This is a genomic window from Frankia sp. AgB1.9 (assembly GCF_016786355.1).
Classification (GTDB): domain Bacteria; phylum Actinomycetota; class Actinomycetes; order Frankiales; family Frankiaceae; genus Pseudofrankia.
Genome location: NZ_JADWYX010000008.1, coordinates 46,513 through 98,750, shown reverse-complemented (window position 1 = coordinate 98,750; position 52,238 = coordinate 46,513). Strand labels below are relative to the sequence as shown.

36 protein-coding genes and 1 pseudogene are annotated in these 52,238 nt (G+C 72.4%); 10 read left to right on the top strand and 27 right to left on the bottom strand.

Going from position 1 to position 52,238, the window contains the following annotated elements; all coding sequences use genetic code 11:
* The 3 genes and pseudogenes from I6A60_RS04695 to eno form a co-directional block, all read right to left on the bottom strand.
* Window positions 1–400: pseudogene (locus tag I6A60_RS04695) on the bottom strand (DUF501 domain-containing protein); the annotation flags it as partial.
* A 176-nt stretch (window positions 401–576) separates the two neighbouring features.
* Window positions 577–954, bottom strand: coding sequence for a septum formation initiator family protein (locus I6A60_RS04690; RefSeq protein ID WP_203014675.1), 378 nt, complete (start codon window positions 952–954; stop codon window positions 577–579).
* Window positions 955–981: 27 nt separating this feature from the next.
* Window positions 982–2,268 (bottom strand): phosphopyruvate hydratase, encoded by a 1,287-nt coding sequence (gene eno / locus I6A60_RS04685; RefSeq protein WP_203014677.1) that lies wholly within the window; start codon window positions 2,266–2,268, stop codon window positions 982–984.
* A gap of 438 nt (window positions 2,269–2,706) precedes the next feature.
* On the opposite strand from eno, the gene I6A60_RS04680 reads away from it, so the two are divergent.
* Window positions 2,707–3,579 (top strand): SAM-dependent methyltransferase, encoded by an 873-nt coding sequence (locus I6A60_RS04680; protein ID WP_203014679.1) that lies wholly within the window; start codon window positions 2,707–2,709, stop codon window positions 3,577–3,579.
* Window positions 3,580–3,751: 172 nt separating this feature from the next.
* Here the strand turns inward: I6A60_RS04680 and sppA are convergent, their stop codons facing one another.
* The 5 genes from sppA to I6A60_RS43350 form a co-directional block, all read right to left on the bottom strand.
* The gene (gene sppA / locus I6A60_RS04675) at window positions 3,752–6,109 is read right to left on the bottom strand and encodes a signal peptide peptidase SppA (protein WP_203042336.1); all 2,358 of its coding nucleotides are present in this window, start codon (window positions 6,107–6,109) and stop codon (window positions 3,752–3,754) included.
* 112 nt (window positions 6,110–6,221) lie between these two features.
* Window positions 6,222–7,427 (bottom strand): MazG family protein, encoded by a 1,206-nt coding sequence (locus I6A60_RS04670; RefSeq protein WP_203014729.1) that lies wholly within the window; start codon window positions 7,425–7,427, stop codon window positions 6,222–6,224.
* A gap of 14 nt (window positions 7,428–7,441) precedes the next feature.
* Window positions 7,442–8,191 (bottom strand): SurA N-terminal domain-containing protein, encoded by a 750-nt coding sequence (locus I6A60_RS04665; RefSeq protein WP_238434759.1) that lies wholly within the window; start codon window positions 8,189–8,191, stop codon window positions 7,442–7,444.
* Window positions 8,192–8,384: 193 nt separating this feature from the next.
* Window positions 8,385–12,032 (bottom strand): transcription-repair coupling factor, encoded by a 3,648-nt coding sequence (mfd, locus tag I6A60_RS04660; RefSeq protein WP_203014683.1) that lies wholly within the window; start codon window positions 12,030–12,032, stop codon window positions 8,385–8,387.
* 270 nt (window positions 12,033–12,302) lie between these two features.
* A complete protein-coding gene (locus I6A60_RS43350) occupies window positions 12,303–13,565 on the bottom strand; it encodes a glycosyl hydrolase (protein ID WP_203014685.1) in 1,263 nt (420 codons plus the stop codon).
* Window positions 13,566–14,079: 514 nt separating this feature from the next.
* Between I6A60_RS43350 and I6A60_RS04650 the strand changes: the two genes are divergently transcribed.
* From I6A60_RS04650 to I6A60_RS04630, 5 genes are all read left to right on the top strand, one after another.
* The gene (locus I6A60_RS04650; RefSeq protein ID WP_203014686.1) at window positions 14,080–14,919 is read left to right on the top strand and encodes a glucose-1-phosphate cytidylyltransferase; all 840 of its coding nucleotides are present in this window, start codon (window positions 14,080–14,082) and stop codon (window positions 14,917–14,919) included.
* A 75-nt stretch (window positions 14,920–14,994) separates the two neighbouring features.
* Complete coding sequence (locus tag I6A60_RS04645) at window positions 14,995–16,392, top strand: DUF4910 domain-containing protein (RefSeq protein ID WP_203014687.1); 1,398 nt, start codon at window positions 14,995–14,997, stop codon at window positions 16,390–16,392.
* A 16-nt stretch (window positions 16,393–16,408) separates the two neighbouring features.
* Complete coding sequence (locus I6A60_RS04640) at window positions 16,409–17,359, top strand: hypothetical protein (protein ID WP_203014688.1); 951 nt, start codon at window positions 16,409–16,411, stop codon at window positions 17,357–17,359.
* A 2-nt stretch (window positions 17,360–17,361) separates the two neighbouring features.
* Entirely contained in the window at window positions 17,362–18,153 is a 792-nt protein-coding gene (locus I6A60_RS04635) for an SDR family NAD(P)-dependent oxidoreductase (RefSeq protein WP_203014689.1), read from the top strand.
* A 258-nt stretch (window positions 18,154–18,411) separates the two neighbouring features.
* A complete protein-coding gene (locus tag I6A60_RS04630) occupies window positions 18,412–19,659 on the top strand; it encodes a glycosyltransferase family 4 protein (protein WP_203014690.1) in 1,248 nt (415 codons plus the stop codon).
* 28 nt (window positions 19,660–19,687) lie between these two features.
* Here I6A60_RS04630 and I6A60_RS04625 read toward each other — a convergent pair whose 3' ends face one another.
* The 13 genes from I6A60_RS04625 to I6A60_RS04565 form a co-directional block, all read right to left on the bottom strand.
* Window positions 19,688–20,635, bottom strand: a complete 948-nt coding sequence (locus I6A60_RS04625; protein WP_203014691.1) for a PIG-L deacetylase family protein — start codon at window positions 20,633–20,635, stop codon at window positions 19,688–19,690.
* 133 nt (window positions 20,636–20,768) lie between these two features.
* Window positions 20,769–21,788: a glycosyl hydrolase gene (locus tag I6A60_RS04620; RefSeq protein ID WP_203014693.1), complete on the bottom strand. Its 1,020-nt coding sequence runs from the start codon at window positions 21,786–21,788 to the stop codon at window positions 20,769–20,771.
* Between the two features lie 65 nt (window positions 21,789–21,853).
* Window positions 21,854–23,236, bottom strand: coding sequence for a hypothetical protein (locus tag I6A60_RS04615; RefSeq protein ID WP_203014695.1), 1,383 nt, complete (start codon window positions 23,234–23,236; stop codon window positions 21,854–21,856).
* A 35-nt stretch (window positions 23,237–23,271) separates the two neighbouring features.
* Complete coding sequence (locus I6A60_RS04610; protein WP_203014697.1) at window positions 23,272–24,792, bottom strand: Wzz/FepE/Etk N-terminal domain-containing protein; 1,521 nt, start codon at window positions 24,790–24,792, stop codon at window positions 23,272–23,274.
* Window positions 24,793–25,117: 325 nt separating this feature from the next.
* Window positions 25,118–26,035 (bottom strand): hypothetical protein, encoded by a 918-nt coding sequence (locus I6A60_RS04605; RefSeq protein ID WP_203014699.1) that lies wholly within the window; start codon window positions 26,033–26,035, stop codon window positions 25,118–25,120.
* A 4-nt stretch (window positions 26,036–26,039) separates the two neighbouring features.
* Window positions 26,040–28,307 carry a teichoic acid transporter gene (locus tag I6A60_RS04600; protein ID WP_203014701.1) on the bottom strand — a complete coding sequence of 756 codons (2,268 nt, stop codon included), beginning with the start codon at window positions 28,305–28,307 and terminating at the stop codon, window positions 26,040–26,042.
* Window positions 28,308–28,315: 8 nt separating this feature from the next.
* A complete protein-coding gene (locus I6A60_RS04595; protein ID WP_203014704.1) occupies window positions 28,316–29,563 on the bottom strand; it encodes a class I SAM-dependent methyltransferase in 1,248 nt (415 codons plus the stop codon).
* Window positions 29,564–29,916: 353 nt separating this feature from the next.
* Entirely contained in the window at window positions 29,917–30,495 is a 579-nt protein-coding gene (locus tag I6A60_RS04590; RefSeq protein WP_203014706.1) for a dTDP-4-dehydrorhamnose 3,5-epimerase family protein, read from the bottom strand.
* 105 nt (window positions 30,496–30,600) lie between these two features.
* Entirely contained in the window at window positions 30,601–31,626 is a 1,026-nt protein-coding gene (locus I6A60_RS04585; protein WP_203014708.1) for an NAD(P)-dependent oxidoreductase, read from the bottom strand.
* A gap of 104 nt (window positions 31,627–31,730) precedes the next feature.
* Window positions 31,731–33,020, bottom strand: coding sequence for a tyrosine--tRNA ligase (gene tyrS / locus I6A60_RS04580; RefSeq protein ID WP_203014710.1), 1,290 nt, complete (start codon window positions 33,018–33,020; stop codon window positions 31,731–31,733).
* Between the two features lie 33 nt (window positions 33,021–33,053).
* Window positions 33,054–34,544: a S8 family serine peptidase gene (locus I6A60_RS04575; protein WP_203014711.1), complete on the bottom strand. Its 1,491-nt coding sequence runs from the start codon at window positions 34,542–34,544 to the stop codon at window positions 33,054–33,056.
* A 202-nt stretch (window positions 34,545–34,746) separates the two neighbouring features.
* Window positions 34,747–35,676: a glycosyltransferase gene (locus I6A60_RS04570; protein WP_203014712.1), complete on the bottom strand. Its 930-nt coding sequence runs from the start codon at window positions 35,674–35,676 to the stop codon at window positions 34,747–34,749.
* The gene (locus I6A60_RS04565; protein ID WP_203055566.1) at window positions 35,673–37,106 is read right to left on the bottom strand and encodes a glycosyltransferase family 2 protein; all 1,434 of its coding nucleotides are present in this window, start codon (window positions 37,104–37,106) and stop codon (window positions 35,673–35,675) included. Before I6A60_RS04565 ends, I6A60_RS04570 begins: the two co-directional genes overlap by 4 nt.
* A gap of 302 nt (window positions 37,107–37,408) precedes the next feature.
* Between I6A60_RS04565 and I6A60_RS04560 the strand changes: the two genes are divergently transcribed.
* The gene (locus tag I6A60_RS04560; RefSeq protein ID WP_307873529.1) at window positions 37,409–38,650 is read left to right on the top strand and encodes a glycosyltransferase; all 1,242 of its coding nucleotides are present in this window, start codon (window positions 37,409–37,411) and stop codon (window positions 38,648–38,650) included.
* 41 nt (window positions 38,651–38,691) lie between these two features.
* Here I6A60_RS04560 and pth read toward each other — a convergent pair whose 3' ends face one another.
* Window positions 38,692–39,279 (bottom strand): aminoacyl-tRNA hydrolase, encoded by a 588-nt coding sequence (pth, locus tag I6A60_RS04555; RefSeq protein WP_203014715.1) that lies wholly within the window; start codon window positions 39,277–39,279, stop codon window positions 38,692–38,694.
* 143 nt (window positions 39,280–39,422) lie between these two features.
* Entirely contained in the window at window positions 39,423–40,049 is a 627-nt protein-coding gene (locus I6A60_RS04550) for a 50S ribosomal protein L25/general stress protein Ctc (protein WP_203014732.1), read from the bottom strand.
* Between the two features lie 388 nt (window positions 40,050–40,437).
* Between I6A60_RS04550 and I6A60_RS04545 the strand changes: the two genes are divergently transcribed.
* Complete coding sequence (locus I6A60_RS04545) at window positions 40,438–41,451, top strand: 4-(cytidine 5'-diphospho)-2-C-methyl-D-erythritol kinase (RefSeq protein ID WP_203014716.1); 1,014 nt, start codon at window positions 40,438–40,440, stop codon at window positions 41,449–41,451.
* Here I6A60_RS04545 and I6A60_RS04540 read toward each other — a convergent pair.
* Both I6A60_RS04540 and I6A60_RS04535 read right to left on the bottom strand, forming a co-directional pair.
* Window positions 41,448–43,259 carry an ABC-F family ATP-binding cassette domain-containing protein gene (locus I6A60_RS04540; protein ID WP_203014717.1) on the bottom strand — a complete coding sequence of 604 codons (1,812 nt, stop codon included), beginning with the start codon at window positions 43,257–43,259 and terminating at the stop codon, window positions 41,448–41,450. The genes I6A60_RS04545 and I6A60_RS04540 overlap by 4 nt on opposite strands.
* A gap of 192 nt (window positions 43,260–43,451) precedes the next feature.
* Window positions 43,452–44,483 (bottom strand): acyl-CoA desaturase, encoded by a 1,032-nt coding sequence (locus I6A60_RS04535; protein ID WP_203014718.1) that lies wholly within the window; start codon window positions 44,481–44,483, stop codon window positions 43,452–43,454.
* Window positions 44,484–45,607: 1,124 nt separating this feature from the next.
* Between I6A60_RS04535 and glmU the strand changes: the two genes are divergently transcribed.
* The gene (gene glmU, locus I6A60_RS04530) at window positions 45,608–47,176 is read left to right on the top strand and encodes a bifunctional UDP-N-acetylglucosamine diphosphorylase/glucosamine-1-phosphate N-acetyltransferase GlmU (protein ID WP_203014720.1); all 1,569 of its coding nucleotides are present in this window, start codon (window positions 45,608–45,610) and stop codon (window positions 47,174–47,176) included.
* Window positions 47,177–47,289: 113 nt separating this feature from the next.
* Window positions 47,290–48,264, top strand: coding sequence for a ribose-phosphate diphosphokinase (locus I6A60_RS04525; protein WP_307873528.1), 975 nt, complete (start codon window positions 47,290–47,292; stop codon window positions 48,262–48,264).
* A gap of 164 nt (window positions 48,265–48,428) precedes the next feature.
* On the opposite strand, the gene I6A60_RS04520 is transcribed toward I6A60_RS04525, so the two are convergent.
* Together I6A60_RS04520 and I6A60_RS04515 are read right to left on the bottom strand one after the other, a co-directional pair.
* Complete coding sequence (locus tag I6A60_RS04520; protein ID WP_238434773.1) at window positions 48,429–50,105, bottom strand: dolichyl-phosphate-mannose--protein mannosyltransferase; 1,677 nt, start codon at window positions 50,103–50,105, stop codon at window positions 48,429–48,431.
* Between the two features lie 100 nt (window positions 50,106–50,205).
* Window positions 50,206–51,915, bottom strand: a complete 1,710-nt coding sequence (locus tag I6A60_RS04515) for a dolichyl-phosphate-mannose--protein mannosyltransferase (protein ID WP_374113374.1) — start codon at window positions 51,913–51,915, stop codon at window positions 50,206–50,208.
* Window positions 51,916–52,238 lie beyond the last annotated feature (323 nt).

The following is a 52,238-nucleotide window of genomic DNA, read 5'->3' as shown; positions in this document are numbered from 1 at the left end:
CCCCGGCCCGCCCGGCGCCCGGGCCGCCCCCCCCCCCCCCCCGGGGGCGGCGGGGCCGCGCCCCGCCGAGGGCGTCCCGCCGGGCGAGGTAGTCCTCATGGGCGGACTGGTACGCGGCGGCGAGCTCCGGCTCGGTGCCGAGCCGGGCGGTCATCTCCCGCATCAGGCCCGAGCTCTCCAGCCGGGCCACGGCGGAGCTCGCTCGCGGGCAGGTGAGGTAGTACAGCGTCGGGAACGGCGTGCCGTCCTCAAGCCGGGGCGCCGTCTCGACGACGTCCGGCAGCCCGCACGAGCAGCGGTGCGCGACCCGCAGCACGGCCCGCGGCCGGCGGCCGAGCTGCCGCTCGACGACCGCGAGGTCCGCGGCCAGGCCCTCGTCCGCCGGGGCCGCCGGCGCCAGACCGTCCGCCAGCAGACCGTCAGGCGCCGGGCTCTCGGGAGCCGCCGTCTCCGCCGCGGCATCGCCGCCCGCCACCCGCACCGCCCCCAGCCGAGAAATCCAGACCGACGGCCGAGTCTATCGACCTGGCCGCCCGCCACGATTCCGCGACGAGGCGGGCCCGGCCGCCCTTCGCGCTAGGGGACAGTCTGCGACCAGAGCTGGCTGTACCAGGCCTCGTCCGGGCTGGACCGGCCACGCCCGTTGCCCGCCGCCGGGCTCGGCGACGGCGCGACGGGCATGACGTAGGTCTTCTCCCCGGGCAGGACGTAGTGCAGCCGGCGCCGCGCCTCGTCCTGGACCCAGGCGTCGTCGCCGTACTTGCCGACCTCGGCCTTCAGCGCGTCCACGCGCGCCTGCGCCGCCGCGTTCTGCTTGGCCAGCGCGGCGTTCTCGGCCTGCTGCTGGAGGTAGAGCCGCAGCGGGTAGGCGAGCGTCAGCACGAGCACGCAGATCACCACCGCGAGCAGGGTGGCTCGCGTCGTGAGCGTGGTCCGCCGGGGCAGGCGCGGCATGGCGAGATCAGCCCGGGCCGGCGGGCCTCAGCCGGCCGCCCGCCGCGGGAAGGCGCTCGCCCCGGCGTAGCGCGCGGCCGCGTCGAGCTCCTCCTCGATCCGCAGCAGCTGGTTGTACTTCGCGACCCGCTCGCTGCGGGCCGGGGCGCCGGTCTTGATCTGGCCGCAGTCGACGGCCACCGCGAGGTCGGCGATCGTGGTGTCCTCGGTCTCGCCGGACCGGTGCGACATCATCGCCTTGTAGCCCGACCGGTGCGCGAGCGTGACGGCGTCCAGGGTCTCGGTCAGCGTGCCGATCTGGTTGACCTTGACGAGCAGCGCGTTGGCGGCACCGGCCGCGATGCCCCGGGCGAGGCGCTCCGGGTTGGTGACGAACAGGTCGTCGCCGACGATCTGGACCTTCGAGCCAAGCCGCGTGGTGATCTCCACCCAGCCGTCCCAGTCGTCCTCAGCCAGCGGGTCCTCGATCGAGACGATCGGGTATGACGCCACCAGGTCAGCGTAGTAGTCGATCAGCTCGGCAGCACTCTTGCTCGCGCCTTCGAAGGTGTAGGCGCCGTCGGCGAAGAACTCGGTCGACGCGACGTCCAGCGCGAGCGAGATGTCGTCGCCGAGCGTGAACCCGGCCTTCTGGATCGCCTCGGCGATCAGGTCGAGCGCCTCCCGGTTGGTCGGCAGGTTCGGGGCGAAGCCGCCCTCGTCGCCGACGCCGGTGGCGAGGCCCCGGCCCTTCAGCACGCTCTTGAGCGAGTGGTAGACCTCGGCGCCCCAGCGCACCGACTCGGCGAAGGTGCTCGCGCCGATCGGAGCGATCATGAACTCCTGGATGTCGACGTTGGAGTCCGCGTGCGCGCCGCCGTTGAGGATGTTCATCATCGGCACCGGCAGCAGGTGCGCGCTCGGCCCGCCGAGGTAGCGGAACAGCGGCAGACCGCTGGAAGCCGCGGCGGCCTTCGCGACGGCGAGGCTGACGCCGAGGATGGCGTTCGCGCCGAGGCCCGACTTGTCCGGGGTGCCGTCCAGGTCGATCATCGTGGCGTCGATGAGGCGCTGCTCGGTGGCGTCCAGGGCCAGGTCGATCAGCGCGGGACCGATCCGGTCGATCACAGCCTCGACGGCCTTGGTGACGCCCTTGCCGCCGTAACGGTCGTCGCCGTCGCGGAGCTCCACGGCCTCGAACGCACCGGTGCTCGCGCCGCTGGGGACCGCCGCACGGCCCTCGGTACCGTCGTCGAGCATGACCTCGACCTCGACGGTCGGGTTGCCACGCGAGTCGAGGATCTCGCGGGCCGCTACAGCCTCGATGGACGGCACGGTTCCCTCCAGGTGGACGTGGCGGTCGAGCGAACCTCGACGTCGGGGGTCGCCCCCGGGTCGGCAGGCGGCCCGCCGGAAGCCGACGCGGGTCGGCGACCAGGGTGGGCCAGCTCGGACGGGACAAGCTACGAGGTCCGGACGAATCCGGCCGGTCGCGAGACTATCGCCGTCACGGCGCGGGCGGGCCCTCCACACGCCGAACACCGCCGACGCCACAGTGAAAGTCCACCCGATGAGGCGCCCGGGAGCCGGGCCGCCCTGTCGGGTGCCGACCGGCGATCCGGGTCCGATCGGGCGTTACGCTTCGACTTAGACGCGGTCGGATCCGTCATATCCGGCGAGGTCCCGAATCTCGAGGTCGCGGGCGCGTCACCTGGAGATCGTTGTGGCGGCAGCCAACACGTGCCGACAGGCGCAGCAGAGAGTGGGGAACCAGTGGTCGACAGCGGCGAAGGGCAATGGAGCTTCGAGTCGGCTGCCTCCGACGCCACCGTCCGAGGGCCCGGCGGGACCCCGATCGATCTGCGCACGGACATCCCGCACATCGCCCGGGTCTACGACTACTGGCTCGGCGGTAAGACCAACTACGCGGCTGACCGGAAGGTCGCCGAAGCGGTCATGGCCGCGATGCCGGCGGTCACCGAGAGCGTCCGCGCGAACCGCTCCTTCCTGCGGCGGGCCGTGCACCTGCTGGCCACCGAGTTCGGCGTCCGGCAGTTCCTCGACATCGGCACCGGGCTGCCTGCCTCCGACAACACCCACGAGGTCGCACAGCGGGCCGCCCCGGACGCCCGCATCGTCTACGTGGACAATGATCCGATCGTGCTCGCCCACGCGCACGCGCTGCTGACCAGCACCCCGCAGGGCCAGACCAGCTACGTGCACGGCGACGTCCGCCAGCCGGCCGACATCCTCGCCAAGGCGGCGGACGTCCTCGACTTCAGCCAGCCGATCGCGCTCATGCTCATCGCGATGCTGCACTGCGTGCCCGACGAGGATGATCCGTACTCGATCGTGCGCACCCTGTCCGAGGCGATGCCGCCCGGCAGCTTCCTCGTCCTGACCCACCCTGTGCCGGCAAGCGAGGCGCCGACCGGCGACGTCCCGGCCGAGAACCTGGCGGCGGCGTACGCCCTGATGCGCGAGGCCTCGACCGGCAGTTTCCATGCCCGTCCCCGCGACCAGGTCGTCCAGTTCTTCGACGGCTGGGACCTGCTCGACCCTGGTGTGGTGCTGGCGACGAAGTGGCGGGCCGACGAGACGGAGTCGACCGTGATCTCGGTCGGCGTCGCCCGCAAGACCACCTGACCTGGTCCGACCAACCAAACTCGTGCCGGGGCCCGACCTTGCCGGCCGGCACGAGCTGGCCGCATGATCGCGAGTTCGGCCCTCTGGTGGTTGTGGTCAGGCCCGATCCACGACCATTCGAGGGCCAAAACGGCGATCACGCCTACGGGCGGATCTTGACGGTCCTGGCGCCCTAGCCGACCGGACCGATCGGCGGCATCAGGAGCGGGCCGGCGGCGGGCAGTCCGGCGCGGGCCGCGAGCCCCGCGAGCGGGCCCCAGCCCCCGGCGTGCCCGCCGGACAGGACGCCGGCCCAGCCGCCGGCCAGCGCCTCCAGGGCGCCGGCCAGCGCCGCGTCCATCCCGCCCGCCAGGGGCGGACCGCCCGCGGACCGTCCGGCCAGTGCCAGGGCCGCGCCGAGCAGGTCGCCGACCAGGGTGGCGCCGGCCCCGTCCCCGAAGGCGGCGGCGGTGTCCTCGCTCGACCGCGCCGGTCGGACGTGGTCGACCAGCGAGCGGTGCGGCAGCAGCCGCACCCGGGACGGCCGGCTGCCCGGCAGCCCGGCGGCGGTCCAGGCCAGCCGCAGCGCGCGTTCCAGCCCGCCGAGCTCGTCGACCAGACCGTGCCGGTGCGCGTCGGCCCCGGTCCAGACTCGGCCGCGCGCCAGCTCGTCCGCCCGTTGCAGCGGCATCGCGCGGGCGGTGGCGACCTTGCCGACGAAGTCGGCGTAGACCCGGTCGAGGAACTCGTCCAGCTTGGCCCGCTCGCCGGGGCTGAACGGCCGGCGGGCCGACATCATCAGCGCGTGCTCGCCCTGGGCGACCTCGCCGATCGCCACACCGAGCTTGTCCAGCAGCCCGCTGATCACCTGCTTGCCGCCGTAGACGCCGATGGACCCGGTCAGCGTCGAGGGGTTCGCGACGATCGTGTCGGCGGCGAGCGCGACGAAGTAGCCACCCGAGGCGGCGACCGAGCCCATCGAGACGATGACCGGCCGGCCGGTCGCCCGGAACCGCTCCACCTCCCGGCGCACCAGGTCGGACGCGACGTAGGAGCCGCCGGGGCTGTCGACGCGGAAGACCGCGGCGGCGATGTCCGGGTCCTTGGCCGCCGCCCGGAAGGCCGCGCACACAGCGTCGGCCGCCAGCACCGACCCACCGACCGGTGGCCCGGTACGGCGCAGCACCACGGGCCCGGTGCCGTGGATGAGCGCGACGGCCGCGGTGTCGGGGTCGCGGTCCGCTGGCACGGCGACGGCCTCGTCCAGGTTCCCGAGGCCGGTCGGACCCGGGCCGGTCGCGGAGCGACGCGCCTCGCGCCGGTCCGGGCCGAGGAGCGACGCCACGGCCGCACCGGACGAGCGGGCCGCCCGCCGCAGCGGGGACGCCTCCTTACGGGCGGCCGACCTGCGGTAGGCGCCCAGGTACAGGGGCACCGGCGCGGTCCGTCGATCCGGGACGGCCTGGGTGCCGGCTGCGTCCGGGGTAGTGACCGGGGCACCGGCGACGCTGGGAACTGCCGCGCCAGCGGCCGGCTCGGCGGCGGGCGGGCCTGCCTCGACGGCGACCCCGGCGGAGGCCGCCGTCACGGTGCCGAGAGCGGCCGACCCCGCGGCCATGGCGGCCGGGGCCGGTGGGACGGCCGGAGCCACGGCGCCGGGGCCGTCGCCCGCGGTCGCCTCCTCAGACCCGGCCTCCGTTGGGGCCGGCTTGGGCGACACCGCCTCGCCGGGGCCGCGCGCGCCGGCCGCGGCCGGGCCGGGGAGCTCCGGCAGGGCGCCGGTCGGGTCGCTGGCCGCGGCGCGGCGTCGGACGGCGGCGTAGACCTCGTCCCGGTAGCCGAGCCGGTCGACCAGGCCGGTCCGCAGCGCCACCTGGGCCGACAGCGGCCCGGCGTCGACCAGCCGGCGCACCCGGTCGGCGGGCAGCCGCCGGCCGGCCACGATGCCAGCGATGATCTCGTCGGCCGACGACTCCACCACCCGGGTCGTCGCTTCCAGGTGCTCGGCGGTGAAGCCGCGCTCGACGAACGTGTTGACGGCGTTCTTGTACTCGTGCCGGGCGCCCAGCTCGGCCGCGACGCCGAGCCGGTCGAGGGCGTCGCGCAGGAACGGGGTGTGGCTCGCGACGCCGGTGAGCCCGAGGTCCCCGGGCGGGGCGAGCCAGATCTGGTCGAACGCGCAGGCCAGGTAGTAGGGAACGGTGCCGCCGCCGAACTCGCCGAACGTGTCCGCGTAGGCGATCGCGAACTTCCCGGCGCCCCGGAACTCACCGACCGCGTCGCGGATCTCCTGCACCCGGGCGATCGGCATCCCGCAGCTCGCGACGTGCGCGACCAGCACCCGGGTCCTCGGGTCGAGTGCGGCGCGGCGCAGGCCGTCGACGATCTCGCGCAGGGTCTGGCGCCGTCGGCCGAACCGCGCGGTGAGCGGGTCGTCGACGATCCCCTCGACCGGGTCGGTGGTCAGGTCCAGCTCGAGGATCAGCGGGGCGTTGCGCCGCGCGGCCAACGCACGGATCTCGGCGAGCGCGTGACGAGGCGTCGTCTCCATGGACCCGAGGCTATGGCCAGACCGAATCGCCCGGTCGGGCACATCGGAAACCCAACCCGCCCGCAACCGAGGGTGACGGCCGGCCCATCGATCCGGTCACGGCGCGCGTCGGTCAGGACGCCGCGGGGCTCCACCGCGTCCGCCAGCCGGCCGCGTCCTGGTCGGCCGGGTCGACGCCGTCCGCATGGGCCGACTCCTCGGCGGCGGACAGCAGGTCCCGGAAGGCGCGGGACCGGGCCCGGAGGGCGACCTCGGGATCGACGCCGGCCGCCGCGGCCAGCGCGACGACCGCGAAGAGGAGCTCACCGACACCGCGCTCGTCCAGGTCGGGGGCGCCCGCGTGGGACGCGACGACGTCCGCCAGGTCGGCGTCCACCGGCAGCGCTCCGGGGCCCTCGGCGACGCCCGCGGGAGACGGCACCGTCGCGACGACCAGGTCGGCGGGCAGGCCCGCCTTGCGGGCCCGCTTCTGCAGCTTGGCGGCGAGCGAGAGCGCCGGCTGGGTCAGCGGCACCCCCTCGGTGACCGAACGCCGGCCCTTCTCGGCCTTCTTGATGGCCTCCCAGTTGGTGACCACCTCGTCGGACCCGGCCACGTCGACGTCGCCGAACACGTGCGGGTGGCGGCGGACCAGCTTGCTCGCGAGACCGGTCGCCACCTCGTCGACGTCGAACCGGCCGCCGCCCGCGTCGACGGGGCCGTCGGTGGCGTCCTCGGCGACGCGGGCGTGGAAGACGACCTGCATGAGGACGTCGCCCAGCTCCTCACGCAGGTCGGCCGGGTTCGCGTCCTCCAGCGCCTGGTACGCCTCGTACGCCTCCTCCAGGAGGTACGGGGCGAGCGAGAGGTGAGTCTGCTCGGCGTCCCAGGGGCAGCCACCGGGCGAGCGAAGCCGGTCCATCACGGCGACGACGTCCAGCAGCCGCGCCCCGGGCAGGTCGTGCGTGCCGGCGAGCAGGCGGACTTCGTCCGGTTCGCCGGTCGCGTGGGCACGCAGGTGCGCATCGACGACGGCCGTCGGGCCGGGCCAGGCACCCGCCGGCTCCGGCAGCCACACGACCTCGGACGCGCCGGCCGCCGTGGCGACGGCCCGCACCGGCCCGAGTGGGCAGCCGCCGGGCTCGTCCGGCCACGGCACCTCGGCCAGTTCGGCCAGCATCGTGACGTCGACTCGCGCGGCGCGCAGCGCGTCGAGCTGGGGATGCGCGGGATCGGCGCAGCAGACCGGGACCCGGCGAACCAGGTCCCAGGCGTCGGCGGTGAGCAGTCCGGGGGCGACCCGGGCGCTGGTCTCGAGCAGCGTTACCAGAGGTGTCACGGTTACCGGAGGTGTCACGAGGCCAGGTTAAGTTCCGGCACCGGGGTCCCCTTCGTCGCGATCGAGCCGTCGGCCGCGAGCACGGAGATGTCGTCCGCGCTCCACACGCCGAACCGCGGGTTCACCGAGACGTGGTCGGTGCGCGCCGTAGCGGCCAGGATCGGCCGCAGCTTCGCGTCCCGCTGCTGGTTCATCAGCTGGCGGGCCAGGAACGGGCTGGCCTCGGTAAGGCTGAGCGGCAGGGACTTCACGCCGAACTGGGTGAGCGCGCTGGTGTAGGCCGACTTGACGTCGGCGCTGGACGCGACCAGGTCGGGCGCGATCGCGTCCTCGATCTTGGACTCCAGCGCGTACGTCCGGATGATCGTCCGCAGGTCCTCGGGCGCGAACCCGGCGGACGCTCCGGCCTGCTCGAAGGCCGCGACGCTGCCGGACCCGAAGATCGCGTACGACTGGTAGTAGGCGTCGGCCTCCTGCGGGCTGAGCGTGATGCCGCGCTTGCGCGCCTCAGTCAGGTCGAGCTGGTACTCGACGAGGTTGCCGAGCGTCCGGCGCTGCAGGTCGTCCCGGGTGACCGGGGTCTGCTGCGAGGCGGCGTCGGGATGTGTGGCCGCGAAGGCGGTGTACGCGGACATGCCGCGGTCGACGATGCCACGCACGGTATCCGTGCCGATCGTCCTGTCGTCGACCTGCGCGGCCGCACCAGCGTGGCTGGTACATCCGGCTACCGCCAGTGCGACCAGCCCGACCACGGCACCCAGCATCCGAGCACGCTTCACTGACAAAACTCCCGACGGGGACGTCCCCCCAGAGGCGAGACCAGTACAGACGCAACGTTAGCCGCAACACGCCCGGGGATGCAGCCGGCCCTGCCCAACGCTGCGCCGCCACGATCGCGGCGATGCGCCACGGCTGACCACCAGACACCCCACTTCCGGTGGGCAGCCAGCCGCGGTCCTAACGCCGACCCGTCGAGGCGACCGTTGCGGCGGTGGCGATGTCGTCGCCGAGGATGGCCGAGAGAAGGTCGGCGGCCCAGGCCAGCAACGGCTTGTCCCGCAGGGCCGGCGAGCCGATCCGGCCGGTCTGGGTCGGCATCGGGACCAGGACGGTCTTCGCGGCCGGCTTGGTCAGGGCCCCCTTGTAGAGGCGCTGGAGCCGGAGCGTCTGACTCTCCCGCAGTTCGAGCTGGGCGAACCGGATCTGCTTGCCCGCCAGCGTGATCTCCGACAGGCCGTAGCCGCGGGCGAGCACCCGCAGCGAGGCGACGGCGAACAGGTTCTCGACCACCTCCGGCAGCGGGCCGAAGCGGTCGACCAGCTCTGCGCGCACCTCGGCGAGGTCCTCGTCGCCGGACGCGGCGGCCAGCCGGCGGTAGGCGTCGAGCCGCAGCCGCTCGGCGCCGACGTAGTCGTGCGGCAGGCTCGCGTCCACGGGAAGCTCGACCTTGACCTCGGGAAGCTCCTCGGGCGCGACGCCCTTGAAGTCCGCGACCGCCTCGCCGACCATCCGGACGTACAGGTCGAAGCCGATCGCGGCGATGTGCCCGGACTGCTCACCCCCGAGCAGGTTGCCGGCGCCGCGGATCTCCAGGTCCTTCATGGCGACGGCCATGCCCGCGCCGAGGTCGGTGTTCAGCGCGATCGTGGCCAGCCGGTCGTGCGCGGTCTCCGTCAGCGGCCGGTCCGGCGGGTAGAGGAAGTAGGCGTAGGCGCGCTCCCGGCCGCGACCCACCCGGCCGCGCAGCTGGTGCAGCTGGGACAGGCCGAAGTTGTCGGCCCGCTCGACGATCAGCGTGTTCGCGTTGGAGATGTCCAGGCCGGACTCGACGATCGTCGTGCAGACCAGGACGTCGAACTTGCGCTCCCAGAAGGAGACCATCACCTTCTCGAGGACGTCCTCGGAGAGCTGGCCGTGCGCGGTCGCGATCCGCGCCTCGGGGACCAGCTCGCGCAGCCGGGCCGCGGCCCGGTCGATCGACTCGACCCGGTTGTGGATGAAGAAGACCTGGCCCTCGCGCAGCAGCTCGCGGCGGATCGCGGCGGCGACCTGCCGCTGGTCGTAGGGGCTGACCGAGGTCAGCACCGGGTGGCGCTCCTCCGGCGGGGTGTCAATCGTGGAGAGCTCCCGGATGCCGGTGATCGACATCTCCAGCGTCCGCGGGATCGGGGTGGCGCTCATCGTGAGCACGTCCACCGCCGTCCGCATCTTCTTCAGGTGCTCCTTGTGCTCGACGCCGAAGCGCTGCTCCTCGTCGACGATGACGAGGCCGAGGTCCTTGAACTTCGTCTCGTTGGACAGCAGCCGGTGGGTGCCGATGACGACGTCGACGGTGCCGTCCGCCATGCCCGCGAGGGCGGCCTTCTGCTCCGTGGCCGTGTTGAACCGGCTCATCGCCGCCACCTTCACCGGGAAGGCGGCGTAACGCTCGGAGAACGTCTGGAAATGCTGCTGGACGAGCAGCGTGGTCGGCACCAGCACGGCGACCTGCTTGCCGTCCTGCACCGCCTTGAACGCGGCCCGCACGGCGATCTCGGTCTTGCCGTAGCCGACGTCACCGCAGATCACCCGGTCCATCGGGACCGCGCGCTCCATGTCCCGCTTGACCTCGTCGATCGCGGAGAGCTGGTCGGGGGTCTCCCGGAACGGGAAGGCGTCCTCCAGCTCGCGCTGCCACGGGTTGTCCGGGCCGAACGCGTACCCCGGGGCGGCCATCCGGGCGCTGTAGAGCCGGATCAGCTCGCCGGCGATCTCCTTGACCGCCTTGCGGGCCCGGCTCTTGCGCTTGGCCCAGTCGGCCCCGCCGATCCGGTCCAGCGTCGGGCCCTCGCCGCCGACGTAGCGGGTGACCTGCTCCAGGGCGTCCGTGGGGACGTAGAGCCGGTCGCCCTTCGCGTACTCCAGGACGAGGTACTCGCGCTTGGCCCCGGCCACCGTGCGGGTGACCATCTCGATGTACCGGCCGACGCCGTGCGCCTCGTGGACGACCAGGTCGCCGACGGCCAGCGCGAGCGGGTCGATGCCCTTGCGCCGCCGGCTCGGCATCCGGCGCATGTCCTTGGTGGTGACGCCGCGGGCACCGGCCAGGTCGGTCTCGGTCAGCACGGCCACGCGCAGCAGGTCGCTGGTGAAGCCGGTGACCAGCTGCCCCTGGGTGACCGTGACGACGGACGACGCGAGCTCGGCGTCGTCGGTGAGCCGGGCGCCGAGGTCGGCCTCGCGCAGCAGCTCGACCAGCCGCTGCGCCGGGCCGTGGCCCGCCGTGACCAGCAGGACGCGCCAGGAGTCGTTGAGCCAGCCCTTGACGTCGGCGAGCAGCCGGGCGGTGTCGCCGTGGTAGGCGGGCGGCGGGCGCAGGCTGGTGGCGACCACCTCGTCGGGGACGTCGAAGGCGATCGGCTCGTCGGCCCCGTCCGTGCCGTCGGCGCCGGCCACCGCGCCGAACTGGCTGACGGTCCACCAGGGCAGGCCGAGCTCGACGGCCCGAGACCGGACGTCGGCCAGCGTGCGATAGGCCGCCGAGCCCAGGTCGATCGGGGTCTGGGAGCCCAGTGCGGCCGAGCTCCACGAGGCGTTCAGGAACTCCTGGCTGGTGCGGACCAGCTCGGACGCCCGGGACCGGACCCGCTCGGGATCGCACACCAGCACCTGGGTGCCGGCGGGCAGCTCGTCGAGCAGCAGCGCCAGGTCGTCGACGAGGACCGGCGCCAGTGCCTCCATGCCCTCCACCGGGATGCCGGAGGCGATCTTGTCAAGCATGTCGACGAGGTCCGGGTGCTCCTGGGCGAGCCGGGCCGCCCGGGCCCGCACATCCGGGGTCAGCAGCAGCTCCCGGCAGGGCGGGGCGAACAGGGCGTAGCCGCCCCCCGTGGCCGGGACGTCGAGCGCGCGCTGGTCGGCCACCGCGAACGGCCGGATGTCCTCGATCTCGTCGCCGAAGAACTCGACCCGCAGCGGGTGCTCCTCGGTCGGCGGGAAGACGTCCAGGATGCCGCCGCGGACCGCGATCTGGCCGCGGCGCTCGACCAGGTCGACCCGGTGGTACGCGATCCCGACCAGCCGCTCGACGACGTCCGCGAGATCGGCGCTGTCACCGCTGCGCAGCAGCACCGGCTCCAGCTGGCCGAGGCCCTTGACCTGCGGCTGCAGCACCGCCCGCACGGGGGCGACGACGACCGCCAGCGGGCTGGCCGCGGCGTCGGCCGGGCCGCTGGCGGCCAGGATCTCCGGGTGGGCGAGCCGGCGCAGCACGGCCAGCCGGCGCCCGACGGTGTCCGCGCCCGGCGACAGACGCTCGTGCGGCAGCGTCTCCCAGCTCGGATAGAGCGCGACCGACCTCGGGTCCAGCAGGCTGCTCAGGGCCTCGGTGAGGTCGTCGGCCTCCCGGTCGGTCGCGGTGACGGCGAGGATCGTGCGTCCCGAGCGGGCCAGCGCCGCGACGGCGAACGGCCGCAGCCCGGGCGGCCCGGCCAGGTCAACCGGGCTGACAACCGCCGAACCCGGACGGGTACCTCCGGAGGCGCCGACGGCGTCCTGGACGCGAGCCAGCGCCGGTTCGCCGCCCGGGCGGGCGGTGAGAGCGTCGAGCAGCGGCGCGAGGGTCATCGAATCCGTCCCGGGCCTCTTCCATGTCCGGCGGCGCCCGCCGGACGGCGGATGTCGGTCTGCGCCGTTGTCCGGGCGCAAGGCTTGCACTGCCTGGCACGAGCGCGCCGTCCGCGTCGCCTCGGCTACCCAGGCCCCTCTCGACTACCTCATGAGAGCCAGGCTCGCGAGAGCCAGGGCCAGGTCGAGTCAGCCACCATGGTCAGCGTACGGGACCCGGGAAGCCGGCGGGTCGGGCGGCTGGACCGGCCGCGTCACCCGGTCGGCGGGTCAGTTCCAGAGGGACTGGTAGGCGCGGGCCGCGCGGGGCTGCAGCTGCGGGTTCGCCAGCGAGGAGCGGACGTTGTTCGGCTCGCTGTTGTTGTAGTACGCCTCATAGGCGAGCATCGAGCTGTACTGCCGGAAGATCGCGGCCATCTGCGCGATGTAGGTCGGGTTGTCACCGCCGGCGGCACCCGCCCGGCCAGCCCCGCTGTCCTTGCCGACGACGCCCCATTCCGGCACCGAGAACAGCTTCCGGTGCTTCGAGGCGAACGCGATCACCGTGCACAGGCCCGGGGTCGGGCTCGGCAGCCCGCACTGCTCGTCGAAGGCCGACACCGTCGGGCTCGGCGGGTACTGGTCGTAGGTGTCGACGCCGATCACGTCGACGACGTCGTCGCCCGGGTAGGCGCGGAACGGGTCGCCGTGCGTGCTGTTCGGCAGGGTGGTGTGGGCGTTGACCGTCCAGTCGATCCGCGCGTGCGGGTCCACGCTCAGCAGCGCCAGCGCCTCGTTGCGGAAGCACTGCTTGTAGGTGTCCGGGTCGGTCGCCTGCCAGCCGAACCAGTCGCCGTTGAACTCCCAGCCGATGCGGACGAACGAGTTCGCCCGGCTCGGCTGCGAGTTGAGCCAGGCGCCGATCTGCCGGTAGTAACCGTCGTACTGGTGCTGGACGCAGGCGGCCATGTGATCCGCCGACCACTGGGGCAGCTGGGACTTGGGCGTGCCGACGGCGGGGTCGGGGAACAACGGGTAGCTGATCGACCAGGTACCGGGGAAGTTCGCGAACTTGTCCGGGGAGTCCCCGATCCACGGGTCGGTGATCGAGGACCAGCTGTCGCGGGTGGTGAACAGGACCACGACGTCGTTCGCCCGGCCCCGGAACCTGGCGAACGCGTTCGCGTCGGAGATCGTGTCGCCGCCGTTCACCCCGGTGGGCCAGGCGCCGGTGGTCGCGGCGGGACGGGCCTTCGCCCGCGTCGGCGCGGCGGCCTGGTCCGACCCGGCCGCGGCGTCCTCGGTCGGTGCCGACGTCGTGGCCGGCGCGACGGCGACGAAGCCCTCGCCGCCGTCCGAGCCCGAGCGGGTGGTGACCGCCCACGCGGTCAGCCCGAGGACGGCGACCAGGGCGAGCGCGATGCCCGGCAGCACCCGGCGCCGGAACCGCTCCGGTCCGCCGGACAGCTCGACCAGCCGGTCGTACCAGCCGCCGGGCGGCTCCTGGCCGGAGCGGGCCTCGCGTGTGTGCTCCTGGGTCCCGCGCTGGGGCACCGACGTCCACCTCCGTCGCGGCGCGACGCCGCCCCGCGACGGCCGCGGGACAGGCTGGACAACGACGATAATCGGCGCATACCTCGCGCAGTCGGGCGCATGCCGGTCCAGCCGCGGCAGACCGCGTCAACCGGGTGATCCGGACAGGTGTCGCGGCGGCCGGCCGTCGCTTCCCACGCACAACAGCCGGTGCCCGCGCGACACCGTCCGGACACGAATCAACCGGTATGAAAGACCCGCCGGGTAGACGCAGACGAACGGTCCGACCCGTCGCGGGGCCACCCGATAGGCCGTTGTCGAAGCCCTGCGACCGGACCGGTCCAAGCCGGCCGCAGGTCTTTCTGTCGGTCCGGGTGACTAAAAAATCCCAGGTCACCCGCCCGCGAGCCGCCAGCGCTTCCTGCGCGGCGGGAGAAGTTCAGTACGGTACGGTTGTTTCGGCGGTGTCCCGGGCGTCCGTCCGGGGCGTCACCGCGCGGGAGCCGGCATCCTGCGTCGATGGGAGACAACAGCCGTGACATCCCCGAGCTCGGCTTCCAGGCCACCCCGCACCGTCCCCGGCGCCGCGGACATCCCGGTCGTGATCCTCTGCGGCGGCATGGGCACGCGGATCCGCGAAGCCAGCGAGAAGCTGCCGAAACCGATGGTCGACATCGGCGGCAAGCCAATTCTGTGGCACGTCATGAAGACATACGGCCACTACGGTTTCCGCCGCTTCATCCTGTGCCTTGGTTACAAGAGCGACGTCATCAAGAACTATTTTCTCAACTACCGGGAACAGGTCGCGGACTTCACGCTGAAGCTCGCCGACGACCACACCCCCACGTTCCACAACACCATCGGCGACGAGGACTGGGAGGTCACCTTCGCCGAGACCGGCCTGCTCTCCGGCACCGGGGCCCGGGTGCGCCGGGTGCGGGACTATCTGACCGGGCCGCGGTTCCTGCTCACTTATGGTGACGGGGTCGGCGCGATCGACGTGGCCGACCTGTGGGACGCGCACGAGCGGGGCGGCCGGATCGGGACGGTGACCGGGGTCCGCCCGTCCAGCCGCTACGGCGAGCTGCAGACGGAGGGCGACACGGTCACCCTCTTCGCCGAGAAGCCGCCGAAGGTCGGCTGGGTCAGCGGTGGGTTCTTCGTCTTCGAGCGGGAGTTCGTCGACAAGTACATGGACGACGATCCGGGGATGATGCTGGAACGCGCGCCGCTGCAGCAGCTGGCCCGCGACGGGCAGCTCACCCTCCACCCGCACGACGGATTCTGGATGGGCATGGACACCTTCCGGGACTGGACCGAACTCAACCAGCTGTGGGACGCCGGAGCTGCGCCTTGGCGGGTCTGGGCCGACTGAGAGCGGCGATCGTCCGGAACGGGCGCAGAACGCCCTCCCACCGCCGATGGATGGCAGGGACCGACAATCACCACCATGACTGAAGGTGCGGATGCCGGCCGGGACGCCGGGCTGGGCGAGCGGCTGTACGAGCTGGTCGCCCAGCTGGCGGCGGCTCCGGTGCGATCCATCACCGGTGACGGCGTCCGCGCCGCCCTCGACCTCGTCCAGAAGGCGCTGACCGGCTCCACCGTCCCGTTCGAGGTGCACGAGGTCCCGTCGGGCACACCGGTGCTGGACTGGACGGTGCCGAAGGAGTGGAACGTCCGCGCCGGCTACCTGGTCGGGCCGGACGGTTCGCGGGTGGCGGACGTCGCCGACCATCCGCTGCACCTGCTGGGCTACAGCGTGCCGACTCGGGCCAGGCTGCGGCTCGACGAGCTGCGCGAGCACCTGTTCTCGTTGCCGGACCGGCCGGACTGGATTCCGTACCGGACGTCCTACTGGAACGAGAACTGGGGCTTCTGCCTGCCCGACACCGTGCTGCGGGCGCTGCCCGACGGCGAGTACGAGGTCGTGATCGACACCTCTCTCGAGGACGGCTCGCTCACGTATGCCGAGATCGTGCTCCCGGCGACAGAGCCGACTTTGCTCCCGGTGACCGAGCCGACCCTGCTCCAGGTGACCGAGCCGGGCGAACCGGCGGAGTTCCTGGTGACGACGCATGTCTGCCATCCGGCGATGGCGAACGACAACGGCTCCGGCATCGCCGTCCTCACCGAGCTGGCCCGCCACCTGGCCGCGCTGCCGAGCCGCCGCCATACCTTCCGGCTGCTGTTCATCCCCGGCACGATCGGCTCGATCGCCTGGCTGGCCCGCAACCGGGACGCCGCCAGCCGCATCCGGCACGGCCTCGTGCTGACCGGTCTGGGTGACCGGTCCGCGTTCACCTACAAGCGAAGCCGGCGCGGCGACAGCACCGTCGACCGGGCCGCCGCCGTCGCGCTGGCCGAGAGCGGCGCCGAGCACCGGCTGGTCGACTTCTCGCCGTACGGCTACGACGAGCGGCAGTTCTGCTCCCCCGGTTTCGACCTTCCGGTCGGCCGGCTCGGGCGCGGCCAACACGGCGACTACCCCGAGTACCACACGTCGGCCGACGACCTGGCGTTCGTGACACCGGAGAGCCTGGCCGGCTCCTTCGCGGTGCTGACGAGGATTATCGAGATCTGTGAGCGCAACGCCGTCTGGCGCAACACCAGCCCGTACGGCGAGCCGCAGCTCGGCCGCCGCGGGCTGTACCGGGCGATCGGCGCGACGATGAACCGGCAGGCGATCGAGATGGGCCTGCTCTGGGTGCTGAACCTCGCCGACGGCAGCCGCGACCTGCTCGACATCGCCGCGCGCGCGCAGCTCCCGTTCGACGCCGTCACCGCGGCCGTCGACGCCCTCGCCGGTGTCGGGCTGCTCGCCGGCGAACCGAAGGGTTCCGCATGACCGGGAAGGACGATCGATGAGCACGGTTCTGGTCGAGTCCACGCTGTCCGATGACGAGCGCCGCGCCAGGCTGTTCGCCGGCGACATCTTCGTCTACGCGCCGAAGCAGGCCACGCTGGCGCTCGTCGAGTTCACCCGCGCGATGATCCGCGACGCGTTCGGCGGCCTCGACCCGGAGAAGGCGCAGTACGAGATGGCCGTGGAGGACTACGCGGCGCTGCTGGCCGAGCTGAAGCCGCGGTTCATCCACCACCCGCGCTGCAAGGAGCTGATCCGCGAGCTGCTGGTCGAGCACGGCGCCGACCCGGCCGAGACGTACTTCGACGTGCCCCGGCTGCGCACGTCGACCTCGGACGACTACCTGACGTCGGGGATCGCCTACGCCTTCCACCCGCACCGGGACACCTGGTACTCGGCGCCGTTCTGCCAGCTCAACTGGTGGATGCCGATCTTCGACATCGTCCCGGAGAACGGACTCGCCTTCCATCCGAAGTACTTCGCCGGCCCGGTCCTGAACAACTCCGAGACCTACGACTACTACGAGTGGAACGCCACCAACCGGGCCTCGGCGGCCAAGCACATCCGCAGCGACACCCGGGTGCAGCCGAAGCCGCAGGAGGAGATCGAGCTCTTCCCCCAGACCCGGGTCGCCGCGCCCTCGGGCGCAATGATGATCTTCTCGGCCCAGCAGCTGCACTCGTCGGTGCCCAACAGCACCGGGCGCACCCGCTTCAGCATCGACTTCCGGACCGTGCACCACGGCGACGTGGTCGGCCACCGCGGCGCCGCCAACGTCGACTCGGCCTGCACCGGCACCACCATGCGCGACTACCTGCGCGCCACCGACCTCGCGACGCTGCCCGAGGAGCTCTGCCTGGAGTACGACCAGGTCCCGCCGAAATCGGACGCCCTGCTCGTCTTCGGCGACGCGGCGCTCAAGGCGCAGGCCCCGCTGGGCATCGCGTGACCGTGGCCGAAGGGGACGGCACCGCGACGACCCGGCCGGCCGGAAGGCTCGGTGAGTTCCGGCTCGCGGGCCGGGTCGCCGTCGTCACCGGCGCCTCCAGTGGCATCGGGCGGGCGGTCGCGCTGCGGCTGGTCGCCGAGGGCGCGCAGGTGACCGCCGTCGGCCGCGACAAGTCCCGGCTGGACGCGCTGCCAGCGGCCGCGGCAGAGATCACGCCCGCCGGGTGTCCGGGGGCGCTGCGGCAGGCGCAGGCGGATCTGACCGACGACGACGCCCGCGGCGCCCTGGTCGCCGGGCTCCTGGCCGGGCCTCGGGTCGACATCCTGGTGCACAGCGCCGGTGGTTACACCAACGGAGCGCATGCCGACGCACCGCTCGACGACCTCGACTGGCTGTACGCGGCGAACGTCCGCGCGCCCTACGCGCTCACCCAGGAGCTGCTGCCCGCGCTGCGGGCCGGTGGCGGGGACGTCATCGTGATCAACTCGTCACAGGGCCTGCACGCGGGCCCGAACCTGGGCCAGTTCGCCGCCACCCAGCATGCGATGCGAGCGGTCACCGACAGCCTGCGCCAGGAGATCAACGCCGACGGAATCCGGGTGTGCGGCGTGCATCCCGGCCGGACGGCGACCCCGCGGCAGGAGGCGCTGTTCGCCCAGGAGGGCCGGGCCTACCGGCCGGACCTGCTGCTCGCGGCCGAGGACGTGGCGGAGGTGGTCGCCGGGGTGCTCACGCTGCCGGCGAACGCGGAAATCACCGAGGTCCACCTGCGGCCAGCCAAGAAGTCCTACTGATGGCCGGGCAGGCGGCGCCGCGGCCGGCGAGGCCACATGGCGCCCGTCCGATGACGAAACGGCCCACGCGCGCCGTTTCCCGCGGGCGCGGCGTAAAGCGACCAACTGTACAGTGACCTCGCCGACTTCGCTCCCGGTCGCGGCTTGCGCCCACCCCGGCCCGAGCGCGCCGACCGCGGGGCCGTCGAACACCGGGCGGTCGAACATGGCGCCGTCGAGCATGGGGCCATCGACCACGGGGGCAGGGAGCGTGCGAACGTGACCGTCGACGGGAAGCTGCTCGTCACGTTCCTCTGTGAGCAGTACCCGCCGGTCGTCTGGGACGGCGCCGGGATCTACACGGCGGTGCTCTCGGCGGCGCTCGCGGCGCTCGGCCACGAGGTGCACGTCATCTGCGCGCAGGGCCACCGGATCGTCGACGAAGAGGTCGACGGGGTGCACGTCCACCGCCGCCCGCTGCTGCGGATACCGCTGAGCCGGGTGCTCGGCAAGTACGCCCGTCACCTCACCGGCCCGAACTACCCGCGCGACTCGCTGGCGCTGCGGGCGAGCCTGACCTTCTCCTACGCCCTCTACCTGCGCCAGCTCGGTCTGAAGCCGGACGTGATCGAGACGCAGGACGGCGAGACCCGGGCGCTGATGAAGGTGGTCGCCCCGTCCTGCCCGGTCGTCGTGCACATGCACGCCCCGACGATGCTGACCCTGCGGCTGGCTGGGCCGCCGCTGTCGGTGCGCGGCCGGGTGGCCGACCGCCTGGACCGGATCACCGCCGACCGGGCCACCATGGTGACGTCACCGTCCCAGCTCCTGGTCGACACGGTCCGCCCGTACGGCTGGCTGCGCCGCGAGGACGTGACGATCGTGCCGAACCCGTTCGACGCGAGCCCGTGGCGGGGGGTGCCGGCGGTGAGCCGGACCGGGGCGGTCGTAGCCGCGGTCGGCCGGCTGGAGCCGAACAAGGGCCTCGACGTGCTGCTGGACGCGCTGGCGCTGGTCGCGGCCCGAGGGACCGACGCGAAGCTGATCCTGGCCGGCAGCACGTCCGGCCACCTCGACGGGGTGCCGACCGGCCGCTGGCTGGAGCGGCGGGCCCAGGAGCTGGGCGTGCCGACCGTGTTCGCCGGCCACCTCAGCCAGCGCGAGCTCGTCGACGTCTATGGACAGGCAAGGGTGGTCGCCGTGCCCAGCCGGTTCGAGAGCTTCTCGATCGCCGCCGTCGAGGGAATGGCGTCGGGCCGGCCGGTGGTGACCACCACCCGGACCGGCATCGCGCCGTTCCTGGCGGAGTGGGAGGCGGGCACCGTCGTCGCGCCGGAGGACCCGACCGCGCTGGCGGATGCCCTGGAGCCCTACCTGACCGACCTCGACCTGGCCGAGCGGATCGGCCGCAACGGGCGCGCGGGCGCCGCCCGGCTGGACCCGGCGCAGATCGCCGGCGACCGGGTCGCGGTCTACCGCGCGGCCGTCGCCTCGTTCGGACGGGCCCGGGCCGCCTCGGCGCGTTAGGCGGGGTCCGGCCCGGCCCGGCCGGGAGTCAGTCCTTCGCCGGGGCGTCGGCCAGCGGGACGTGGACGGGCTCACCCTCGTCGCCGGTCCGGGCCGTCGGCAGGAAGTTGAGATGGGCGAGCGCGCCGACCTCCAGGTAGAGCTCGAACGGGGTCCTCGTCGCCGCCAGCAGGGACGGCGGGAGGGAACCGCCGCCGACGGCCGGGCCGACCTGGCTGCCGTGCGCCGCGAGCGCGTACGCCTGGCGGGAGCGGTAACCCTTCGCCGCGACCAGCAGCGGGCGTACCTCACGGATGCGGTCCACCGGGTCGCGCAGCAGCCGGCGGGCGGTGTAGCCCTCGGTGCCGTAGCCGCGGGTCCACGGCCAGTGCGTCCACAGCCAGACGCCGTACTCCAGGACCTGGCCGGCGAAATCGGCGCGGCGCACGGCCTCCAGCGCGGCGACGTTGGTGGCGTCGTGGTCCGGGTGACCGTCGCAGGACGTCGGGATCAGCACCTGGTCCGGTGCCAGCTCCTTGATCAGCTCGGCCAGCCGGTCGGCGATCTCGTCGACGTGCTGTGCGACCTTCGTGTCCGGCACGTCGAGGAAGCGGACGTCGGCGGGGCGCAGCCCGAGCCGGGTGACGGCGCGGCACGCCTCTTCCTTGCGCAGCGCGGCCAGCTCGGCGGGCGGCATCGGCGCGGGATCGGCTGCGGCGCCGTCACTGACGATCACGACCGTGACGTGGGTGCCGGTCTCCCGCTTGCGCATGATGGCCACGCCGCAGCCGACGGTCTCGTCGTCCGGATGGGGGGCGACCACGAGGCAGGACGTCCTGGACATGGCCCGGGTGATGTCGTGGCCCCGGCGCATCCAGGCCCGCCGGTAGAGCGACCGCGCCGGGAGTAGCGCCCGTTCGCGCAGCGCTCCGGGGCTCATCGAACGGCGCACGGTGGCCGCGGCGCCGGTCAGCCGGGCGACCGCGATTTCGCTCATCCGGTCACTCCTCCGTGTCAGCCAGCCGCCCGGGAACCCTGGTCGCCCAGGAGCCCCAGTGGCCGGGCACCGCCAAAAGACGGCGAAAGCGTATCGGAGGAGGCCCGCGCCGAATCCGGCGGCCGGACCGGCGTCAACCAGGCCCGAACAGCTGCAGGTAACGCTGCGCGGACCGCGGGTTCAGGGTCGGATTCAGCAGGGACGAGCGCACGTTGTCCGCGTCCGCGTTGTTGTAGTACGCCTCGTAGGCCAGAATTCCGGCGTTCGCCTGAAACATCGCGTACATCTTCTGGATGAAGAACGGGTTGTCGCCGCCACCGCCCGCGCCGCTCACAACCCCCCATTCGGGCACGGAGAACTTCTTGCCGCGCGCCCTGGCCTGCTGGATCACCGTACAGAGGCCGGACGGGGCGACGCACAGCCGGTCCCAGAGCCCCTGGGTCGAAGCCGGCGGGGACATGTCGTAGTAGTCGATCCCGATGATGTCGACGTACGCGTCGCCTGGGTAGGCCGACCAGACGTCGCCACCGCGCGGCAGGTCGTCCCGGTGCATGGTCATCGTCCAGTCGATCCGCACGTCGGGGGCGGTGTCGCGCAGCGCCGTGACCGTCCGCTGGTAGCACTGTTTCCACACGTTGACGTCCCGCGGGTACCAGTCGTACCAGTCGCCGTTGAACTCCCAGCCGAGGCGGACGATCGCGTCGCCTCGGCCGTACTTCAGCAGGTTCTCGCCGAACCGGTGCCAGTGCTCGTCATAGGCGCCGGCAGCGCAGTCGCGCTCGTTGCCTCCGCTGTCCGGCCACAGCGGCTGGGCGATCGAGATCTGGCCGGGCCAGGCTGCCGTGGTGAAGGCGTCGAGTGGCCAGTCCGGCGACTCGACCGAGTTCCAGTCGGTGCGCGACGTGAAGATCATGGCGAGGTCGACCGGGCGGCCGGTCCAGGCGGCCCACGGTTCGATCTCACTCGGGAAGTTGCCGTTGGCCCCGGAGACCCAGCGCACGCCGGTGCCCGCGACCGACGGGTTCGCCACGGCCACCGGCGCGGACGGCCGTCTGGGCGCCGAGTGCGAGCAGGCGCCCAACCCGGCGACGACCAGCAGCAGCGCGACGGCCAGAGCGGGACCCGCGTCCCGCGCCCGGGAAGCTCGCAGCACAACTCTCACCTTACGTGAGGGATGAGAATCGTTGGGTAGCCGGGCCACCCTCCGGGACCGCTCCGTCAGCGGTAGCCGGCGAGGTCGGCGTACCCGCGCTGGGCGGGCACCGGGAGATTGCGCTGGGCCGGCCGGTCGGCCGCCAGCGGATGCTGGTCCTCACAGAACCAGCTCAGCAACAGCAGCACCAGGTAGCCCACGACCGGGTTCAGCAGGCTGCTGGACAGCACGACGTAGAAGAACAGCATCGTCCCCGTCAGCACGAACGACGGCGAGCCGCGGACGAACACGGCCGCCATGAAGACGAGGAACCCGATGCCGCCGACGAGCCCGTACTCCAGCAGCAGCTTGGGCAGCAGCGCGTAGTTCAGCGGCAGGCCGGTCCGCGCGGTGAACGCCTGGGAGTCCCGGTCCGACCAACCGGGGCCGTTGCCGAACAGGGCCCGCTCCGGACGGGCCGACAGGTTGTCGTAGGTCCGCACATACGGCGTCACGAACCGCAGGTTGCCGCTGGACCCGCTGGACTTCGTCTCGGTGGCCCGGGACGCGAAGATCTTCGCGGCCGGGGTGAGTGACAGCGCGCCGACCAGGACCACGAGCACCGCCAGCGCGGTGAGCGTGAACCGCAGGCCCTTGTGGACGGCGAGCAGCACGCTGGCGAAGCCGATCAGCAGGATGCCGGTGCCCGAGACGGTCGAGAGGATGGCCGCCAGGAACAGCGTGATCTGCCAGATCCGGATCCGGCGCAGTACCGAGACGATCAGCCCGGCGGCGAGGAACTGCGAGGCGTAGGACGGCTCCAGGCCGACGAAGGCGTTCGACTTGTAGAGGCCGGAGCCGTACTGGACCGGGTAGGACGTGTTGAAGTTCTGGGCCAGGAAGTTGGACGGCACGACCTTGGCGAGCACGTCGACGTAGTGGACACCGACCAGCTGCAGCCCGAACTGCGCGACGGCGAGCGTCGCGAGTAACAGGGCCATGACCACGAACCGGTCCAGCATCCGGGGCAGCAGCACCCTGGCCTGCTCCCGGCCGAGGCCGAGGGCGAACGGCGCGTAGGAGACCACCAGCAGCAGCAGCGAGTTCACCGAGGCGGCCTGCTCGCCACGGGCGAACGAGACGAACGCGACGAAGACGCAGGCCGTCATCGCGATCAGGTAGGCCCGGCTGCGGACCAGATTGGTCCGCAGCTGCCCGCGCCGCACCAGGATGATCGTGCCGACCAGCGTGATGGGCATGATCACCGGGACGCCGGTGCCGCCGGCCGGTACCACCAGGCGCTGCAGGAACAGCTCGCAGGCCAGCAGGACGGTCAGCAGCCGAAGCGTGGCGGCGTCGGCTCCCGTGTCGCGCTCCGCCGGCTCCGGGGTCGGGATGACCCAGGTCCGCGGAATGCGGGTGGTCAGCGTCGTCACCATCTCCGACGCCGAACCCGGCCGGTATGCCACCAACTACTCCGTAACTGTTCGCCCGCGGGACGGGCTCAGTACCGCGGGCGGGCGAAGCGGTCCGTCGATTCCACCTCGGCGTCACCGCGGTCGTAGTCCCGGTCCCGGTCGCGGCCCCGGTCCGCCGAGCCCGAGGGGCTGGAGCGGTTCGCGGCACGGCTCTCGGCCGCGATCGTCGACGGGCGGAAGCCGCCCCGGTCGCCGTGGATCACGCCCACGATGCGGTCTGACAGCGCCGGCCAGTCCCGCGCGACGGCGGCGAGCTCGTCGGTACGGGTGAACCCAGAGGTGATGACGACGACCGCGTCGGCCTGCAGCGCCGAGGCCGCGGTCATCGGCAGGTCGGTCAGCGACGGCGTGAGCAGCAGCACCAGGTCGACGTCCCGGGCCCGGTCGGCGAGGATCGGCGCGAGCCCGCCCGGCCGGGACGCCCGCGACGGGGACACCCGGTTGTAGAGGACATGGCCGCGGCCGCCGCCGGACGAGCGGGCCATGCAGGTGGCCTCGTGGGCCCACCGCGGCAGCGCGCCCGAGGTCGCCGGTGGCAGCCGCTCCAGCACCGCGCGGACGTCCGAGCTCGGCGACGCGTCGAGGACCAGCACGACCCCCTGGTCGTCTGACCAGCTCGCGGCGATGCCGGCGACCGTGTCGGAGGTCAGGTCGCCCTGGGCCGCCGCGGTCAGCGAGACCACCTTGACCGTCGGGGACAGCACCGCGGCCATCGCGGAGACGATCGTGTCGATGCTCGGCGCGGCGGGCCCGGAGCCGCCGACGATGAGCGGTGCGCCGATCGCGTCGGCCGCGGCCCGCCCGTCGAGCACTGTCGGGCGGCGCAGGTAGCGGATCCAGACGAAGGCGACGGCAAGGAACAGGCCGACCAGCATGGCGATGAGCAGGTTGGTGAAAGGCTTCGGGGCGATCTTCCCGGCCTCGGAGGGCGGCTCGGCCAGCCCGATCATGCTGGTGGCGGTGGCCTGCGCGACCGTCGCGGTGGTGATCTGGTCCAGCAGCCGGTTCGCCGCGTCCGCGATGGCGCCCGACGGGTCGTTCGGCCCGTTCGCCTCCTTCTGCAACGCCTCCTGCTTGGCGGTCAGGTCGTTGATAGTGGCCTGGCCGCCGCCGCTGTACGTCACCAGCAGCGCCTTGTACTCGTCGCGCGCGGTGAGGACGAGCTCGTCGGCCTTCTTCTGGTTGTTCGACGTGCCGGTGATCGTGAAGTAGTCCGCGGCGGCGGCGGGCGCGGCGGTGAGGTGCGCGGCGATGTAGGACTCCGACACCCGCAGCTTCTTCGCGATGTCCGAGATCGCCTGGGTGGAGGTCGCCAGCTCGGCCTGGGTCTCCAGCGTCCGGGAATGGTCGGAGTTCGCGTCGAGCGTGAGAAAGACGCGCGCGCTGGCCTCGTAGGTCGGGGTGGCGACCAGGCTCACCGCGAGCCCGAGGACACCGCAGACGACCATCGCGATCACGATGTGGAACCAGCGCCGCCCAAGGACGCGCAGCAGGGACAGCGCGGGCGCGTTCCGCCCGTCGCTGCTCTGCGAACCCGCTGAGCTCACGCGCTCCGCCTCTGTGCTCGCGATCAGTCGTGTCTGCGATCAGTCGTGTCTGCGATCGGTCGTGCTTGCGTTCAGTCGTCAGATCAGGCCGTGCGCCCGAAGATCATTCACCCGAAGATCAGCCCGTGAGCCCGATTTACCGAACGTGAAGGCTGGAATGCGAGCATAACTCAGACGAGCAAGCGCCAAACCCCAGGGCGGTTACGACGCGCCAATACACCCAGTCACCCGTTCACCGCACTTCTTGCCTCGGCATCAGGAGCAAGAGCGGGCCGCCGCATCAGGACCGCGAGAGGGACGGGAGATCGGGCCACGGGGGCGCCCGTCACCGGCGGCCGCCGGTGGGACGGGCGGCGCGTAGCCAGTCCGCCACGTCACGTGCCTCCGCCGCCCAGTCGATGCCCGGCGCGAGGAGACCGGCCTCCAGGTGGGTGGCCAGGTCCGGGTCAGGCGCGACGAGGACCCGCCGGTCGCGCTCGGGCCTGGCCAGCGCGGCGACGTTGAGCGCGCCGCGCAGCCCGGTCAGCGCGACCCGGCGGGCAACCCGCTTGAGCGGGGGGTGCTCGCCGGGCTCCACCGGCTCGCCACTGAGCTGGCCCAGACCGAACGGGCGATAACCCTGGTAGGCCAGGCAGGTCGCGTGGTCGAACGCGCCACCGACGAACGGCGCCGACCGCAGCAGTCGCTCGTCCGCGACGATCGTGTGGACCCAGGCGCCGAAGGTGCTGGTCGAGCTGACCGCGCGGTACCAGCGAACCCGGCCGATCTCGACGGCGTCGCCGTCACCGTCGGCCCGGTCCAGCGGCGAGTACGTGGGGTTGCGCCTGGTCGCGTCGGCCCCGAACCGAAGCCGGCTGTAGATCGTGAAGTAGTCGGCTCCGGGGAGCTTCTCGGCGGCCGCGACCACGGCGGACAGCGCGTCCGCCGTGTAGAGGTAGTCGTCCTCGGCGAACCACACCAGGTCGTCGGGCGCCCAGCCACGGGCCCTGGGCAGGCGCAGCGCCAGTCGGTAGGACGACCGGTTGGTGCCGCACCGGATCGGGAGCACCTCACCGGCGTTCGCCATCATCGCCAGCCGGTCCGGCGGGATCGGCCCGTCGTTCGCGAAGACAACCCTCGTCGGAATACCGACATTTTCTACCGAACGCAGCAACGAGGCCAATGCAATGGTTTTGCTGTAAAAATCGGGCCGGTTCTTCGCGTTCTCGGAACCCACCGATCGGCACACCACGTACAACCTCATCGAGTCACTCCACGCTCAGGTTCTTCGTCGCCGGCGCGCCGCGTCGGGCGGCCGGCTGGCGGACCGGCCCGGCGCGCTCGTCTCGCCGCTCTCCCGTCCCGCTCGGACGGTCGCCCCGCCCACGACGGGCGGCCCTGCTCGCCCGCTCGGCCTCCTTCGCGGCGTCGCGCAGCATCCGGACCCAGAACGGAAGCATGATCCAGTTCGCCACTGTGAAGCCCAGCACGGCGCCGGTGCCGCCGCCGAGCGCCACGCCGATGACCGGGTAGAGCAGCAGCTGCGGCGCAGCGATCACGTTCAGCCGGAAGGTGTTCTTCGCCCGGCCGAGGGCGATCAGCATGCAGCTCACGCCGACGGTGGACGCGGCGCCGGCCTGCTGCAGGATCGACAGGGCCAGCAGGCGGTGGGTCTGGGACCACGTGTCGCCGAGCAGCGTCTGCCCGAGCTGATGCCCGCCGACGCGGACCGTGCCGAGGAACAGGAAGCCCAGGCCCCACACGATCCCGACCGACGCGACGGCGGCGGACAGCAGGTAGGCGGCGCGCATCCGGGCGGCCGCGGTCATGTCCGTGCGCCGGGAGAACTCCGGGATCGCCCAGCTGATCAGGCCCATCGCGAGGACCGTCGTCGGCCCCAGCAGGGTCTGCACACCTCGCAGCGCCCCGACCAGCTCCACCGCGCCGATCACGCCGATGATCAGCAGGCTCGCGTTCAGCGCGCCCTGGATCGTGATGAACTCCAGCGCCAGATAGCCGTTGATGTCGCGATGTTCCCGCACCCAGTCCAGGGCCCGGCCGGGTGCCGGCCAGAACCCGGCCTGCGCGACGCCGATCAGCGCCGCCACGGCCGCCGACGCTCCCCAGGCCAGCAGCATCGGTGCCGCGAGCGTGACGTGCCGCTCGAGCAGCAGCGTCACCCCGATCAGCTGGACCACGGCCCAGACTCCGTCGTTCGCCGCCGCCGCCGCCGGCCGGCCCTGGGCGAAGAAGACCTGCCGCCACTGGTCCTGCACCAGCAGGCCGGGCAGCACGAGGCCCAGCGTGACCAGCGCCGACCCGGTCAGGCCGCCGATGGCCGCGCCAGCCAGCGCGCAGCCGGCACCGGCGATCACGCCGAGCAGCAGCGCCGCGCCGGTCGCCCGCGCGGCGGCGCGCCCGAACACCGCCTCGGGGGCACCGGAGTAGCGGATGCTCAACGGCTGCGCGCCGGCCGCCTTGGAAAACCCGATGATGACCGCGAACACGGCGAACGCGACGGAGAACGCCCCGAAGTCGACCTTCGACACCTCGCGGGCGACGACGAACATCAGCACCGAGTTGGTGCCGCTGGAGATGAGCTGGTCGGCCAGGGTCCAGAGGGCCCGGCTGCGCGGGGTGCCCTTCGCCGGGCTGGACGCGGCCTCGTCACGGGCCCAGGCGTCCGGCGCCGGCCCGCGCGGCGGGTCGGCCTCGTCGAGATCCCGCAGTAGCGGTTCACGGCGACGGGCGTCCTCGTAGCCAGATCGATCCAGGTAGCCAGACCGGTCCGGGTAGCCAGACCGGTCCGGCCGGCGGCGGTGGGACGGGGGGCGACGCAGCAGCTGGGTGCCGTCCGCGTCCGGGCCGGGCTGTTCGGGCGGGCGAGCGGGCAGGCCGTCCCGGCGCAGGAGCTGGGTGCCTTCGGCATCGGTCCTGGCCCGGCGCGGGTCCTCGCCGGCCCGGTCGCGGACGAAGGCCTGGGTGCCCTCGGGGTCCGGGCGAGAGCCGTCCGGGCGAGAGCCGTCCCGGTCGCCGGGCCGGGGCCGCAGGCGCAGCGCCTGGGTGCCCTCGGGGTCACCGGGGTCGGGGACCCAGCTGCCCGGCGCGCCGCCCGCCCGGCCGGCCAGGTCGCGCCGGACCTGCTCGTCGGCGAGCAGGTGCTGCAGCATCGAGAGGTCGATCGTCTGGGTGACGCTGCCCATGAAGCCGCTCTGCAGCTGCCCCAACAGCAGGTCGACACCCTCACGGGGGCGCCCGTCACGGGAGCGGCCAGGCTCGGCCCGGTCCGCCTGGGCCGGCCGCTGCCAGCCGCGATCGGGCCGGCGTTGCGTCCACCGGACCTCGGGCGGCCGGCCCGCGGGCGTCACCCGGTCGGGAACCCAGTGGTCGCCGCCGCCGGGCTCGGCGCGCCCGGTCCATCCCGCGTCCTCGGTCCATACCGCGTCGTAGGTCTGTCCCACGTCGTCGGTCTGTCCCGGGTCCTCGGTCCGCTCCGGGTCCCCGGCCCGGGCCGGCGGCCGCCCAGGCCGCTCCATCGCCCCGCCTACAGGATGACCGGGCGGGGCACGGGGACGATGAACGAGCCGCCTCGGGCCGCGTACTCGGCCTGCTGCGCCATGATCTCGTTCTTCACGTTCCAGGCGAGCAGCAGCAGGTAGTCCGGCTGCCGGTCGAGCAGGGCCTCCGGCGCCAGGATCGGCAGCCGGGCCCCCGGCATGTACCTGCCCTGCTTGTGGGTGTTGCGGTCCACGACGAAGTCGACGAGCCGGGTGTCGATGCCGGTCGAGTTCAGCAGCGTCGCGCCCTTGGCGGCGGCGGCGTAGGCGGCGATCGTCGCGCCCTTGGCCTTCAGGTCGGACAGCAGCGTGCGCAGCTCGTCCTGCAGCGCGCCGACCTCGGCGCCGAAGCTGCCGTACCGGTCGAACGAGTCCAGCCCGGCGGCCCGCTCCGCGGCGAGCACCCGGGCGACCGACGGATCCGGACGGCCCGCCGCGCCGGCCCGGCCCGCCCGCCAGCGCAGCGTGCCGCCGTGCAGCTCGGGGAACTCGGTGACGCCGACCAGCTCCAGGCCGTGCCGGCGCAGCAGCGCGTCGACCGCGATCGTGGAGAAGTAGCAGAAATGCTCGTGGTAGATCGTGTCGAACTCGGTGTGGTCCAGCAGCGCGCCGACCCCCGGGTTCTCGACGCTGATGACGCCGTCGTCCTTGAGCAGGATCGAGAAGCCCTCTACGAAGCTGTTCAGGTCCGGGACGTGCGCCATCACGTTGTTCGCGATGATCACGTCGGCGCGCAGGCCCTCGTCGACCAGCCGGCGGGCCACCTCGGCGCCGAAGAACTCCTCGCGGGTCGGCACCCCGACCTCGCGGGCCGCGGCGGCCGGGCCGGGTGTCGGCTCGATGCCGAGCACCGGGATGCCGCGCTCGACGAACGCCTTGAGCAGGTAGCCGTCGTTGCTGGCCACCTCGACGACCAGGCTGTCCGGCCCGAGGCCGAGGCTCTCGATCAGTTCTACGACGTTCTTCTCGGAGTGCCGCACGAGCATGTCCGAGAACGACGAGAAGTACGGGTAGTCCGCGTCGAAGATCTCATCGGCGGGCAGCACGTGGGTGAGCTGGACGAGAGCGCAGCGCTCGCAGAAGCCGACCCCGAGCGGGAACGTCGGGTCGACGGCGTCCAGCGCGTCCGCGCGGACCAGCCGGTTGGCCACCGGCGTGGACCCGAGCGACAGGAACGGCCGCGGCCGTTCGCCGCCGCACGACCGGCACGTGGTCACCTCGGTGGCCCCTGACATGCGCTCCCCTGCCTCACCGCCCGGTCGCAGCCGGGCCTCGCGGTCTGTGACCCAGCCAGGCCGAAAGTGCGTCGGCCGCAGGGCCGGTGGCTACCAGTTGGCCGGCCGCCGGGTCCCCTCCGGGGACAACGATCCGCACTCTCTCGGCAGGTCATGGTATCGCCCACCACACGGACATCAGCGCACACACATGCCGAGCACAAGCAGTTTGGACGCCGTGGGTAAGCGAGCAGTACGGCTATGCGCGCTTTGCGCGGCCGTAGCCGGGCCCAGCGTGGCCTTGATCGCGGTTTTGGCCCTCCGATGGTCGTCGTGGGGGCGTTTTCACGACCATCCCGGCGCTCAAACGGCGATCACGCGTTGGCCACGGCGGCCTTGCCCAGGTCCGCCGGGTCCACGTCGGCGCCGGACAGCAGGGGCCAGGTGCGGTCCTTGTCCGAGATCACCGATACCGGCAGTGGCCACGCGATACCGAGCGCCGGGTCGTCGTGGCGCAGGCCCCGGTCGAAGCCCGGCCGGAAGGGGACGTTCATCTGGTAGCTGGCCTCGGTGTCGTCGACGAGGGTCTGGTACCCATGGGCCAGTCCCGCCCCGATGAACAGCGCCCGGTGGTTGTCCGCGGACAGCTCGACGGCGACATGGCGCAGGAAGGTCGGCGAGCCAGGCCTGGTGTCGACCACCACATCCAGCAGCGCGCCCCTGGTGACCCGGACCAGCTTCGTCTCCTGGACCGGAGCGCCGGCCCAGTGCAGGCCACGGACCGTACCGGCCCGCCTGTTGTAGGCGACGCTGCACTGGGAGACGTCGACGTCGAGCCCCGCGGCGGCGAACTCGTCCCGGCAGAACGTCCGGGCGAACAGGCCGCGCTCGTCGGAGAACGGCTCGATGTCGACGATGAACACCCCGTCGAGCCCGGCCGGCGCGATGATCACTAATGGCCTCCAAGGCAAGGATCAATGGACAGGCCCATCGTCGTCCCAGCCCGCGACCACCGGAACCCGGGTACCAGCCTCTCCGCGCCCCGGCGCCTACTTCGCTCAGTAGGTCCAGAAGAGGTCGGCGTCCAGTTGTTTGGTGGCGATCAGGTGTTGGAGCTGCTTGAGCCGGGTGTGGCCGCGGCCGGTGAAGGTCGGCTCGTCCAGTTCTATCTGGCTGAACAGGTCGAAAAGCTGGCGGGCGCCGCGCAAGGCGTCCCAGTCGCAGCTGAAGCCGGGCAGCCGCTGGTGGATCTTGTCGAAGTTCACCCGGTAGCTGCGGTCGTCGCCGCTGCTGTCCCCGAAGCTCATCCGGCAGCCGGGGAAGACGGCCGCCACGGCGTCTGCGATCTCGCGGACCTGGTAGTTCTGCGCGCTGGCCCCGACGTTGAAGATCTCGTTGTGCACCGCGTCCCGGGGAGCGGCCAGGACGCAGCCGATCGCCTTGGCGATGTCCAGCCCGTGCACGAGCGGCCGCCAGGGCGTGCCGTCGGACGTCATCGCGATCTCGCCGACGGTCCAGGCGACGCCGCACAGGTTGTTCAGCACGATGTCGAACCGCATCCGGGGCGAGGCGCCGTACGCGGTCGCGTTGCGCAGGAACGTCGGCGAGAAGGAGTCGTCCGCCAGCGGCGCGACGTCCCGTTCCACCATCACCTTGCACTCGGCGTACGCGGTCCTGGGGTTGACCGGGGACGTCTCGGTGACGTCGCCGCCGGTCGCGACCCCGTAGACGCTGCACGAGGACATGTAGACGAACCGCCCGACCCCCGCCTGCTTCGCGAGCAGGGCCAGCCGGACCGAGCCCTGATGGTTGATCTTGTACGTGACCTCGGGCGCGAGCTCGCCCAGCGGGTCGTTGGACAGCTCGGCCAGATGGACGACGGCGTCGACGCCGGCCAGGTCCTCGGCGGTGACGTGCCGCAGGTCCTTGCGCAGCGTGTACGGCGCCCGGTCCGGGCCGCGATAGAGCCAGCCCTGGTTGTAGTAGCCGGTGTCGAGGCCGACGACGTCGTGGCCGGCGCGCAGCAGCTCGGGCGCGAGCAGGCTGCCGAGGTAGCCCTCCGTGCCGGTGACCAGCACCTTCATGCGCGTCTCCTCCACCTCACGGGTGGAGCCAGCGTGGCACCGGTTGCCCGGGTCGCCCGAGAGGCCGGCCGGCGGCCCACGCGAGGGCCACGAGGGGCGCCCGCCTAGGCGAACCGCGCGAGGCGCCACTCGCGCTTGCCGCGGCGGACCAGCAGGACCGAGCCGTGCAGCAGGTCCGCGGCGGTGACCCTGGCGTCGAGGTCGGACACCTTGTCGCCGTTGATCGAGATGGCGCCGTTGCCGAGGTGCTCGCGGGCGACCTTCTTGCTGCTGGCCAGGCCGACCGCGATCAGCAGATCGACCACCGGCCAGCCGTCCCCGTCCAGCCGGGAGCGGGGCTCGTCGATGCTCGGGACGTCGGTGAACACGTCGCCGAACAGCTGCGGGCTGATCGCGCGCACGTCGCCGGTGAAGAGGGCCTCGGAGGCGGCCTCGGCCGCGTCGGTGGCCTCCTCGCCATGCACCAGGGTCGTCATCTCCCGGGCCAGGTAGCGCTGCAGCGCCCGGCGGGACGGGGTCTCGGCATGCTGGGCGAACAGCTTCTCCAGCGACTCCCGGTCGGCCAGCGAGAAGAACAGCGCGAACTGGCGGGCGTTCTCGTCCGACTGGTTGATCACGAACTGGTAGAACGTGTAAGGCGAGGTGCCGTCGGCCGAGATCCAGACCGCGCCCTTCTCCGACTTGCCGAACTTGGTCCCGTCGGAGCGCAGCAGCAGCGGGCAGGTGAGCCCGTGGGCCTGGGTCCGCAGCACCCGGCGGATGTAGTCGATGCCCGCGACGATGTTGCCCCACTGGTCGGAGGCGCCCATCTGCACGGTGACGCCGTGGTCCTCGCAGAGGCGCCGGAAGTCGTAGGCCTGCAGCAGCATGTAGCTGAACTCGGTGTACGACAGGCCGACGTCGGGGTCCTCGAGCCGGCGCCGGACGCTGTCCCGCTTCGTCATCTCGCCGATCGGGAAGTGCTTGCCGACGTCACGCAGGAACTCGATCAGCCCGAGGCCGCCGAGCCACGCGGAGTTGTCCACGAAGATCGGCATCTGCTCCGCCGGCAGGGCGCGCGCGAAGATGTTGCGCATCAGCTCCTGGTGGCGCGCCACGTTGGCGGCGACGTCCTGCGGGGACAGCAGCTGGCGCTCGACCGACTTGCCGGACGGGTCACCGATGAGGCCGGTCCCGCCGCCGAACAGGGCGACCGGCCGGATGCCCGCACGGGCGGCCCGGATCAGCAGGGTGATCGGCAACATGTGGCCGATCGTCAGTCCCGGCGCCGTCGGGTCGAAGCCGATGTAGACGCGCCGAGCCGCACTGTCGAGGTGGTTCCGCAGCTCCGCGGCGTCGGTGCTGTCGTGGATCAGCCCACGCCAGGACAGCTCGTCGAGTAGCGCGCTCGTCATTCCCTCATGTTACCGGCGCCGCGCCAACGGTGATCACCTGTAACGCCCAGCTCCCCCAGCGGGCGGCGGGCTCACGGACGGTTGGCCGGGCGGTGCTCCCGGAGCCACGGCCACCGGCATACCGGCCGCGGCCGGCGGCGCGGCGCCCACGGCCGGTATCACGGCGCCCACGGCCGGCGTCGCAGCGGCCACGGTCGGCGGGGTGCTGCCGGGCCGTCGGGGGCTGCCCTGCGCTGGCCCAGACAGCGCCCGGCGCAGCGAGAACGTGCCCACGCCGAGGGCGATCCCGAGCAGGACGGCGACCGCGAGACCGCCGGCCCAGGCCAGCCTGCCGGGCCCGTGATGCCCGGGCGCGGATACCGAGGCGCCCACGGGCGGGGTCGGGACAGGCCGGTCGCCGGACCCGGTCGGCCCCGGAAGTGGCACGGTGACGCCCGCGGCGGCCAGCAGCGCGTCCTCGTCGGTGGCCAGCGTGCCGCCGCCGGCCCCCGGCGGGGCGGTCAGCAGCGGGTTGGCGGCGACCGGGACCGGTGGCTGCGTGAGCGCCGCCACCGGATTCACGATCCCGTAGCCGAACTGCCGGTCCCAGCCGCGCGGGCCCTTGTCGTCCGCCGTCCTGGTGAGCAGCTCGATCACGCTCGGCGCGTTCAGCTCGGGGTGCTCGGCGCGGACCAGCGCTACCACCCCGGCGACGATGGCCGTCGAGTTGCTGGTGCCGTCGATGACCTCGGAACCAGTCGGCGACAGCGCGGCCGGGACGGGCGCCCGGATGAGCGCGGCCGGCGCCGCGAGCACGGCCCGCTGGCCCGAGGCCGAGCCGGCCCAGAACTTCCCGCCGGAGTCCGAGCCGGTCACCGCGATGACGCCCGGGATGTTCGCCGGGGCGTTGATCTGCTGGTCGAGCGGGTCGGTGTCGCCGGAGTCCACGTTGCCGGCCGCGGCGACCACCACGACGTCGTGGGACAGCGCGTAGGTGACCGCCGAACGCTCGTCCGAGTCGGCCAGGCCGGGCGAGCCGAGCGAGAGGCTGACCACCTTCGCGCCGCGGTCGGTCGCGAGCCGGATTCCCTCGGCTACCTCGGACAGGTCGGTCTCTCGGCCGGTGGAGATCGAGAGGATCTTCGCGCCCGGCGCCACGCCGAGGAAGCCGGTGGCTGCGCCGTCCGGTCCGACCGGGCGCGCGGCGATGATGCCGGCCATCGAGGTGCCGTGGCCGTCCGGGTCGTCGTCGCGCAGACCGTCCGTCGCCGCGTCCGTGCCGACGCCGGCACCCGGCACCAGCGAGCCGGCGAGCGCCGGGACGGTCGGGTCAACGCCACCGTCGACGACGGCCACCACGACGCCGTTCCCGGTCGAGAGCTTGTGGGCGTCGTCGAGCCGCAGCGCGCGGGCATACCAGGACTCGCTGGGCTGCGCGGCCAGCGCTGGCGACCCACCCAGCCCGGGCCCGACGAGCAGTGTGCCGGCGCACAGCGCCGTCAGCAGCAGCCCGAGCGGTGCCCGCCGGGACGGCGCGAGGAACACGGACCCGCCCCCTGTGTCATGTCTGGTCCCGTACGGGCCTCGTGAACGGCGGGTGCGGTGCGCACCAGACAGGGAGCACGATGCCGCCAACTGTGGACGTCTGCGGATTCCGGCAGTTTTCCACAGCGATCGGCGTCGGGGCGCGGCTGGTCCCGAACCCGACATCGGGCCGGCGACTGGCTGGTGGGGTCTGGTCGGGCTGTTACGGCTTCGGCGGGCCGACGAGCAGGCCCTTGATGTACGCGGCGTGCTCCTGTGCGGTCGCGTCCTTGCCGCCGGCGCGGGACAGCACCGTCCGGCCGGCGTAGCCGGCGACGAGCATCGCGCGCATCGCGTTGACCTTCAGCGGCGCGTTGTGCTTGCGCAGATAGCGGATCATCGACGCGCCCCGCATCTGCAGCATCCAGGTCTTCGCGGCGCCCGAGCCACCGGCCCCGTGCGGCACCAGCAGGTCGGTGCGCAGCTTCTGGCGCAGCCCGGCCTCCCGGATCGCCCGGCCGAACGCCATGTCCTCGTTGTAGACGTAGAACGTCTCGTCGAAGGCGCCGAGGTCGAGGAAGGTTCGCCGGCGCAGCGCCATGCAGGCTCCGGTCAGCCACTCCGGCGCCATCTCCCGGCCCGGCGTGGGCCGGGCGAACAGGGCCGACGTCGGGACGAGCTTGTGCGCGCCGAGCACGTGCAGCAGCACCCGGCGCGGGGTCGGCTCCCAGCCGCCGTTGCCCAGCTCAGGCCGGCCGTCGTGGCCCTGCATCGTCGCCGCGCTACAGACCAGCTCCTGGTCGGCGCGCAGGTCGTCGACGAGGGAATCGATGATCTTGGCGTCCGGCCGGCTGTCCGGGTTACCGAGGATGACGTACTCGTAAGCGGACGACCGGATGCCCATGTTGGCGGCCTTGGCGAAGCCCTTGCCGCCGCCGGAGTCGACGTAGCGCCCGTTCGGCCGGTCGGCGATCAGCTCCCAGACCCGGTCGGCGCCCTTGGCGTTGTCGACGATCACGACGGGCATGTCCGCCGGCAGACCGGCGATCATCTGCTCCAGCTGCCCGCGGCTGTGGAAGCTGACGGTGACGACCTCGTAGGCCCACCCGGGGTCGCTGACCGGCTCGTCGCGTTCCCGCCTGACCGCGGTCACTGGGCCGGTCCGTAGGTCTGGGCGGGCCCATAGGTCTGAGCCGGTCCGTAATTCTGGGCCGGTCCGTAGTTCTGGGCCGAGCCGAGCGGGTCGGCGGGGTCGTAGGCCTGGTTCAGCCGCTGCGCGTCGTAGCCCGGCCCGCTGCCGAACCCCGGAGGCAGGATGATCGGGCCGGTGGCCGCGGCCTCGGGTCCGATGACAGGCTCGCCCATGCCGAGGCCGCCACGCTGGGACGGGTACCCGGCGGCGGCCGGCCGGTCCGCCGGGGAGCCGTCCGGGCCGGGGGGCCGGCCGGGCTCGGGCAGCCGGTCCGGCTTCGGCCAGACCGCGGGCCGGTCGCCGGACAGGAAGCGACGGACGCCGCCCAGCGCGACCGCCTGCAGGAAGAACACCTGGGCGAACAGGCGCGCCGGGCCGGGCAGCTGCCGCCCGGTCGTCAACGCCACCGCGCTGGCCGCGCCGGCCGCGTTACCGGCCAGGAAGAGCCGCGCGGTCCAGCTGTGCCGCGCGGCGGGGACGCTCAGCGCGACGAGGGCGACATGGGCGACCGGCCCGACCGACGAACGGACCAGCCGGTGGCCCCACAGCTGCGGGGTGACCGGCAGGGCACCCGGCGACAGGGTGTCACGGCGCCGCCACATCATGTCCAGATTGCCGGCGACGATCCGGGTGCGCCGTTCCCATTCGTCCTGGAAGGAGGGCGACGGGCCCTCGACGGAGTACGCCTCGGGCTCGTAGATCACCCGCAGGCCGCCCTCCAGCAGGTCGAGGGCGAGCCAGGCGTCGTCGACCGCGGTGTCGGCGGGCAGCGGGCGGAAGGCCGCCCGGCGGAAGGCCAGGAACTCCCCGACGACGCCGATGGTCGCGCCGGTCGCCGACTCGCACCGCTTGAGCCACGACTCGAACCGCCAGTAGAAGCCCTGCGCGCCCTGCGGGTCCTCGACCTGCTTCTCGCCCGCGACAGCGCCGACGCTCGGGTCGACGAAGTGGCGCATCGCGGCACACAGCGCGTCCGGCGCGACCGTCGCGTTCGCGTCGGTCAGCAGCACGATGTCGTTGGTGGCGGCGGAGACGCCGCGGTTGACCGCACGCGCCTTGCCGAGCCGCTCGCCGGTGGAGAGCACTCGGACGCCGGCCCGACGGGCCGCGGCGGCGGTCTCCTCGTCGTCGGCGACCACGATGATCTCGATAGGCCCGGGGTACGCGATGGCCATCAGGTCGTCCAGCTTGGCGCCGATGATCGCGCTCTCCCGGTAGGCCGCGACGACGACGCTCACCGACGGCCATTCGGCCGGGTCAGCCGGCACCTCTGGGGTAAGGCCTCGGCTTTTCAGTCCGATGTAGACCGGATACAGAACGTGACCGTACACGGTGGCCGCTCCCAGAAGGGCGACGGTCGCGCCACGGCCGAGGGCCCGAACTGCTGCCATGGGCAATAACCGTAACGGGAGCCTGTCGATGACTGGTCGATGGGGCCACCGCCCGGCGGGTTGCGCGCGGAAATTGCGTATCCGAGCAACCAGACACGCAGGGTAATCCCGCAATGTCGCACCTCGTGACAAGTGGCCACGGCGATGTCGTGCTTAGCCGTGGCATTTAGGGACATCGACAACTATGGTCGACCCCCGGCTCCACGCCCGGCCGGCCCGGCCCGGCCTCGCCCGGCGACGGGCCACGCCAGGCCCAGCGCGGCCAGGTCGGGCCTTTCGTCCCCCCGGCTACAGTGAGCGCCGTGAGCGGTGCCGAACGCTGGATCGTCGTCGTCGAGGAGCCGTTCCTTCCGATGGACGCCGGCGGCCGGGTCGAGACCTTCGGGTTCCTCACCGCCGCGTCGAACGCCGGCATCCGCATGCAGGTCCTGATCCCCACCAAGAGCGCCCTCGACGTCGACGCGGTCGAGAAGGCGGTTCCCGGCGCCGCGGTGATCCCGCTGCCCCGCGATGACAGCCCACTGGCCCACCTGCGCGTGACGCCGTACATGTACGCGTCACGGCCGGTCGGGCCGCTGCGCCGGGCGCTGCATGCCACGCCGCCGCGCGCCGACGCGGTCATCAGCTACAGCTACCGGGCCGCCCGGCTCGGCCAGGAGATCGCCCGGGTCTGGCGGCTGCCCCACCTGGTGCGGGCGCACAACATCGAGTCGGCGTTCTTCCGGGCGATGGCGCGTGGCTCGTCCGGCCCTCGCGCGGCGGCCTACGAGCTGGAGTACCGCAAGCTCCAGCTCGCCGAGCGATCGCTCGGCCACTCGCCCCTGGTCACCGCGATCGCCGACATCTCGTTGGAGGACCACGAGTGGCGCCGCCGGCGGGCCAGCGTCACCACCTTCCACCTGCCTCCGTTCCTGCCGGTGGGCGCGCTCGCGGACGACGCGTCCGCCGGATCAGCCGCGACGAGGAACCACCGGGTCCCGGGCACGGTCGTGTTCGTCGGCTCGCTGGACACCGCGCAGAACGTCGAGGCGCTGCGCTGGTTCCTGGACCGGTGCTGGGACGGAGTGCGGGCGCGTCACCCGGCGGCCGTCTTCCGCGTGGTGGGCCGCCGCCCCGAGCCGGGCCTGGCCGACTGGCTGCACGGGATTCCCAGCGTCGAGCTGCACACCGACGTGCCGAGCGTCGACGAGTACGTGGAGTCGGCGGTCGTGTCGGTGAACCCGATGCGGTCGGGCTCCGGGGTGAACATCAAGGCGATCGCGGCGATGGCGGCGGGCACGCCGGTGGTGAGCACCCGGACCGGCAGCCGGGGCCTGAGCTGGCAGGCAGCGCGTTCCGTTCCGGAGATGACGCCGTCCACGCACCTGCTGGTCGCGGACGAGCCGGCGGCGTTCACCGAAGCGGTCTGCGGGCTGCTCGCGGACCCGGTCCGGGCCGCCGACCTGGGCCGATCTGGGCGTGACTACGTTCTGCGCACGCTGGACCACACCACTCTGCTGCGGCGGATTCGCGACGAGCTGCCGAGCCGGCCGGGCACCGGCTGACGAGGCCGACCGCGAGAGGCGACGCTCCAGCCCGGCGAGCCTCAGGCCAGGGAGTGAAAGCGGTTCTGGGTCGGCTCGAGGCCCTCGGTGACCAGCGCCTCCACGGCGTCCGCCGCCCGGTCGACCAGGAACGGCAGTTCCTTGCGCTCCGGGGCGGCGAAGTCACGCAGGACGAAGTCGGCCGGGTCCATCCGGCCGGGCGGACGGCCGATGCCGAAGCGGACGCGCAGGTAGTCCCGGGTGCCGAGCGACGAGGTGATCGACCGCAGCCCGTTGTGTCCGTTGTCGCCGCCGCCGCGCTTGAGCCGGACCGCGCCGAACGGGATGTCGAGCTCGTCGTGCACGACGATCACCCGCTCGGGGTCGACCTTGAAGAACGAGCGCAGCGCCGCGACCGGCGGACCAGAGACGTTCATGTACGACCGGGGCCGGGCCAGCACGGCCGAGACACCGCCGAGCCGCAGCTGCGCCGCGTCGGCGCGTGCCTTGTGCGACCGCAGCCTGGCCCCGTGCCGCTCGGCGAGCAGGTCCACGACGAGGAAGCCGGCGTTGTGGCGGGTGCTCGCGTACTCCGGACCCGGATTACCCAGGCCGACAACCAGCCAGGCTCCGTCGTCCTCGCCAGCCATCCGCAGTCCCGCCGCAATCTTGTCCGCTTTTGCGAATTATCACTGTTGCTATTGAAAAAGCGGCGTTCCGGCGCGGATCGTCGATAGGCGATCCGCGCCGTGAACGCCGCGGCGGGTCCTGGCCGAGCTGGCCCGGCCGCGAACTACTCGGATTCGGCCGGAGCCGCCTCGCCCGTGCTCTCGGCACCCTCGGCTTCGCCGAGGCCGGCCTCGTGCTGCGCCGCCGTCGGCTTCACGAGCGCCAACGCGATGATCAGCTCGGGGTCGCCGTTCAGCACCACGTTGTCGGGAAGCTTGAGCTGACCGGCCGTGAGGTGCGAGCCGGGGCCCATGCCCGTGATGTCGACGGTGAGCGAGTCCGGGATTGCCGTGGCCGGCGCCAGCACCGAGACGGTGTTGTTCGGCTGGTCCAGGATCGCGTCCGGGTGCAGCTCGCCGGTGATGACCACCGGGACGTCGACGTTGACCTTCTCGCCCTGACGGACGATCACGAGGTCGACGTGCTCGAAGCTGCCCTTGATGGGGTGACGCTGTACGTCCTTCGGCAGCGCCAGCTCGGTGCCGTCACCCAGGTCAACGGTGAGCAGCACGTTCGTGCCGGCGTCGGTCTTGAACGCGTGCAGCAGTTCACGCTGGGAAAGTGCGATGTGTCGCGGCGGCTGGCCGTGCCCGTAAAGGACGGCCGGAACCTTGCCGGCCCGTCGGGTGCGACGAGCGCCGCCCTTCCCGAACTCGGTGCGCGGCTCCGCGACGATGCGGACCTCGGACATGGCGGTGCTCATCCTCTCGACTGACTCAGGTGCTACGGATCCAGGCGACGGCGGGTCGGTGGGGACCGACGCGTGGCTGCCGGGTCAGCGGGACCCCGGCCACTGCACAGGGCTGCGACTCATCGAGACGGAACGGCTCTCGATCACGAGCTACGGCACGAGACTGCGGACGTCACCAGGATTCCGGCTCTTCACAGTACCGGACCGTCGCCGCCGCGCCACGCCCCTCCCCTCCCGACGCACCCGGAACGCCCGGAGCCGCGGCCGCGCCACCCGGGCTCGGCTGCGCTCGGTAGCGCTCGCACCGCGCCAGGACCGGCTGGGCAAGCGGCCCCGGCCGGGCCGGATAGGTTCTCGGGCGAGCCCGCCACCCGCAAGGAGCCGAGCGATGTCCACCGAGCTTTCGACCGGATCGACGTTGTCGCCCGAGTCCTCGCCGCGCCGCGTAACCGTGCGCGCGCCGGCCAAGGTCAACCTGCACCTGGGGGTCGGGCCTCGTCGCGCCGACGGCTTCCACGAGGTCATCACCGTGCTGCAGGCCGTCGGGCTGTACGACGAGCTGACCGTCACCGACCTGGAGCCGGCCGACGGCTCCGGCGACGGACCGGCGGTCACCGCGACCGTCGAGATCAGCGGCGAGGGTGCCGTCGGGCCGGCGGGCGATCCCGCCGTGGTCCCGACCAACGCGGACAACCTCGCGGTCCGCGCGGCGCTGCTGGTCGCCGAGACCGCGGGCCTGCGCGGCCGCCGGATTCACCTCGCGATGGCCAAGGGCATCCCGGTGGCCGCGGGGATGGCCGGGGGCAGCGCCGACGGCGCCGCCGCGCTCGTCGCCTGCGACGCGTTGTGGGGCACGGGCCTGTCCGTCCAGACGCTCGCCGAGCTCGCCGCCCGCCTCGGCAGCGACGTGCCGTTCCCGCTGACCGGTGGCACCGCGCTGGGCGTCGGCCGCGGCGAGCAGCTCTCCCTCGTCGCCGCTGCCGGCGAGTACCACTGGGTGTTCGCGCTCGCCGACGGCGGCCTGTCGACCCCGTCCGTCTACCGGGAGTTCGACAGCGGCGCGACCGAGGGCCGCACGGCCGACGGCCGCACCGCGCCGACTCCGGCCGACGCGGTGCTGGCCGCCGTCGCCACCGGCGACCCGGCCGTGCTCGGTGCGGCGCTGTGCAACGACCTGCAGGCGCCGGCGATCCGGCTGCGGCCGTCGCTCGGCGACGTGCTGGCCGAAGGCCGCGCACTCGGCGCACTCGGCGCGCTGGTCTCCGGCTCCGGCCCGACGACGGCCTTCCTCGCCCGCGACGCGGCCCACGGCGCCGATCTCGCCGCCGGTCTCGCGGCGAGCGGCCTGGCCCGCGCCGTCCGCGCGGCGACCGCGCCGGCCCCCGGCGCGACCGTGCTCTAGCCGGCCTGCTCGGACAGTTCCAGCCAGCGCTCCTCCAGGGCGACGATCTCGGCCTCCAGGTCGCCGACCGCCTTGGTGATCCGCAGGACACCCTCGTAGTCGGCGGGGTCGTGGTCGGCCAGGTTCTTGTGGGCCGTCGCGACCTGGCCGGCGAGCCGGTCGAGGCGACGCTCCGTCGCGGTGAGCTCCTTCTGCGCCGCGCGCAGCTCGGCGCCAGCCAGTTTCGGCGTCACGGGGGCGCTCCCGCCGCGGCCGTTGCCCGCCGGGGCGCCACCCTTCGCGGGGGCCACCGCGGTCGACGAGGCGCCCGAGGCCCGCAGCCGCAGGTACTCGTCGACGCCGCCCGGCAGGTGCCGCAGCCGGCCGTCCAGGATCGCGTACTGCTGGTCGGTCACCCGCTCCAGGAAGTACCGGTCGTGCGAGACGACGAGCAGCGTGCCCGGCCAGGAGTCCAGGACGTCCTCCATCACCGCGAGCATGTCGACATCGAGGTCGTTCGTCGGCTCGTCGAGGATCAGGACGTTCGGCTCGGCCAGCAGCACGAGCAGCAGGTGCAGCCGGCGGCGCTGGCCACCGGACAGGTCGAAGACCCGGGCCGAGAGGTGCTCGCGGGCGAAGCCGAGCCGCTCCAGCAGCTGCCCCGGCGTCAGCTCCTTGCCGTCGATCATGAAGGTCGTCTTCGTCCGGGCCAGGACCTCGCGCACCCGGTCGCCGGCGACCTCGTCCAGCTCGCGCAGCCCCTGGTCCAGGACGCCGATCCGGACGGTCTTGCCGGTCTTCACCGTCCCCGCGGTCGGCGCGAGCGTGCCCGCGACCAGCGAGAGCAGGGTGGACTTGCCGGCGCCGTTCGCGCCGAGCAGGCCGGTCCGCTCGCCGGGCCCGACCCGCCACTCGATGTCCCGCAGGATTGGCCGGCCGTCGAACGAGACCGAGACGTCCAGCAGGTCGACGACGTCCTTGCCGAGGCGCGCCGTCGCGAGCCGCGAGAGCTCCAGCCGGTCACGCGGCGGCGGGACGTCCGCGATGAGCGCGTTCGCGGCGTCGATCCGGAACTTCGGCTTCGAGGTGCGGGCCGGCGCGCCACGGCGCAGCCAGGCGAGCTCCTTGCGCATCAGGTTCTGCCGCTTGGCCTCGCTGGCCGCCGTCTGGCGGTCGCGTTCGACCCGCTGCAGCACGTAGGCCGCGTAACCGCCCTCGAAGGGCTCGACGATCTGGTCGTGCACCTCCCACGTGGCGGTGCAGATCTCGTCGAGGAACCAGCGGTCGTGCGTGACGACCAGCAGTCCGCCGGCCGTCCGCGACCAGCGGCGCTTGAGATGGTCGGCGAGCCAGGTGATGCCCTCGACGTCGAGGTGGTTCGTCGGCTCGTCCAGGATGATCACATCCCAGTCGCCGACGAGCAGGGCGGCGAGCGCGACCCGGCGGCGCTGCCCGCCGCTGAGGGTGCCGACGGTGGCCGCCCACGGGACGTCCGTGACAAGGCCCGCGATGACGTCGCGGACCGCCGGGTCGCCGGCCCACTCGTGCTCCGGACGATCACCGACGATCACCTGGCCGACGGTGTGCGCCGGGTCGAGCGTGTCGGCCTGGTCGAGCACACAGACCCGCACCCCGCCTCGGCGGGTGACCCGGCCCTCGTCGGGCGTGATCCGGCCCGACAGCATGCCGATCAGGCTGGACTTGCCGCCGCCGTTCTGGCCGACGATCCCGATCCGATCACCCTCGTTGACGCCGAGGGTGATCGAGTCGAAGACGACGCGGGTCGGATACTCCAGATGCAGTGCTTCCGCGCCAAGTAGATGGGCCACCGGCCTAGCCTACGGGCGACGAAACGCAACCAAGATCTCGATCCGGGCGCGAAAACCCAACCAAGATCCCGACCCTGGATAGACGCCCGCCTCGTAACTCCGCGCCTCCCCCGAACCAGCTAGGCGAGGGCGCTCAGCGCCCGAGCCAGGCAAATCGGCCAGAGGCGCGGAGCGCCGTGTCTGGCCGATGCCTTAGTTGGCGGGGGCCGTCGCAGACAGTTTGGCGAGGCGGTCGCGGGTGGGGCGGCGGACGTCGGTGATCAGGCCGGTCAGCTCCATCGTCTTGATGATGTAGAAGCTGGAGTCGATCTGCCAGGGCCGCACGCCGTGGCGGGCCGAGGTCGGCTCGGCGTGGTGCAGGTTGTGCCAGGACTCGCCCATCGACGGCAGGCACATCCACCACACATTGCCGGAGCGGTCGCGCGACTTGTACGGGTGCTTGCCGGCGACGTGGCAGATGCTGTTCACCGACCAGGTGGTGTGATGCAGCAGCGCCACCCGGACCAGGCCGCCCCAGAAGAAGGCCCGAAGCGCGCCCTCGAAGGAGCCGTCCCAAAGCCCGCCGATCAGGGCCGGCAGCGCGAGGCTGACGAACGCGCAGAAGGCGAACGTCCGGCTGACGCGCACGATGTCCTTGTCGTCCAGCAGGTCCGGCGCGTACTTGCGCTGGTCGGTCTGCTCGACGTCGAAGAGCCAGCCGATGTGCGCGTGCCACAGGCCCTTCGTCAGCGCCCGGGTGCCGGGGCCGTAGCGCCACGGCGAGTGCGGGTCGCCCGCCTGGTCGCTGTGGGCGTGATGGCGCCGGTGGTCGGCGACCCAGCGGATGACCGGGCCCTCGATCGCCATGTTGCCGCAGACGGCGAGCGCGATCCGGACCGGCCGCGAGGTCTTGAAGCCGCGGTGGGTGAAGTACCGGTGGAACCCGACCGTTACGCCGTGGCCGGTGATGGCGTACATGAACGCGGCGATCACCAGGTCGTGCCAGGTGATCCAGTGGTCCCACAGCAGTGGGATCGCGGCGACCACCGCCGCGATCGGAACGAGGATGATGCTGGCCAGCACCACCTGCTCGGTCCGGGCCTTGATCATCCAGCGGGGGACGCTCGTGTGCTCGCTGGAGGGCGCGCTGGAGGCGCGGGTGGTGGGAACCGCGCTCAGGTCCACTCCACCTCGCCGATCCGGCGGGCTGGAATCCGTAGGCTGCACCGTCTCGGTCGTGCTCATCGCGGCATCCTGTCTGTCGCGGCAGGTCCACACATTGGTCCTCTTGGGCTCACGGTAACGGTCGTCGGGGTGCCCCCGTGCGCGTGCCGGCAACCGTCACGCAAACTCTTTCGGTCCTCTTGTGGCCTCTTACTACCCGTCCCCCGTGCCGTTACCGCCTGCCTGGAGATACGAGCTGGTAGTGACGTTCTGTACCCGCCCGAACATCCTGCCAACCGCCCGTATACCGCAAAATCGTTACTTCGGCCACCGATCCGACCAAGGGCGCCACACCAGACAACCCACCTGCGCCACAGCCGCGGAACCGTCGGGCCGAACTCAACCCAAACGCGAGGGGAGATCCGACAAGACGCCAGACGATGGCCTACTTGCGGGTAACAGCGCCGTGGCGCTGCTGGCCACAAGCAAGCACCAGCGCGCGGGCCGCTTTGCTCAGCACACGAACCGCCAGCCCCGAAACGATCCGCCACCGACCAGGGCGAAAAAGGTCCCAGCGGCCACAGGCTAATGCCGGCCGAAGCGCGGAGAAGGCCGAGTAACGAGTGCCACCGGCCAGCGTCTACCCACGAGTGGGATTAGGACCGACGAGCGAATCTCCTGTGCTGGGCACCCGCGTCCGGCCCTGGGAACAATCAGAAGCCGCCAGCGCGGCCGACCAGGGGCCGGCAAACCAGGAAGGCCAGCTCCGCCGCCACGACTCGAACGTGGACTAAGAGAACCAAAATCTCCTGTGCTGCCGATTACACTACGGCGGACCGTGAAATCAGAAGAAGTCTACCATCGCCCGATCGAGGGTACAGAATTTACCGTCGCGCACCGAGTCCTGACGCGGCCGGGTTGGCGGGGTTCCCAGGCGCCCGTCGGGCTTGCGGCGGTCGGTCTCAGCGCGGCCCGGCGAAATGACGACGAGGTCACCGGTCCGGGAGTACCTCGCTAGTAGGGTGTGACGCGTCGGCGGCGGCGCGGGCCCGGCCCGCCAGGCCGAGGCGCCGGCAATCGGCCGCGGCCGGCCCCCTCGCGCCAGCCACGGACGCTTCGACCGTCACTCCTTGGTTGACCTGTCGCACTGGTTGACCGTCGCGGAGCCGGGGTCGTCCCCGGCGCGGATCTCTACGGGAGCGCTCGTGACCCAGGCACGTCTGTCGGCCGCCATCGTCCTCGCGGCAGGCGCCGGGACGCGGATGCGGTCCGCGACCCCGAAGGTGCTGCACCGCGTCGCCGGGCGGACGCTGCTCGATCATGTGCTCGCCGCCGCGGCGCCGCTCGGTGCTTCGCACAGCGTCGTGGTCGTCGGACACGGCCGGGAGGCGGTGGCCGCCTCCGTGGAGGGGCGTCCGGGGCTGCGCACGGTCGTACAGGACCGGCAGGCCGGCACTGGGCACGCGGTCCGGGTGGCGTTGGGGGTGCTGGAAGGGCTGCGCCCCGCAGACCTGGTGGCGGTGCTGCCCGGGGATACCCCCCTGCTCACGTCGGCGACGCTGGCGGCGCTGCTGCGGCTGCATGCGGACAGCCGGGCGGCAGCGAGTCTGCTGACCGCGCTGGTGGACGACCCGACCGGCTATGGTCGGATCGTCCGCGCGCAGGCGACGGTGGCCCGGCCCCGCGCCCAGACCGACGCCCCGGCGAGCGAGGTCCAGGCAACGGCGGGCCAGGACTGGGATCGGGCCGCGGCGGCCGGCTCGGTCCGGGCCGTCGTCGAGCAGCGGGACGCCGACCCGGCGACCGCGGCGATCCGCGAGATCAACGCGGGCGTCTACGTCTTCACCGTCGGCGCGCTGCGTTCGGCGCTGGGCCGGTTGACGACGGACAACGCGCAGGGCGAGGAGTACCTCACCGACGTGATCGGCCTGCTGGTCACCGACGGGGAGACCGTGTCGGCGCACGTTGCGCCGGACGCCGCCGAGACCGCCGGGGTCAACGACCGGGTGCAGCTGGCCGCGGCGGGGGCCGCGCTGCGGGTCCGGCTCGCGCGGGCCGCGATGCTCGCGGGCACCACGATCGTCGACCCGGCGACGACCTGGATCGACGCCGACGTGACCTTCGAGCCCGACAGCACGGTGCTGCCGAACACCCACCTGCGCGGCGCGACCCATCTCGCGACGGGCAGCGTCGTCGGCCCGGACACCACGTTGACCGACACGACCGTCGAGGCGGAAGCCTTCGTGGAACGCAGCACGGTCACCCAGTCGTGGATCGGGCCGGGCGCCGGCGTCGGGCCCTACGCCCACCTGCGGCCGGGAACCCGGCTGGGCGCGAACGGCCGGATCGGCGCCTACGTGGAGACGAAGGCCGCCGAGATCGGCGCCGGGACGAAGGTGCCGCACCTGGCCTACGTCGGCGACGCCACGATCGGGGAGCGCTCGAACATCGGCTGCAGCACGGTGTTCGCGAACTACGACGGGGTGCACAAGCACCGGACCGTGATCGGTTCGGACGTCAAGATCGGCAGCGACACGGTGCTGATCGCGCCCGTCGTCGTCGGCGACGGTGCGTACACCGGTGCCGGGGCCATCATCAAGCAGGACCTCCCGCCGGGCGCACTCGGCATCACGGAGGGACGGCAGCGCACCATCGAAGGATGGGTCGAGCGCTCCCGGCCCGGGACGGCGGCCGCCCTGGCCGCCCGCCGGGCACAGGAGACGTCGGCGACAAAAGAGGCACCCGCGGCCAGTGAGCCGCTAACCATGAACTAGGGCACATCACTCGTCTACGGCCCCGGATCGCTGGCGCGCCGCCACGGTCCACGGAAACCTAGATGGCTGGTCGTGGCCTACATGGGCCGGAGGACACGTCAAGGAGTAACGCGGTGGGCTACCAGACGGAGAACCGGCGCAACCTGATGCTCTTCACGGGCCGAGCCCACCCGGAGCTCGCGGCCGAGGTGGCGTCGACCCTGGGTGTGCGCACGGTGCCGACCAGCGCCTACGACTTCGCGAACGGGGAGATCTTCGTTCGGTTCCAGGAGTCGGTGCGCGGCTGCGACGCGTTCGTACTGCAGGCGCACTCGGCCCCGGTGAACACCTGGCTGATGGAACAGCTGATCATGGTGGACGCGCTGAAGCGCGCGTCGGCCAAGCGGATCACCGTGGTGGCGCCGTTCTACCCGTACGCGCGGCAGGACAAGAAGCACCGCGGTCGGGAGCCGATCTCCGCGCGGCTGATCGCCGACCTGTTCAAGACCGCCGGAGCGGACCGGCTGATGTCCGTCGACCTGCACACCGCGCAGATCCAGGGCTTCTTCGACGGCCCGGTGGACCACCTGTTCGCGCTGCCGCTGCTCGCCGACTACATCGAGCGCAAGGTGGACGCCGCCGAGGTCACCATCGTCGCGCCCGACTCGGGTCGGGTCCGCGTCGCGGAGCGCTGGACCGACCGGCTGAGCTGCCCGCTGGCGATCATCCACAAGCGCCGCGACAAGGACGTCCCGAACCAGGTCAAGATGTTCGAGGTCGTCGGCCAGGTCGCCGGGCGGACCTGCGTCATCGTCGACGACATGATCGACACTGCCGGCACGATCACCAAGGCGGCCGAGGCGCTGAAGGCCAACGGTGCCGCGACGGTGATCGCCGCGGCGACCCACGGCGTGCTGTCCGGCCCGGCCATCGACCGGCTGAAGAACTCCCCCATCAGCGAGGTCGTGCTGACCAACACGCTGCCGCTGCCGGCCGACGCCCAGATCGACAAGATCACCGAGCTGTCGATCGCCCCGCTGCTGGCCGCCGCCATCCGCGAGGTCTTCGAGGACGGCTCCGTCACCAGCCTCTTCGGCGGCGACGCTTAAGCGGTCGGCCGCCCCAGACGGGACGTAACCCAGATCCCGACCCTGGACAAGCGCCCACCTCGGCTTTCTCCCTCAGCCCCGAACCGCGCAGGGGAGGGCGCTCAGCGCCCGCACCAGGCGGGGCGGCCGGCGGGCGCTCCGCGCCCGTTCCGGCCGACCCGCCATCAAACCCAGCCGGGGAACCACATGCGGGCGCGCCAGCCGGAGAGCGGGATCATCTGGTCCGAGAGGATCGGGTAGAAGTACGCGAACAGCAGGACGGTGGCGATCAGGTAGACGCCGACGGTCAGGGCGCCCACGAGCCGCCTGGCGTCACCGGCGTCCCGGGGGCCGAGCGCGAGGCCTGCCATCGCGGTGGTGCCGAGGACCAGGAACGGCAGCAGAGGCAGCGCGTAGAAGAAGAACATCGTCCGGCTCGGGAACAGCTCCCACGGCAGGAACGACGTGCCGAAGCCGACGACGACCAGAGCGGCCCGCCAGTCCCGGCGCCACGCCCACAGCACGATCATCCCGACCAGGCAGGCGGTCCCGACCCACCAGACGGCCGGGTTGCCGATCGCCAGGATCTCCTGCGAGCAGCCGTCGGCGGCATGGCAGACCATGCCGCCGATCTGCGACTTCTGCCCGGTCGACGTCCCGACGTAGTCGTACGGCACCGGTCGGCCCAGGATCAGCCAGCTGAACGGCGCCGACTTGGCCGGGTGCGGGGCGTCCAGATGCTCGTGGAACTGCAGGATCGCGTGCTGATACGCCCACCAGCCCCGCCACATCGCGGTGAAGCCGTTGCCGTACTGATGACGGTCATAGCCACCATCGGTGACGAACCAGCCCGTCCACGTCCCCAGGAACGTCGCGATCGGCAACGGCACATAGCAGCCGAACCAGGCCGGCAGATCCCGGCGCAGCGCACCGCGGATCGGCGCCTTCGCGCCGGCCGTCCGCCTGGCGCCGACGTCCCACGCGATCGCCAACGCCGCGAACCCGACCAGCGTGTACAGGCCGCTCCACTTCACCCCCATCGACGCACCCAGGAAGAACCCGGCCGCCAGCCGCCACGGCCGCAGCCCCAGCCGCGGGCCGAACCGCAGGTCCCGGGCCAGCGCACGGTCGAGGGTCCGGCCCTCGGCGGCCACCGAGGCCGCGACCAGATCCGGCCCCAGACCCAGCGCCACCACCCGATCAGCCAACCTCGCCCGGCCCTGATCCCGATCCAGCACCAGACACGCCAACGCGAGCACGATCAACGACATCAAGAAGATGTCCAGAATCCCGATCCGACTCTGAACGAACTCCAACCCATCGAAACCAAACGCGATCCCGGCGAAGCAACCCAGCAGCGTCGACCGGAACATCCGCCGCGCCACCCGGATGAGCACCAGGACGGCCAGGGTGCCGAAAAAGGCGGACGCGAACCGCCAGCCCAGGTAGGGATCGCCGTGGGTCCGGCCGGTGCAGTCGATATAGCCGAACAGCTTCTCCGACCCGGCCATGAACCACTTGCCCAGCGGCGGATGCACCACGTACCCGGCAGAGGCAGGGTCGCAGCCGGTCTTGGAGCCCCAGTCCCGGGTGTCGACCTCGTAGCCGTGGGTCAGCAGGCCCCAGGAATCCCTGGTGTAGTAGACCTCGTCGAAGTAGATCCGCTTGGGCTCGGTGATCCGCCACAGCCGCAGCACACCGGAGATCAACGTGATCGCCAGCGCGGACAGCCAGCCGACCAGCCGGTCGGTCGGCATCGGCGGGCACAGCCGGTCCCGTAACGCGGACACGGCAGCGCCGGGCTGGGCCGGTGTCCCCGGCGAGACGTCTTCGACCGGGGTCGGCTGGACCGTCGTCGCCATCGTCACGGCCATAGCCTAATGGGGCTGCACCGATCCCATCTGTGCTGGATTGGTGTCCGCCGCCCCGGGCACTGGTCGGCCGGTCTCGTGGCACCGCGCGTCAACGGGCGACGACCCAGCCCGGGAACCACATGCGGGCGCGCCAGCCGGACAGCGAGATCATCTGGTCGGTCATGATGGGGTAGAAGTACGCGAACAGCAGGACGACCGTGATCAGGTAGACCCCGAGCGCGAGCGCGCCGAACAGGCGCCTGGTATCGGAGGCCTCCCGCGGGCCGATGGCCAGGCCCGCCGTCGCCGTGATGCCGAGGACCAGGAACGGCAGCAGCGGCAGCGCGTAGAAGAGGAACATCGTCCGGCTCGGGAACAGCTCCCACGGCAGGAACGACGTGCCGAAGCCGACGACGACCAGGGCGGCCCGCCAGTCCCGCCGGCACACCCAGAGCCCGATCATCACCAGCAGGCAGGCGGTGCCGACCCACCAGACGGCCGGGTTGCCGATCGCCAGGATCTCCTGCGAGCAGCTGTCCGCGGCGTGGCAGGTCTGCCCGCCGTACTGGGTCGTCTGGCCGTAGCCGGTACCGATGTAGTCGTAGGGAACCGCCCGGCCGAGAACCAGCCAGCTGAACGGCGCCGACTGAGCCGGGTGCGGGGTGTCCAGATGCTCGTGATAGTTCAGGATCGCCCGCTGGTAGGCCCACCAGCCGCGCCACATCGCGGTGAAGCCGTTGCCGTACTGATGACGGTCATAGCCACCATCGGTGACGAACCAGCCCGTCCACGTCCCCAGGAACGTCGCGATCGGCAACGGCACATAGCAGCCGAACCAGGCCGGCAGGTCTCGCCGCAACGCTCCCAGCAACGGCGCCTTCGCCCCGGCCGTCCGACGAGCGCCCACATCCCACGCGATCGCCAGGGCCGCGAACCCGACCAGCGTGTACAGGCCGCTCCACTTCACGCCCATCGACGCACCCAGGAAGAACCCGGCCGCCAGCCGCCACGGGCGAAACCCCAGCCCCGGCCCGTACCGCAGGTCCCGGGCGAGGGCAGGCGCCACCTGGGCGCCCGAGCCCTGGGCCGCCACCGACGCCACGACCAGATCCGGGCCCAGCCCCAACGCCGCCACCCGGTCAGCCAGCCGCGCCCTGCCCTGATCCCGATCGAGCACCAGACACGCCAGCGCGAGCACGATCAGGGTCATCAAGAAGATGTCCAGAATCCCGATCCGACTCTGAACGAACTCCAGCCCGTCGAAACCAAACGCGATCCCGGCGAAGCAACCCAGCAGCGTCGACCGGAACATCCGCCGCGCGACCCGGATGAGGACGAGGACGGCCACCGTTCCGGCGAACGCCGACGCGACCCGGAAACCCAGCCAGGGATCGCCGTGGGCCTGGCCGGTGCAGTCGAGGTAGCCGAACAGCTTCTCCGACGCGGCCATGAACCACTTGCCCAACGGCGGGTGGACCACGAACCCGGAGCCGATGCAGCCGGTCCCCGGCTTGCCACCCCATCCCTCGGTGTTGACCTCGTAGCCCTTGGTCAGCAGGCCCCAGGAGTCGCGGGTGTAGTAGACCTCGTCAAAGTAGATCTTCTTGGGCTCGGTGATCCGCCAGAACCGGAGGAAACCGGCGAGGACGGTGATCACCCCGGCGGCCAGCCAGCCGAGGACCCGGTCGGTCGGCATCGGCGGGCACAGCCGGTCTCGCAGCGGCGACCAGGGCGCCGACCCGCCCGTTGGGGTTCCCGTCGCGGAACCGCCCGGACCGTCGTCCCCGTGGGTCAGGCGGGCCGTCGTCGTCACCGTCACGCAGACAGGGTAGGACGGGCGCCTACCGGCCCCCGGAATCGCTCCCGGATCCGCGGGCCCACAGTGATACCGCTGGCTCCCGCGGCAGCGGGCGCGGGAACTCTGCCTAGTCTTGACCTCCGGCGGTCAGGACGTCTGAGGTCCGCGCGACGGACGGGCGCCACCGCGGCGGCGGGCATGGCGTCAACGTGGAGCGGAGCGAGCTGGGATGACCGGGGTGCTGATCGTGTGCGGGGCGCCGATCGGGGGGCCCCCGGGCCCCGGCCCCCCCCGCCGCGCGGGGGTGGGCCCCCCCGCGGTGGGGCGCCCCCCCCGCCCCCCCC

Excerpts from the sequence above, each read along its gene's own strand:
- I6A60_RS04690 (WP_203014675.1), bottom strand. The coding sequence starts at position 954 with ATGCCGCGCCTGCCCCGGCGGACCACGCTCACGACGCGAGCCACCCTG.
- pth (WP_203014715.1), bottom strand. The coding sequence starts at position 39,279 with ATGGCTGGCGAGGACGACGGAGCCTGGCTGGTTGTCGGCCTGGGTAAT.
- I6A60_RS04595 (WP_203014704.1), bottom strand. The coding sequence starts at position 29,563 with ATGTCAGGGGCCACCGAGGTGACCACGTGCCGGTCGTGCGGCGGCGAA.
- I6A60_RS04545 (WP_203014716.1), top strand. The coding sequence starts at position 40,438 with ATGTCCACCGAGCTTTCGACCGGATCGACGTTGTCGCCCGAGTCCTCG.
- I6A60_RS04645 (WP_203014687.1), top strand. The coding sequence starts at position 14,995 with ATGACTGAAGGTGCGGATGCCGGCCGGGACGCCGGGCTGGGCGAGCGG.
- mfd (WP_203014683.1), bottom strand. The coding sequence starts at position 12,032 with ATGACCCTCGCGCCGCTGCTCGACGCTCTCACCGCCCGCCCGGGCGGC.
- I6A60_RS04640 (WP_203014688.1), top strand. The coding sequence starts at position 16,409 with ATGAGCACGGTTCTGGTCGAGTCCACGCTGTCCGATGACGAGCGCCGC.
- I6A60_RS04605 (WP_203014699.1), bottom strand. The coding sequence starts at position 26,035 with ATGAGGTTGTACGTGGTGTGCCGATCGGTGGGTTCCGAGAACGCGAAG.
- sppA (WP_203042336.1), bottom strand. The coding sequence starts at position 6,109 with ATGGAGACGACGCCTCGTCACGCGCTCGCCGAGATCCGTGCGTTGGCC.
- I6A60_RS04565 (WP_203055566.1), bottom strand. The coding sequence starts at position 37,106 with ATGGCAGCAGTTCGGGCCCTCGGCCGTGGCGCGACCGTCGCCCTTCTG.
- I6A60_RS04535 (WP_203014718.1), bottom strand. The coding sequence starts at position 44,483 with ATGAGCACGACCGAGACGGTGCAGCCTACGGATTCCAGCCCGCCGGAT.
- I6A60_RS04520 (WP_238434773.1), bottom strand. The coding sequence starts at position 50,105 with ATGGCGACGACGGTCCAGCCGACCCCGGTCGAAGACGTCTCGCCGGGG.
- I6A60_RS04600 (WP_203014701.1), bottom strand. The coding sequence starts at position 28,307 with ATGGAGCGGCCTGGGCGGCCGCCGGCCCGGGCCGGGGACCCGGAGCGG.
- I6A60_RS04665 (WP_238434759.1), bottom strand. The coding sequence starts at position 8,191 with ATGCTGGGTGCCGTGGTCGGGCTGGTCGCACTGGCGGTAGCCGGATGT.
- I6A60_RS04585 (WP_203014708.1), bottom strand. The coding sequence starts at position 31,626 with ATGAAGGTGCTGGTCACCGGCACGGAGGGCTACCTCGGCAGCCTGCTC.
- I6A60_RS04625 (WP_203014691.1), bottom strand. The coding sequence starts at position 20,635 with ATGAGCGAAATCGCGGTCGCCCGGCTGACCGGCGCCGCGGCCACCGTG.
- tyrS (WP_203014710.1), bottom strand. The coding sequence starts at position 33,020 with ATGACGAGCGCGCTACTCGACGAGCTGTCCTGGCGTGGGCTGATCCAC.
- I6A60_RS04550 (WP_203014732.1), bottom strand. The coding sequence starts at position 40,049 with ATGTCCGAGGTCCGCATCGTCGCGGAGCCGCGCACCGAGTTCGGGAAG.